Raw genomic sequence first — 54137 nt, forward strand, 5'->3', positions numbered from 1 at the left:
TGGCTTCGAGGATACGCGCGATGATCGGCGCGAACACCAGGAGCACCGAGATGGCAACGAAGCTGATCGTGGCGATGAGCACGAAAATCAGACTCTGGGTGCGCCGATACCAGATGGTGCGGGTCTCGGTGACGCGATAGGCGCGGTTGAGCGACGTGCGCAGCGCCTCGACGCCGTTGGAGGCAAAGTAAGCCGCAAGCACGACGCCGTATGTCAGAAGATCGGTGCGCGGCACGGTCAGCACGTTGACCACCTCGCGCGCGATGGGGGCCGCGATCTGGTCGGGCCAGGTATCGAAGACGAGATGCACCGCCGTTTCGGCGAAGGCGTCTGCGCCGAGGAAGCTGGCGAGCGTTGTGGCGAAGATCAGGAATGGAAACAGCGCCATCAGCGCCGAAATGGCGAGATGACTGGCCATCGCCCAACCGTCGTCGTCATGGAAATGGCCGGCTGCGTCGAAGAGCACGCGCCTCGTGGCGACGATCTTGCGCATCAGCTCCAGTTTTCCGCTCCGTCCGTTGGGTCCTGGCCAATTAGATGGCGGCCGATGGTGACATGGCCAATCATCAATTGGCCAATTGTTTCGTGGCGGCGAATATGGGAAGGCTTTGCCCTCATTTGCAAGGCCGGGCAAAAACGAAGTGAACCCGATCAACGAGTTACGCACGATAATCGTGACCGGCGCGTCGTCGGGCATCGGCGCCCATTGCGCTCGAGCGCTGAAGGCCGAAGGCTGGCGGGTGTTCGCCACCGCGCGCAAGGACGAGGATCTGGCTGCCCTGCAGGCCGACGGTCTCGAGGCGCTGTTCCTCGACTATGCCAAGCCGGAATCGATCGAAGCACTCGTCGCAACCGTGCTCGAACGCACCGGCGGCAAGCTCGACGCGCTGTTCAACAATGGCGCACATGCCCAGCCGGGCGCTGTCGAGGACCTGCCCATGGCGGCACTGCGCGACCAGTTCGAGGCCAACTTCTTCGGCTGGCATGACCTGACGCGGCGCATTGTTCCCGTCATGCGCGCGCAGAACCACGGCCGCATCGTCAACTGCTCGTCGATCCTCGGGCTGACGCCGGTACCGTTCCGCGGCGCCTACTCCGCCTCCAAGCATGCGCTGGAGGGGCTGATGCTGTGCATGCGTCAGGAGCTCGCGGGCAGCGGCGTCCATGTCGCGATGATCGAGCCCGGCCCGATACGCTCGAAGATCGCCACCAACGGGCTCGACTGGTTCCTGCGCTACATCGACCACGAAAACTCGCCCCACCACGTGGCCTATCGCGCCCAGCTCGCCAGGCTGTCCAGCGGTGGCTCGAAATCGCGACTGAAACTGGGGCCGGAGGCGGTTCATGCGGTATTGCGACACGCCCTGCTGTCGCCGCGTCCACGTCCGCATTATGTTGTCACCACGCCCGCGAGAATCGGCGTCGCGCTGAAGCGCCTGCTGCCCGCCTCGCTGCTTTACAGAATTCTGGCCCGCCAAGGCTGACCGGCCGCCGACTGAACTGGATACCCAAATGGCTACCGTCTTCAACATCCTCGCCGTCGTCTTCATGTTCGCCGTGGTGGTGGTCCTGATCCGCGGCCTGGTCCACATGCTGCGCGGCGGCTCGGGCAACACCTCCAACAAGCTGATGCAGGCGCGCGTGCTGCTGCAGGCGGTGGCGCTGGTGTTCATCCTGCTCACCCTCTACTTCACCCGTGGCGGCTGAGCGGAGCGCGGAATGGTCAAGCTCAACAAGATCTACACACGTACTGGCGACGACGGCACCACGGGGCTGGGCTCGGGCGAAAGACGGCTGAAATCGGACCTGCGCGTCGAAGCCTATGGCGCCGTCGACGAAGCCAATGCCTGCATCGGCATGGCGCGGGTGCATACGGCGACCGAACACCCCGATATCGACGCGATGCTGAACCGCATCCAAAACGACATGTTCGACCTCGGCGCGGATCTTTCGACGCCCGACACCGGCAAGGACCTGGGCTACGAGCCGCTGCGCATCATCGCCAGCCAGACCGCGCGCATCGAGGCCGACATCGACGCGCTGAACGCCGGACTCGAGCCGCTGCGGTCGTTCGTGCTGAATGGCGGATCGCCTGCGGCGGCAGCACTGCATCTCGCCCGCACAGTCGCCCGCCGCGCAGAACGCGTGATGGTGGCGCTGGCGCAGGACCCCGACGAGCACGTCAATCGCGAGGGCATCCGCTACATCAACCGCGTTTCCGACCTGCTGTTCGTTGCCGCACGTGTGGTCAATGACAACGGAAAAGCCGATGTGCTATGGGTTCCCGGCAAGAACCGCTAAGTATCAGACAAAGTCGCCGGGAGGGCGGAAGCGAGCCGCATGTTCATTCCGCTCTATGATTCGAACCACCTGCGCCACATCCGGCTGCAATACGTCACCCTCAGCCTCATCGCGATCAACGTCATCGTCTATCTGCTGACGACTGTCGGCGGCGAGGATTTTGCCACCGCGGCGGTGCTCGGTTTGGGCTACATTCCTTCCGTGGTGCATGACCTGGCGGAGCTGTCGCCGGACTTGATCATCATTCCGGAAGACCTGAGCTACATCACCTATTCCTTCCTGCACGGTGACATCTTCCATCTCGGCGGCAACATGCTGTTCCTGTGGGTGTTCGGCGACAATGTCGAAGACGCGCTCGGGCATTTCCGCTTCCTGGTGTTCTACCTCCTGTGCGCGGTCGCCGGCGCCTTCCTGCACGGGCTGATCCTGCCGGATTCGCAGACGCCGCTGATCGGCGCCTCGGGCGCCATCGCCGGCATCGTTGCCGCCTATTTGATCCTGTACCCTCGGGTGAAGGTCTGGGTGCTGGCCTTTGCCCGTATCCCGCTGCGCATCCCCGCCTGGATCCCGCTGATCCTGTGGGTCGCCTTCCAGTTCCTGATGATCGCCATTGGCGGCGACGACGAGGTCAGCTGGGCGGCGCATGTCGGCGGCATCGTCGCCGGTGCCGTTCTGGTGCTCATCCTGCGCCGGCGCGACGTGCCGCTTTTTGCCGATGCCGAAGAGGCTGTGCCGAGCCCGGAAAAGGCCGAAGCACCAGCCCTGCCGGAGCCCGCGACGCCCGAGCCGCCGACCGCACAGACAACCACGCGCTGGGGCCGGCAATAGAGGCCGTTGGCCCAGTCTGTTTCAAACGATTTGAGCTTGAAGCAGATATTGACGCTAACGTTAGCCGCAACTACGGTCCCGCCGCTTGCGGCAGCCCTCCCGCCACCAAAAGCGCGAGATCAAGTCTGTTTTTCCGCCCAATATGTCGGCAATCGACAATTGCGTGGGCCCAAGCGCTGCTATAGCGCGCACAATATCGCTGTTCAGAGAGGTACCAGCCCATGAAAGTTCTCGTCCCGGTGAAGCGGGTTGTCGATGCGAACGTGAAGGTGCGCGTAAAATCGGACGGCTCGGGCGTTGAGCTCGCCAACGTCAAGATGGCGATGAACCCGTTCGACGAGATCGCGGTCGAAGAGGCGATCCGCCTCAAGGAAGCCGGCAAGGTCGAGGAGATCGTCGTGGTCTCGATCGGACCTGCCCAGGCCCAGGAAACGCTGCGTACCGCCCTCGCCATGGGCGCTGACCGCGCCATCCTGGTCAAGACCGACGATCAGGTCGAGCCGCTTGGCGTCGCCAAGGTGCTGAAGGGCGTGGTCAAGGCTGAACAGCCCGGCCTGGTGCTGCTCGGCAAGCAGGCGATCGACGACGATTCGAACCAGACCGGTCAGATGCTGGCTGCCCTTCTGGGCTGGGCCCAGGGCACGTTTGCCTCGAAGATCGAGCTCGCCGGCGACAAGGCCAATGTGACGCGCGAAGTCGACGGCGGCCTGCAGACCGTGTCGCTCCAGATGCCGGCGATCGTGACTGTCGACCTGCGCCTCAACCAGCCGCGCTATGCCTCGCTCCCCAACATCATGAAGGCCAAGAAGAAGCCGCTCGACGAAAAGTCGGCCGCTGATTTCGGCGCCGACATCACCCCGCGCCTCAAGGTGCTGAAGACCGAGGAGCCGGGTGGCCGCAAGGCAGGCATCAAGGTCAAGACCGCGGCCGAACTCGTCGACAAGCTGCGCAACGAAGCCGGCGTGCTGTAAGCGAAGCGGAAAGGGATCAAACACATGGCAATTCTCCTCATCGCCGAACACGACAACGCTTCGCTCTCCGACCAGACCGCCAAGGCGCTGTCGGCAGCCCAGAAGATCGGTTCCGACATCGACGTGCTGGTCGCTGGCAAGGGCGCCAAGGCAGCCGCCGATGCAGCCGCCAAGCTGAACGGCGTGCGCAAGGTTCTGCTCGCCGAAAGCGAAGAACTGGCCGAGCGCCTGGCCGAGCCGACCGCAGCACTGATTGTCAGCCTCGCTGGCAACTATGACACCATCGTTGCCGCAGCGACCTCGACCGGCAAGAACGTCGCCCCGCGCGTCGCAGCCCTGCTCGACGTCGCCCAGGTGTCGGAGATCATCGAGGTCGTTTCGGCCGACACCTTCAAGCGTCCGATCTATGCCGGCAACGCCATCCAGACGGTGCAGGCATCGGGTGCCAAGAAGGTCATCACCGTGCGCACCGCCTCGTTCCAGGCAGCTGGCGAAGGCGGCTCGGCAGCCGTCGAGTCGGTTGCGGCAGCCGCCAACCCGGGCCTGTCCTCCTTCGTCGAGAACAAGCTGTCGGAGAGCGATCGTCCGGAGCTGACCTCGGCCAAGATCATCATCTCGGGCGGCCGCGCGCTGGGTTCGTCGGAGAAGTTCCAGGAAGTCATCCTGCCGGTCGCCGACAAGCTCGGTGCCGCCGTCGGCGCCAGCCGCGCTGCCGTCGACGCCGGCTACGCACCGAACGACTGGCAGGTCGGCCAGACCGGCAAGGTAGTGGCACCTGATCTCTACATCGCCTGCGGCATCTCGGGTGCGATCCAGCACCTCGCCGGCATGAAGGACTCGAAGGTCATCGTCGCCATCAACAAGGACGAGGAAGCCCCGATCTTCCAGGTGGCCGACTATGGCATCGTCGGCGATCTGTTCGTCGTTCTGCCCGAGCTCGAAAAGGCGCTTTGACGCCCGATCAGGTCAGGGATTAAAATGTGATGGCCGGGGTAGACGAGTGCTACCCCGGCCATTTAGTTTGCATTGCACAAAACTAAAAAAGCCTGCGACGGGATAGGTGTGATGACGGGTAAGATCGAGACGATCGGCATTGTCGGCGCTGGCCAGATGGGCGGCGGTATCGCACATGTTTCGGCGCTGGCGGGCTACAGCGTGCTGCTCTACGACGTGTCGCCGGAGCGCATCGAAAAGGGCATCGCCACCATCAATGGCAACCTGGCCCGCCAGGTCGCTTCGGGCAAGCTCGAGGACCAGGCCCGCAAGGACGCCATGGCCCGCATCTCGTCGGCGCCTGCGATGGCCGACCTTGCCAGCGCAGACCTCGTCATCGAGGCGGCGACCGAAGACGAGACGATCAAGCGCAAGATTTATGCGCAGCTGTGTCCGCAGCTGAACCCGGAGGCGATCCTCGCCACCAACACCTCGTCGATCTCGATCACGCGGCTTGCCGCCCAGACCGACCGGCCCGAGCGCTTCATCGGCATCCACTTCATGAACCCGGTGCCGGTGATGAAGCTTGTCGAACTCGTGCGCGGCATCGCCACCGAGGACAAGACCTTCGAGGCGTCCAAGGAATATGTCCGCAACCTAGACAAGACGGTGACAGTGTCGGAGGATTTCCCGGCCTTCATTGTCAACCGCATCCTGTTGCCGATGATCAACGAGGCGATCTACACGCTTTACGAAGGCGTCGGCACCGTCGAAGCCATCGACACAGCGATGAAGCTCGGCGCCAACCATCCGATGGGTCCGCTGCAGCTCGCCGACTTCATCGGCCTCGACACCTGCCTGTCGATCATGCAGGTGCTGCATGACGGCCTGTCGGACTCGAAGTACCGCCCCTGCCCGCTGCTGGTGAAATATGTCGAGGCCGGCTGGCTCGGCCGCAAGACCGGGCGCGGCTTCTACGACTATCGCGGCGAGCACCCGGTTCCGACGCGCTGATCCGCGTTTCGGCGGACGCTTCGCCCGCCGGCGGCCTGATGCCTCAGTTCGGAAGTCCGGTGTGATACCAGCTCGGCGTCATCTCTGACGGCATTGCCGCCAGTTCGACTCGGTTACGCCCCGCGCCCTTGGCTTCGTAGAGATGCAGGTCGGCGACGCGGAACAGCTCTTCGAACACCACCGGCCGGTCGAACAGGGCGCCACCGACGCTGACCGTCAGCGTGTGGCTGTTACCGCCAGGCCTGAACGGCGCGTCGGCCACCGAACGGCGGATGCGCTCGGCGATATCGGCGGCGTTGACCGGCGTCACGCCAGGCAGGAAGACCGCAAATTCCTCGCCGCCGAGGCGGCCAAGCATGTCGTCCCGCCTCAGGCAGGGCTGGATCGCCGCGACGATGATGCGCAGAGCCTCATCACCCTCGGCATGACCGAAACGGTCGTTGACCGACTTGAAGTGATCGGCATCGATGACCAGCAGCGCGCCCATGGCGCGCTGGCGGCGCGCGATCTCGCGGGTGAGCACGTTTTCGACTCGGGTCGAAAAGGCTCCCCTGTTGAGGCAGGCGGTCAGCGCGTCGGTTGATGCGGCGACGACGAGCTTGTGGTTGACGACGGCGAGTTCACGCAGCTTGAGCGTCAGGTAGAAGAACAGCGGGGCCGCCAAAAGGATCGGCACGACTGTCGCTTCGATCAGCGCGAGGTCGAGGATTTCCGGCCCGGTATTGCGGAACAGAGCGATCGTGACCACCAGCGAAACCGCGACGCAGCCCAGCGTTCCGAACACCGTCCAGCCCGCGAGTTGCAGCCATGCGCTTGGCGAGAGCTTCTTCAGCGATACCGGCAACCCTGACACCTCCTTGGTCGTGAGCCGATCTTCGATCAGCCTGCATGAACAAGAGGTTAGCACGGGTCTTCAAATTCGAGCGATCCTGCTCAGGATTTGGTGTTGGGTGTTCGTGCGTCCTTCGACAAGCTCAGGATGGGGACCGTTGGCGCCATCAGCTACATTGACAGTTCAGGTCGAGACGGCGGCAGCACAAGCCGTCCTCATCCTGAGCCTGTCGAAGGACGCACGACGGCGCAACCGCACCAAATCCCCCCGGATCTGCCGTGCCGCCTCAGACTCTTTTCCCGTCGCTGCCGAAGAAATGCAGCTTTTCCCGACGCGCAAAGATGGGCAATTGGTCTCCCACTTGCACTTCGGTGCGGCCGGCGACGCGCACGACGATCTTGCCGCCGCCCGCCGCGCAATAGAGAAAACTCTCGGCGCCCACTGGCTCGACGCCCTCGACCTTGGCCATCAGCCTGAGGCCGTCGGTCGACGTGGCGCCGTCGGCACCGACTTCGCAGTCCTCGGGGCGGAAGCCGATGGTCGCGGCGTTGCCTGCTACTTCGGGCAGCGTGACCGCGCCTTCGAGCTGGCCGCCGCGCAGCGGCAGAAGGTTCATCGGCGGCGCGCCGATGAAGGACGCGACGAAGGTTGAAGCCGGCTTCTCGTAGATGTCGAGTGGCGCGCCAAGCTGTTCGACCAGCCCGCCATTCATCACCACCAGCACGTCGGCCAGCGTCATGGCCTCGAGCTGGTCGTGGGTGACATAGACCGAGGTGACGCCGAGCTGGCGCTGCAGGTTCTTGATCTCGACGCGCATCTGGCCGCGCAGCTTGGCATCGAGGTTGGAGAGCGGCTCGTCGAACAGGAAGACTTTTGGGTTGCGCACGATGGCGCGGCCCATGGCGACGCGCTGGCGCTGGCCACCGGAGAGTTCGCGCGGGCGGCGTTCGAGCAGGTGCTCGAGTTCCAGGGTCTTGGCCGTCGAACGCACGCGTTTGTCGACCTCGTCCTTCGGCATGCCGCGATTGCGCAGGCCGTAGGCCATGTTGTCGTAGACCTTCATATGCGGGTAGAGCGCATAGTTCTGGAACACCATGGCGATGTCGCGCTCGGTTGGGCCGATGGCGTTGACCACCTTGCCGTCGATGGCACAGGTACCGGCCGAGATGGTTTCCAGCCCGGCGATCATGCGCAGCAGCGTGGACTTGCCGCAGCCCGACGGGCCGACGAGCACGCACAGCGCCTTGTCGGGAATGGCGATGGAGACGCCCTTCACCGCTTCGACCCCGCCGGGATAGACCTTGCGTACGTCCTTGAGATCGACGGTTGCCATTATTTCTCCGTATCGACGAGGCCGCGGACGAACCAGCGTTGCATGAACACGACCACCAGAATCGGCGGCACGATGGCGAGCATGGAGGTGACCATCACCAGATGCCATTCGGTGTCGGCATCGGCGAAAGAGATCATCTTCCTGAGCGCAATGACGATGGTGTTCATGTCGTTGCGGTTGGTGACGAGCAGCGGCCAGAGATATTGCGTCCAGCCATAGATGAACAGGATGACGAAAAGTGCTGCGATGTTGGTGCGCGACAAGGGAAGCAGGATATCCTTGAAGAAGCGCCACGGCCCGGCGCCGTCGACGCGCGCCGCCTCGACCAGCTCGCCCGGAATGGTGAGGAAGAACTGGCGGAACAGGAGCGTCGCGGTGGCGGACGCGATCAGCGGCACGATCAGGCCGGTATAGGTGTCGATCAGGCCGAGATCGACCATCACCTTGTAGGTCGGCAGGATGCGGACCTCGACCGGCAGCATCAGCGTGATGAAGATCAGCCAGAAGAAGAACATCCGGCCGGGAAAGCGGAAGAACACGATCGCATAGGCCGACAGGATCGAGATGATGATCTTGCCGATGGCGATGCCGAAGGCGACTATCGTGGTGTTGATGAGCAGCGTCGCGACGCTGACACCGCCGATGCGCCCGACCCCGCCGAACAGCGCCTCGGAGTAGTTCTCCAGGAAACGGTCGCCGGGCAACAACGGCAGCGGCGGACGCAGGATGGTCTGCAGCGAATGCGTCGAGGCAACGAAGGTGTAGTAGATCGGGAAGGCGACGATGATGATGCCGAGGATCAGGATGGCGTGCGCCACATAGATGCTAGCCTGCGACTGGCCGATCATCAGCTTGTCGTGCCCGCTTGCGGGTGGAAGTGCCTTCGGCTCAGCCATAGTGCACCTTCTTCTCGACATAGCGGAACTGGATGGCGGTGAGCGCAATGACGATGACCATCAGGATCACCGACTGCGCCGCGGAGTCGCCGAGGATCAGATTGACGAAGCCGTCATTGTAGACCTTGTAGACCAGCGTCTCGGTTGCCTTGCCCGGTCCGCCACCGGTCACGGCATGGATGATGCCGAACGTGTCGAAGAAGGCGTAGACGGTGTTGACCACGAGCAGAAAAAAGGTGGTCGGCGCGAGCAGCGGGAAGACGATCGTCCAGAACCGCTTGTTCTCGCCGGCACCATCGATGGCCGCCGCCTCGATCAGCGTCTTGGGGATCGCCTGCAGGCCGGCGACGAAGAACAGGAAGTTGTAGCTGATCTGCTTCCACGAAGCAGCGGCGACGACCAGCGCCATCGCCTGCTCGCCGTCTAGCAGCGGGTCCCAGTTGATGCCGAGCCAGCGCAGGCCATAAGCGAGCGAGCCGATCGACGGGTTGAACAGGAACAGCCAAAGCATGCCCGCGATTGCCGGCGCCACCGCATAGGGCCAGATCATCAGCGTGCGGTAGAGGCCGCGGCTGCGCACGACCTTCTCGGCCATGACGGCGAGCAGCAGCGCCGTGCCCATGGCGACCGCAGCGACCGAGATCGAGAAGATCGCCGTGACCTGGATCGAGTTGAGGTAGTTGGGGTCCGACAGGACTTTCTTGAAATTGTCGAACCAGACGAATTTCGACGACAGGCCGAACGGGTCTTCCCTCAGCATCGACTGGCGCAGCGCCTGGCTCGCCGGCCAGTAGAAGAACACCAGCGTGATCGCCAGCTGCGGCGCGACCAGCAGATAGGGCAGGATCTTGTTGGGAAAGACGACGCGTGGGGACAATGAGAGCCTCGTGACAGACGTCAGGCGTTGATGCCACCCCTCATCCGCCTGCCGGCACCTTCTCCCCGTGAAGGACGGAAGGAAGGGACAAGCGGGAACGTGGACGCCCCCTCTCCCCGTTCTTCACGGGGAGAGGGTAAGGGTGATGGGCAATTCCGGGCAGACGAACGGGATCAGTTACCGATCGCTTCCTGGATCGCCTTGTTGCCGCGCGTGACGACGTTGTCGAGCGCCTGCTGGGCGGTCTGCTGGCCAGCGAGCATCTTTTCGAGCTCTTCGTTCTCGATGTCGCGGACCTGCGGAAGGTTGACGAGGCGCACACCCTTCGAGTTTTCGGTCGGCGCCTTGCCCATCATCTGCTTGATCGGAATCTCGCGGGCCGGGTTCTTGTCGTAGAAGCCCGACTTCTTGGTCTCCTCATAGGCAGCGAGCGTGACCGGCAGGTAGCCCGACACCTGGTGCAGGCGGGCCTGGATCGGCGTCTGCGACAGGAAGTTGAAGAAGGCGGCAACGCCCTTGTACTGCTCTTCCGGCAGGCCGGCGAAGACCCAGAGCGAAGCGCCGCCCGGGATGGTGTTCTGCGGCGCACCCGCAGCGTCCGCCTCGTAGGGCAGCTGGCCGGTGCCGTAGTTCATGCCCGACTTGACGATGTCACCGAGACCGCCCGAGGATTCGGTGAAGATGCCGCATTCGCCGGCGAGGAAGATCTGCTTGGCTTCTGAAGTGCGGCCGCCATACTTGAAGGTGCCGTCCTTGGCGAGGTCGGCGAGCTCCTGGAAGTGCTTGACGAAGGCAGGCGCGTTGATCTTGAGCTCGACGTCGGTGCCGCCGATGCCGTTTTCATTGCTGCCGTAGGACAGGTTGTTCCAGGCAGCGAAATTCTCGGTGTGGATCCAGGTCAGCCAGGTCGAGGTGAAGCCGCAAGGGGCCGCACCGCTCGACTTGATCTTCTTGGCAGCGTCCCAGACTTCGCCCCAGGTCTTGGGCGGATTGTCGACGTCGAGGCCGGCTTTCTGGAAGATGTCCTTGTTGTAGTAGAGGATCGGCGAGGACGAGTTGTAGGGGAACGACAGCATGGTGCCGTCAGGCTTCGAGTAATAGGCGACGATGCCCGGCAGATATTGGCTCTTGTCGAAGGCCTGGCCGCCCATCGACAGGATCTCGGCGACCGGCTTGATGGCGCCTTCGGCACCCATCATCGTGCCCGTGCCGGCATCGAAGACCTGCATGATCGCCGGCGGCTGCTTGGCGCGGAAGGCGGCAATGCCGGCGTTCAGCGTCTCGGGATAGGTGCCCTTGAAAACCGGAACGATCTTGTAGTCGCTCTGGCTCTTGTTGAATTCTTCGGAAAGCTGATTGACGACCTCGTTGTTCGCGCCGGTCATGGCGTGCCACCAGGAAATCTCGGTGACGGCGAAGGCGGAGGTGCTGGACAACAGCGTCATGGTGGCGGCAACACCGGCCGCAAAGCCTAGGGTCTTCATGTCTCGCTCCCGTTCTGGTTGGCGAAATGTTTAGTTCCGCGAGGAGCAGTATTGTCGGATTATGACAGCGCCACAACAGTTTTGTAGCGATCGTATGAAGGTCGCATTTGGCGCGCTTCGATTTCGCTTTCTCCACAACCTCATGACAAGCTTTCGCTTTTCCAGAAAACGAAAGAAATTTGCCGAGAATTAGACTCATCTCAACTGCCAGCGGCGCCGGCTAATGAAAGGCTAGAAATGGAATGAACGTACCACGAGGCACCCTTCGCGGATGAAACCCACGAAAATGCGCGCTCAAATCATGCAATCTGGAATTGCAATCACGAAATGATAAACGTGTGTGGACACGCAGGCCTTATTTGGCGAGCGCGGCCTCGATCAGCTTCCTGGCGTCGGGGCTGGCCCATTCGGCGGGGCCGTTCATGTTGGCGAGCAGGCAGCCTTCGCCGTCGATCAAGAGCGTGACAGGCAGGCCGAGCGCTAGACCGCGCTTCTTCAGGTCGTTGAACACGGCGAGCGTGTTGTCGCGGTAGTGACCGAGCGAGGAGACGCCGGTTTCTTCCAGGAACTTCTTCGGCTTGGTGTCGTCGCCGGTGTCGACATTGATGGCAACGACCTCGAACTCCTCGCCGCCCATCTCGCGTTCCAGCGCATCGAGCGCCGGCATCTCGGCACGGCACGGCGCGCACCAAGTGGCCCACAGATTGACCAAAAGCGTGCGGCCGGCATGGTCGGCGATGGTCATCGGCTTGCCGTCGGGATCGTTGAAGGCGAGCGTCTTCAGCGACTGCGGCGGGTCGGCCGGCATCATCGCCGCAACATGGCCAACGGCGGCGGCACCCACGGCCTTGGCCTTTTCAGCCTTCGCCGCGCACAGCTTGTCGGCGGGGCTGGCAGAGCTGGTGTCGGCGGCGACTGTCGGCTGCGGCGTCTTGTTGCCAGGAAGGGTCGTGCTGACATATACCGCGACCGCGCCAGCGATCACGCCCGCAACGGCGGCAATCAGTATATGGCGTGGGGCTGGAAACATTTTTCTGCGGTCCGACATCTAATCAATTTTCTCCGGAGCCCGGGTATCACGATGAGCGACAAGAAGGCCAGCAACCAGATGTGGGGCGGACGTTTTGCCTCGGGCCCGGCTGCGATCATGGAAGCGATCAACGCCTCGATCGGCTTCGACAAGAAGCTGTATGCCCAGGACATCCGAGGTTCCGTCGCCCACTCCGAGATGCTGGCGGAAACGGGCATTATTTCGGCTGACGATCAACAGAAAATCGCTCACGGCCTGAACACGATCCTGCGAGAAATCGAGGACGGCAAGTTCGCCTTCTCGACCCGGCTCGAAGACATCCACATGAATGTCGAGTCGCGTCTCGCCGAACTGATCGGCCCCTCCGCAGGGCGCCTGCACACCGCGCGCTCGCGCAACGACCAGGTGGCCGTCGACTTCCGGCTCTGGGTCAAGGACGAGTTCCACCGCGTCGCTGAAGCGCTGAAGGGGCTGATTGCGGCCTTCCTCGAACGCGCCGAGCAGCATGCATCGACCGTCATGCCCGGCTTCACCCATCTGCAGACGGCGCAGCCGGTGACCTTCGGCCACCATTGCATGGCCTATGTCGAGATGTTCGCCCGCGATTTGAGCCGCGTGCGCGACGCCATCGAACGCATGAATGAAAGCCCGCTGGGTGCGGCAGCACTCGCCGGCACCGGCTTCCCGATCGACCGCTTCAAGACGGCCAAGGCGCTCGGCTTCCGTGAGCCGACCCGCAACTCGCTCGACAGCGTCTCGGACCGCGACTATGCGCTGGAGTTCCTGTCGATTGCCGCGATCTGCGCGACGCACATGTCGCGCCTCGCTGAAGAGATCGTCATCTGGTCGACGCCGCAGTTCGGCTTCGTGCGCCTGTCGGACAGTTTCTCCACCGGCTCGTCGATCATGCCGCAGAAGAAGAACCCCGACGCCGCAGAGCTGGTGCGCGCCAAGACCGGCCGCGTCAACGGCCACCTGATCGGCCTGCTGACCGTGATGAAGGGCCTGCCGCTGACCTATTCCAAGGACATGCAGGAAGACAAGGAAGCGGTGTTCGACGCTGCCGAGACGCTCGACCTGATGCTGGCCGCGATGACCGGCATGGTCGGCGACATGACGATCAACGAGCAGGCGATGAGGAAGGCCGCCGGCTCGGGCTACTCAACCGCAACCGACCTCGCTGATTGGCTGGTGCGCACGCTTGGCATGCCGTTCCGCGAGGCCCATCACGTCACCGGCCGCGCCGTGGCGCTGGCCGAGAGCAAGAAGGTCGGGCTCGAAAAGCTCGCGCTGGAGGACCTCAAGTCGATCCATGACGGCATCACCGACGACATCTTCTCGGTTCTGTCGGTGCAGAACTCGGTGAAGAGCCGCACGTCCTTCGGTGGCACCGCACCAGCAGAGGTCAAGAAGCAGGTTCGCTACTGGAAGAAACGGCTAACCAAGGCCTGAGGTCTGATGGGAACCGACGACATCTTTGAAAGGCATGCCAATCAAGGCAAGGCCAAGCTAAGCCTGTCGCTCCTTCCGAACGAAAGTGAGGAAGAGGCGGCCGACCCACTCATCCTCATCCAGGGCCCCCACCAAGCACTGCGTCTGTTGGGCGAACTTCTGATCGCAATAGCAGACAGCGAAAAAGAACGGCATAGCTCGGCCAGTCCCAAAAGCGCCGGAAGTTTTCACTTTGATCCGGCGTCGGAATTCGGTTTTTATATTAATCGACTGGACGAATAGCTGAAGACAGCGCGGCGTGTGATTGCCGGGGTGCAAAGCCCAAGAATCTCCGCTACAAGCGGCGGGGAAATTTTCGCGGACGGATGGAACATGACCGCTGGCAGGATTCTGGTGACGCTCGGGCTGATTGCGGCGGTTGGCATGGTTTCGGCCTGCGGCCGCAAGGGCGACCTCGACACCCCTTATGATGCTGCCGTGCAGGCGCAGAAGGATGCCCAGAAGGCTGGTCAGCCGGCTGGCCCGGCGCCGGTGAAACCAGTTGAGGACAAGCCCTTCATCCTCGACCCGCTGCTCTGAGCCGCATCCCATTTTCGAAAGCATGCTGCCGTGAACCATTTCGACTATCGTGACGGCGTCCTCCACGCCGAAGACGTGGCGCTGACCGATATCGCCGCTGCCGTCGGCACGCCGTTCTACTGCTACTCGACCGCGACACTGACGCGCCATTTCCAGGTCTTCTCCAAGGCGTTCGCCGATCTCGACTCGCTGGTCTGCTACGCGCTCAAGGCCAACTCGAACCAGGCAGTGCTGAAGACGCTGGCAAGGCTCGGCGCCGGCGCCGACACGGTTTCGGAAGGCGAAATGCGACGCGCGCTGGCTGCCGGCATCCCGGCTGAGAAGATCGTGTTTTCGGGCGTCGGCAAGACGGCGCGCGAAATGGACTTCGCGCTGCAGGCCGGTATCCTCTGCTTCAACGTCGAATCCGAGCCGGAACTGGAACTGCTGTCGGCCCGCGCTGTCGCCAACGGCAAGACGGCACCGGTGTCGCTGCGCATCAACCCCGATGTCGACGCCAAGACGCACAAGAAGATCTCGACCGGCCTCGCCGAAAACAAGTTCGGCATCCCGCGCCAGAGGGCGCGCGAGGCCTATGCGCGCGCGGCCGCCCTGCCCGGTATCAAGGTGACCGGCATCGACATGCATATCGGCAGCCAGATCACCGAGCTGCAGCCTTTCGACGACGCCTTTGCGCTGATGGCCGAGCTGGTGGAAACGCTCAAGGCGGACGGCCACGAGATCGACCATGTCGACCTCGGCGGCGGCCTCGGCATTCCCTACAAGACCGACAACAATCCGCCGCCTTTGCCCGACGCCTATGCCCAGATCGTGCACAAGCGTGTCGGCAAGCTCGGCCTCAAGGTAATGTTCGAACCGGGCCGGCTGATCGTCGGCAATGCCGGCATCCTGGTGTCGGAGGTCATCTTCGTGAAGGAAGGCGACGCCAAGAACTTCCTCATCGTCGACGCGGCGATGAACGACCTGATCAGGCCGACACTCTACGACGCCTATCACGACATCCGCCCGGTGGTGCAGCCGGCGGCCAATGCACAGCGCATGACGGTCGACATCGTCGGACCGGTCTGCGAGACCGGCGACTATCTCGGCCTCGACCGCGACCTGCCCAAGCTGAAGGCCGGCGACCTGATCGCCGTCGGCACGGCCGGCGCCTATGGCGCAGTGCAGGCAGGCACCTACAACACGCGGCTTCTGGTGCCCGAGGTGCTGGTCGACGGCGACCGTTTCCATGTCGTGCGCCAGCGCCGGACCTATGAAGAGCTGATCGGCCTCGATTCCGTGCCCGACTGGCTCGCCTGACGGCAGCGCGACGTCCTGAGGACGGATCGGCAATTCTACGGCGTTCCTTGTACTTCCTCTGGAAGTGCTGTGCGTTGAGCTTCACGATTACGTTGGTCGCCTCGCCTTCGCCGCGATTGATGGTATTCTGCCAGAGGCAGGGTGGCTGCATCCCGCGCCGCCCAAGCGGAAGGGCCGATGACAGAACCGACACGACCAGCGCTGCATCGTAGCATTGCCGCCAGCCTGGGCAGGACGCGCTTGGCCATCGCCACGGCCATGATCGTCGAGCGCGGCTGGCCGCTGGTGCTGCCGCTGATCGTCGTTGCCAGCCTGTTCGTCAGCCTGTCCTGGCTCGGCCTGTTCCGGGTCCTGCCCGACATGGCGCGACTGGCGCTGGCCGCAGCCTTCGCTGCGGCTGCATTGGCCTCTGTCTATCCATTGCGCTTTTTCCGCCTGCCGACCTGGGCCGAGATAGATAACCGCCTCGAACGCGCCAACCAATTGCTGCACACCCCGGTGCAGGTCCAGACCGATCGCCCTTCGGGCCGACCGGACAGCTTCGCCGATGCCTTGTGGCGCGAGCACCAGAAGCGCATGGCCGAACGGCTCGGCACCCTTGGCGGCGACCTGCCCCGGACGCGTGTGCCGGAACGCGACCCTTGGGCGCTTCGCGCCGCAGCTGCCTTGCTGTTCGTCTGCGCCTTTGCCTTTTCCTTCGGCCCGACCGGCGGCCGCCTCGGCGACGCCTTCCGGGCGCATGCGGCGCATGACACTGTGCCGCCGCGCATCGACGCCTGGGTGACGCCGCCGACCTATACCGGCAAGGCGCCGATCTTCCTGACTGCCGATGCCAGCAAGGATGCTCCTGTCATCAACGTGCCCGAGGGCAGCGAACTGTCGCTGCGCGTGACCGGGGGCGCGGGTGACGAAACGCTCGCTTTCATCGACGCCGCAGGCACCGTGCGCGACATAGCCCCGAACGGCGTCAAGACGGACGCAGCGACGCCAGTTGCTACGGGGCCGGTAGCGACCGTCAGGCAGTTTGCCGACAAGCTCACCGCCGAGGGAACGCTGACGCTGAAATCCGGCGACGACGAGCTCGACAGCTGGGCCTTCACCGTCATTCCCGACAGCGCGCCGAAGATCAGCTTCGCGGGCGAGCCCAAGCGCGCCGTCAATGGCACGCTGGAACTGACTTACAACATCGAGGACGACTATGGCGCGGCCTCCGCCAAGGCCGACTTCGCCCTTGCAGACGCACAGTCGCCCGATGCCCGTCCACTCTATGGCCCGCCCGAAATGCCGCTGTCCCTGCCACGCCGCGGTACGGCCAAGAAGCCGGTCAAGGCGACGCGCGACCTGACCGAGCATGTCTGGGCCGGAACTTCGGTGAAGCTCACCCTGCATGCCACCGACGACGCCGGCCAGGAAGCCAAGAGCGAGACCAAGACTATCATCTTGCCCGAAAAGCCGTTCACCAACCCGCTCGCCCGGGCGGTGATCGAACAGCGGCGATTGCTGGCGCTCGACGCCAACGCCAAGCGGCACGTGCTCGACCTGATGGACGCGATCACGCTCAGGCCCGAAGACACCATCGACAATCTCTCGCATTACCTCGCGCTGATGAGCGCCCGCACGCGACTCAAGATGGCCAGCTCAGACGACCAGCTGCGCGAGGTGGTGACCTATCTCTGGCAGGTGGCGCTCGGCATTGAGGACGGCGATCTGTCGGCTGCGGAAAAGCGCCTGCGCCAGGCCCAGCAGGCCTTGCAGGACGCGCTCGAACGCGGCGCCAGCGACGAGGAAATCGACAAGCTAATGGCCGAGCTGCGCCAGGCGATGAACGACTTCCTGCGCGAATTCGCCGAACGTAACCAGCAGAACCAGACCGCCCAGAACCAGTCGCCGGCCCAGGAACTGCGCCAGAGCGACCTGCAGCGCATGCTCGACCAGATCGAGAACCTGGCCAAGTCAGGCAACCGCGACCAGGCGCGCGAGCTGCTGTCGCAGTTGCAGGACATGATGAACAACCTGCAGGCCGGCAAGCGCCAGCAAGGACAGCAGGGCCAGCAGAACTCCGAGATGCGCCAGCAGATGGACAAGCTTGGCGAGATCATGCGGCGCCAGCAGGAGATGATGAACGAGACCTTCCGCCTCGACCAGATGCAGCGCGGGCAGCAGGGCGAGCAAAGCGATCCGTTCGGCGAGAACGGCGACCCCGGCCAGCAGCAGCAACAGGGCGAGCAAGGCCAAGGCCAGCAAAACAAGGGCCAGCAGGGCCGGCCGATGACGCCGCAGGAGTTCGCCGACGCGCTGAAGCAGCTGCAGCAGGGCCAGGGCCAGCTGGAAAAGGACCTCGAAGCGCTGATGAAGGGCCTCGAGGGCCTCGGCATCAAGCCGGGCAAGGGCTTTGGCGACGCGGGTGAATCGATGAACCAGGCCGAGGGCTCGCTCGGCAAGGGCGAAGGTGACCGTGCCGTCGGCCATCAGGGCCGCGCGCTCGAAGCGCTGCGCCAGGGCGCCCAGGACATGATCCAGCAGATGCAGGCCATGCAGGGCGACCAGGGCGGCAGCGGCGAAGGCGGCCGCCAGCAGAATGCCGACCGCGACCCGCTCGGCCGTCCGCGCGCCACGACCGGTCCCGACTTCGGCGACTCGGTCAAGGTGCCCGACGAGATCGACGTGCAGCGCGCCCGCCAGATCCTCGACGCCATCCGCAAGCGCCTCGGCAATGCGCTGAGCCCTGAGCTGGAGCGGAGTTATCTCGAGCGGTTGCTGGAGCTGAAGTAGGCGGGAGGTGGCTGCCAGGTGGTCCGCGGCCTTACCTCGATCCCTCGCGCTCCGTCACACCCCCCTCTGTCCTGCGGACATCTCCCCCGCAAGGGGGGAGATTAGTCTCGTCGCCGGCGTGCTCATCCTGTGACGCCGTAAGAACTCGCTATTGCAGTGGTGGCGATTGGCTGTGGGGTTGATGACGGCGTGATCTCCCCCTTGCGGGGGAGATGTCCGGCAGGAGAGAGGGGGGTGTGAAGAATCGCGAGCCCAAAATCCAAGCGGAGGTCGCACTCACCCCTCCCCGGCTTCAGCCCGGAACCATGCCCGCCTCTTGCGCCATCGCAAAATCTTTCTGGCTCGCCCGCTGGAAGGCGGGGCGGGCTGCCAAACGCTCGACATAGTCCAGGAACACCGGTTTCTCGGGCAGCGTCTTCAGCACGCGGATGCCGAAATTGATGCCGCCGCCGATCTGGGTGTCGGCCGCGGTGAAGCGGTCGCCAGCGATGTAGGGACGCGACGACAAGGTCTTTTCGAGATTGTCGACCATCTCGCTGAACGAACCGTAGGAATAACCGCCGCCCATGAATTCGTGGCCATGCGCCTTGGCCGCAAGGACCGGGTCGAACACCGAGTCGGCGTAGACCAGCCAGGTCAGGTAGGGCGCGCGCAGCTTGTCGCCTATGGCAGGCGCAAGTCCGGCCTCGGGGAAGACATCGCAGAGATAGGTGCAGATCGCCGCGCGCTCGGTGACCAGAACGCCGTCATGGATGATCGCCGGTACCTTTTTGTTGGGCTGGATCGAACGGTACTCTTCGGGCACCCCGCCAGGCGCACGGATGTCGACCTTCTCGATCGTGTAGGGTGTACCGAGCTCCTCGAGCAGCCACAGCATGTTGGACGCGCGAGACCATGGCGCGTGGTAGAAGGTGATCATCACTTCCTCCTCATTTCAGGGATGCCGCCTGCATAACATTGGCCTCCTGACAGCCTTTTGTCAGGAGAGCTGGCAGGATATCGCCTGATTTCAGCAATCAGCGCCGCTGATGGAAGGCATCCCTGATGGCATCGGCCATGGCGTCGACGGCTTCGCTGTTGGCGCGCGGATTGCGATGCATAACGACCCGCGTCGTGTCGATCGGCCCGAAGCCTTCGGCCTCGGTCAGCTCGCGGCAATCCAGGGGAATGTTGCTGCGCGCCATCGGCGCCAGCGCCAGGCCTGCGGTGACGGCAAGGGAAAGCCCGTTGGTGGTGTCGCTGGTGTAGGCGAAGCGGTAGTCGATGCCGCGCTGCTCCAGCGAGCGAAGCGCATATTCCCGCGACCAGCCGTGACGGGTGTACATGGCGACTGGGAGCGGCCGCTCCAGATGGAGGTTGTGGTGAATGGAGGTCACCCAGACGGTCGGGTCATTCATCAGGACTTCGGCGCCCGAAGGAAATTGCCACTCGAAGACCACGGCAAGGTCGAGTTCGCCGGCCGCGAGCGCGGCAAGCTGGGTGACCGAATAGCCGAACCGCACCGTTACCTCCACTTGCGAATGGCGTTTGGCGAAGGCGCCCAGCGCGCGCGACAGGACGGGCTGTCCGTACTCCTCGGGGATGCCGATCCGGACCGGTCCGCCGAGTGGTGCCGCGCGCATCGCCGACGCTGTTTCATCAAGCAAGGCAACGATCCGGCGGGCATTGCCGACAAGCTCGGTGCCACGCTCGGTCAGCGTAACACCACGCGCGCCGCGCTCGAACAGCACCTCGCCGACAACCTCCTCGAGGCGCTTGATCTGCATGCTGATAGCCGACTGGGTACGGCCGACGCCCTCGGCCGCGCGGGTGAAATTGCCGCTCTCGGCCACCGCGAGAAAGGTGCGCAACAGGTCGCTGTCGAGGCGTGCGGTCATGAAAACGTTTTCAGCCATGAGAAAATCTAATGACTGTCATCATTCCAATTCGTTTGCATCGTGTCAAACGGCGGGGAATAGTCCCGCTACCCATTGGAAGGTGGCCGTAAGAGATGCGGCTGCGGACTGGTAAAACCGTCCTCACTTTCACCCGCCGCGACTTTGCCGGCGGGTATTTTTTTGGCGGATCGCTCTGACAATCGGGGGCCTGGCGCTATCGGCCGCTGGCCCAACAGGAGGCGCCGACAAGCGCTCTCGCGCCGCCCGATCTCAAGGTACAACGAGCCGGACGACCTCTCAGGCGAGCATCCCTGCACCATGCACAACAGAACGCTTCTCGGCATCCTTTGCCTTTGCCTGGGCGTGCTGGTGTTTTCGATCCAGGACGCGCTGATCAAGGCCGTGGCCGGCACCTACCCGGTCAGCGAGGCGCTGCTGATCCGCGCCGTGGTGGCGCTGCCGATCCTGCTGGTGATCGTCCATCGCGATGTCGGCCTGTCGGCACTCGCCTCGCCCAACTGGCGCTTCCTGGCCACGCGCTCGTCGATTCTGTTCGTGTCCTATTGCGCCTACTATCTAGCGATCCCGGCTTTGCCGATTGCCGACGCGGCAGCGCTCTTCTTCCTGGCGCCGCTGCTGATCATGACCATGGCTGGTCCCTATCTCGGCGAGCGGCTGCCGTGGCAAAGCCTTGCCGCCGGTACCGTTGGCCTGCTCGGCGTGATTGTGATGGTCAATCCCGGCGCCGGCATCTTCGAATGGGCGGCCTTGCTGTCGCTGGTCTCGGCGTTTCTCTACAGCTTCTCGCAGTTGATGGCGCGCAAGGTCGGCGTGGCGGAAAGCGCCACGACGATGGCCTTCTACCAGAACGCCGCTTACCTCCTTGGCGCGGTGCTAATCACCATGGTTTTCTCAGCCACCGGCTTCCAGCAGACCGGACACCCAAGCCTCGATTTCCTGATGCGGCCTTGGATCTGGCCGAGCCTGCGCGATTTCCTGATGATGGGTGCCTGCGGGATCATCGCCGCGGTCGGCATGGTGCTGCTTGGCCAGGCCTACCGGCTGACGCCTGCCAACAAGGCGGCGACGTTCGAATATACCGGGCTGTTGTGGGCGCCGCTGTGGGGCTTCCTGTTCTTCGCCGAAGTGCCCGGCTCGGGCACGGTGATCGGCGCGCTGCTGATCGTCGGCGCCGGCATCTTCGCGCTCAATGTCGGGACGCGGACGTCTCAGGCAGCGCCGGCGAGCGCCACCGTCGACTGAGACGCAAGCGCCAGCGAGACGCGGTCGCGAATGTCCGACAGCGTGAACGGCTTCTGCACGACATCGATGATGATCGCGTCGAGTTCCTCGGCGCGTTCGCGCTGGTCAGCATAGCCGGTCATGAGCAGGATCGGGAGCCCCGGATAGGCGCGCGCCGCATTCTGCGCCATCTCGATGCCGTCCATCTCCGGCATGCGGATGTCGGAGACAACGAGGTCGTAGCCGCCGCGCGCCGCATGGATGCAGTCGAGTCCTTCGGCGCCGTCGCAAGCGACATCGACCTTGTGGCCGGCGCGTTCGAGCGCGCGGGCAGCGAGAGTGCGGACGGACTCATCGTCCTCAACGATCAGAAGTTTTGCCATGGCGGCGATATTTGCCGCGACTGGTTGACGATTTCTGAATGCCGCAAAATTTGTGATCGGCAGCCTGTCAGGCCTCGCCCTTGACCACGCCGACGAAGGGCAATTCGCGGAAGGCGTGCGCCACGTCCATGCCGTAGCCAACGACGAAATAGTCCGGGCAATCGAAGCCGACATAGTCAGCATTGAGATCGGTCTTGCGGCGCATGCGCTTGTCGAGCAGCACGGCGATCGAGCAGCTCTTGGCGCCGCGCGACATCATCAGTTCGCGGGTGAACTTCAGCGTCTTGCCCGATTCGAGAATGTCGTCGATCAGCAGAACGTCGCGGCCGGCGACCTCGTTGTCGATGTCACGCAGCACGCGGACCTCGCCGCTGGTCGTGCCGGCGCCGTAGCTGGAGATGAAGATGAACTCGACTTCCGGCGACAGGCCGACATCGTGCATCGCACGGATCAGGTCGGCAGCGAAGATGAACGAGCCTTTCAGCACCGAGATGACCAGCAGGTCGGTGTAGTCGTGCGCCGCGATGTCCTTGGCGAGTTCGAGATTGCGCCGTGCGATCGCCGAGGCGGAGAACAGCACTTCGATTTCCTTGTCGCGCACAACAGGCATGACAGCATCCTATTCCGAGAAAGCGACCGTGACGGTCTTTACCCCGTTCATAGGCACGTCGAGCCGGCTCGAAAAGTCCCATCTTGCGCCAGCTGCCACCGGAACGGCACCTGTCCCCAGCCTGTAGCGTAGGACTTTGCCGTCATCACCGGTGATGGCAATGACGATCGGCGGCAGCGATGCCGCACTGTTTCCGTCGTTGAAGGCAGCACCATCAACCAGCAGCAGCGGCTTGCGGCCTGAGCTGTCGATGCGCGAAACGACGTCGGCAAGGCGCAGGCTGGGCGCCTGCCATGGCAGCGGAAATGCCGCCGCATGCAGCACCTGGTGCCCGCCGGCGACCCAAAACGCCATTGCCACCAAGGAGATACCGGAGAGCCAGAAGATCGGCCCGCCCCGCGCCGGCCCGGCGTCGGGCCGCGAAGACGTTGGCCGCAGCATCTCCATTCCGCCCGTATTGGCTGGCTGACTGACAAAGACGGGCGGGGCAGCGAATGATTCGTTTCGGCGATCGGCTGATGCCACGACCTCGAAATCGGCGTCGACGATGTCTGAGGCAGGCGCACGCTGGGGCTGGGCGGATGTGTCGCGGCCGTCATCGGTCATGATTTCGCCGGAAACCGGGCGTGCTTTCCGCTGCTCAGCCATCAGACCCCTTAGACATTCTGCCGAGAGGGGGTAAACGGAAATGGTTAATGCTTCGCCACCGAGGTGCTTCGGCGCCCCATTCCGGACGGAAAATTAACCGTCCGTTAACCATGCGGACCCATGGTCGTTTCGTGGAAACGGGCAGCCAGGGTCCCGATGAATCTCCGTGGATTCGCAAGTTCCCAGGGTTTCGCAAGTTCAAGGTCTGCAGCACGTGATCCGCTTCGAGAATGTCGGCCTCAGATACGGGATGGGACCGGAGATCCTGCGTGACATCTCCTTCCACATCCCCGAGCGCTCGTTCCAGTTCCTGAGCGGGCCTTCGGGCGCGGGCAAAACCACCCTGCTGCGGCTGCTTTTCCTGTCGCTCAAGCCGACACGCGGCCTGATCAGCGTCTTCGGCAAGGACCGCTCGCGCATCTCGCGCACCGAGCTGCCGCTGATGCGCCGGCGCATCGGAGTGGTGTTCCAGGATTTCCGCCTGCTCGACCACATGACCACCTACGAGAACGTGGCGCTGCCGCTGCGCGTGCGCGGGCGCGAGGAGGCAAGCTATCGCACCGACGTCACCGAACTGCTCAAATGGGTCGGCCTCGGCGAGCGCATGCATGTACTGCCGCCGGTGCTTTCGGGCGGCGAGAAGCAGCGCGCCGCCATCGCCCGCGCGCTGATCGAGCAACCCGAGATCCTGCTCGCCGACGAACCGACCGGCAATGTCGATCCACCCCTGGCACGGCGCCTGCTCAGGCTGTTCATCGAGCTCAACCGGCTTGGCACCGCGGTGGTGATCGCCACCCACGATCTCGGCCTGATGGACCAGGTCGACGCCCGGCGCATGATCCTCGCCGGCGGAAGGCTCGACATCTATGACTGAGGCCCAAGCCGACAGCCGCGCCCACGACGAAGAGTTCGAAGACGAATTCGAGGATGAGCAGCAGCCGGCGCCGCGGATGCAGCGCAAGACCGCGCCGATCGTGCCGTCGCAGAACATCGCCGGCCGCGCGTTGGTGCTGGTCATTGCCATCATGACTTTCCTGTCGTGCCTGACGCTGGGCGCGGTGACGCTTGTGCGCGACACTGCCTCGGTGTGGGAAAACCAGATCGCCCGCGAGGCAACGATCCAGATCAAGCCTGCCGAAGGGCTCGACATGGAGGCAGCGCTCGAGACCGCAGCCCGCATCGCCAGCGAGTTCGCCGGCGTCAGCGGCACCAAGATCGTCGACAGGGCGGCCACCGCGCGCCTGCTCGAACCCTGGCTAGGCTCGGGGCTGAACATCGACGAACTGCCGGTCCCGCGACTGGTGATCGTCACCATCGACCAGAGCAGCCCGCCCGATTTCGGCGCGATGCGCCAGGCGATCACGCCCAAGGTGCCAACCGCCACGCTCGACGATCACCGCACCTGGGTCGACCGGCTGGTGGCGATGGCGCGCACGACTGTCACCATCGGCACCGGCGTTCTGGTGCTGATGCTGGCGGCAACAGTGCTGTCGGTGGTGTTTGCGACGCGCGGCGCCATGGCAGGCAACGGCCACATCATCGAGGTGCTGCACTTCGTCGGTGCCGAGGCCAATTTCATCGCCAGCGAATTCCGCCGCCACTTCCTGCTCACCGGCATGAAGGGCGCTGCCGCCGGAGGCGTCGCCGCGGTGGTGGTGTTCATCATCTTTTCGTGGTGGTCGTCGCTCAATCTCGCGACGCCGGAAGCCGACCAGGCAACCGCACTGTTCGGCAACTTCGCCATCGGCGTGAACGGCTATCTCGGTGTCGCCGTGATCGTCGCCGTGATCGGCGCGCTGACCGCCGCGACGTCGCATTTCACCGTCGTCAGCTATCTCGGCGACATCGACGTGCAGCATCCGGAGAGGATGTGATCACCGATGATGTCACTTTGTTGCAGAATGTGCTTAGATAGGCGCTGCAAAAGCCGCAATCCCTGCTTAACCATGGCTTCGTGATGGGTCAGAACGCGCTCGCCGCATCGGGGACGGTTTCGGAAAGGAAATTCTACCCGGCCGGGCTCAAGCCGCGCCGGGGAATGAAATTTTTGCGCCGCATACTGTTCATCCTCGTCGCAGCCGCCTTCATCTTCACCGGCGGCTTTGCGCTGTTTGCGACCCATGTCAGCAGCCTGACCACGCCTGCCAACCCCGCAAAGGCCGACGCCATCATCGTGCTGACCGGCGGCCAGTCACGGCTGGATGCAGCGCTCGATCTGCTCAAGGCAGGCAAGGGCGAACGCCTGCTGATCAGCGGCGTCCATCCCGCGGCGACGCGCCGGCAGCTGCAGCTGGCAACGCGCAGCGACAAGTCGCTGTTCAACCGGGTCGACATCGACCGCGCCGCGCTCGACACCATCGGCAATGCCGAGGAAAGCGCCAAGTGGGTGGAGAGCCACGACTATGCCCGCGTCATCCTCGTGACCAACAACTACCACATGCCGCGCAGCATGCTGGAAATGGGCCGGCTGCTGCGCAAGGCGAGCCTTGAGCCCTACCCGGTCGTCAACTCCAAGCTTGGCGAGGGCCGCTGGCTGACCAAGCCCGAGGCGTTCCGCGTGCTGTTCACCGAATACAACAAGTACCTGCTGGCGCTGGCGCGCGGCATCGTGCCGGTAAAGCCGACCTCGGACGGCATGGTCGTGGTCCAGGCCGCCGCCGAATAGGCGCTCTCCCGCGCAAAAGCCCGATTGCGCGCGAGCGGCGTTTTCCTTTTCGGGCGGCTTGGTGTAACCAACGGCGAAATCCCCGTCCTCAGGCGCTCCTCACCAATGCTCCATATCCGCTCGCTGGCATTCAACTTCGTCTTTTATGTCAGCCTGATCGTCCAGATGATCTTCTGGACGCCCTACTACTTCCTGTCTCCGCGCCACCGTGCCTGGCTGGTGCCCAAGTTCTGGGCGCGCTCGAGCCTGTGGCTGCAGGAGAAGATCGCGGGAACGAAAAGCGAGGTGACGGGGCTTGAGAACCTGCCCGCGGGTTCGTTCATCCTGGCCCCCAAGCACCAGTCGTTCTGGGACGCCATCGCCTTTTTCCCGTATCTGCGCGACCCGCTCTACATCCTCAAGCGCGAGCTGATGTGGATCCCGTTCTTCGGCTGGTACATCGCCAAGATGAAAATGATCCCGGTCAACCGCGGCAAGCGCTCGGCGGCCCTGAAGGCGGTTGTGGTGGCGACCCGCCGGGAAATGCAGAACGACCGCCAGCTAATCATCTATCCCGAGGGAACGCGCCGCGCGCCCGGCGACGAGCCGGCCTACAAATGGGGCATCGCCGAGCTCTATGCGGCGCTCAACATGCCGGTGGTGCCGGTTGCCCATGTCGCCGGCCTGTATTGGCCGCGCCGCAAGTTCCTGCGCTTCCCCGGCACCATCAAGGCACGTTTCCTGAAGCCGATCCCGGCGGGTCTGTCGCGCGAGGAATTCATGCAGCGCCTGATCTCGGAGACCGAGGCCGCCTGCGACGAGTTCCTGATCGAAGCGGCGCGCTCGAAGAACCCGCCGCCAATGCCGCCTACGGCGGTGAAGCGGCTGAAGGAACTGGGCGTCGAGGTCGGCTGAGCTGGCTGGCTAGCCAGCGGCCATGCGCCGCTCGTGTTCGAGCAGCCAGCGCTTGCGCCAGAGGCCGCCGCCATAACCGGTGAGATCGCCGCTGGCGCCGACAACCCTGTGGCACGGGATGACGATGGCGATCGGGTTGGCGCCGTTGGCGCGGCCGACGGCGCGCACGGCAGCGGGATTGCCGATCTCGGCGGCGAGGCCGGAATAGGTTGCCGAGACACCTGCCGGGATACGTCGCAAGCAATCCCAGACCTGGCGCTCGAAGGCCGTGCCTTGCGGCGCCAGCCGGGTGGCGAACTCCGCAGACTTGCCAGCGAAATAGGCGCCGAGCTCCGTCTCGATCTGGTCGATGGGTGCTGCCCGACCGAAGGCGATAGCCGAGCCGGTGACCGCCTGCAGCTTACGCACCTCCGTCGCCAAGGCCTTGCGCTCGAGGAATTCGAGGATGTGCAGGGCATGCTGGTCGGCGATGGCGATCATCGGGCCGATGGGCGTCTCGATCCAGTCGGCCTTGAGCATTGTCTTGCCACGCAGCTTGGCTGGTGCCTCGCCGAGCAGCCGGGTGATCGCCGCGCGAAAACCGCTGCCGGAATCGAAACCCGCCTCGACCTGCGCGTCGACGACGCTGTCGCCTGACGTCAGCCGCTCCGCAGCCTGCCCCAGCCGGCGCAGCCGCGCCATTTCGAGGAAACTCATGCCGAAGCGGCGCTTGAAGGCGCGCCGCACCGTCGAAGCATCGAGCCCCATGGCGACGATGTCGGCCTCCAGCCAGCGCCGCTCCGGCTCACGTTCGAGTGCGTCGACCAGCGTCGCGACAAGCGGCTCTGGCTCGCCGGTGCCCATCATCGGCCGGCAGCGCTGGCAAGGCCTGAAGCCGGCATGCAGGCATTCGGCGGTGGTGTCGAAGAACTGCACGTTCTCGCGCTTGGGCTTGCGGGCGGAACAGGTCAACCGGCAGAAAATGCCGGTCGTCCTTACGCCGACATAGGCAAAGCCGTCATAGCCTGCGTCGCGGGCGATCAGGGCATCGTAGAGCGTGTCGTCATCGGGGCGTTGGAACAACATGGTTGATCCTTAGCGCGAGTCCGCACCCCGCGCCGCCGAAAATCGGGCGTTGATTTTGCCTCCTGACATCAGGCCTGTTTGCCGACCAGCCGCGCCACCTCTTCGAGCCAATGGTCGCGAATGCCGAGCGCCTTGAGATGCTCGACTGTGCTGAGCACATAGTCCTCGTTGCGGCCCGATTGACCGACCGCGCCGGTAACGATCTCGGCCGCGTGCGCCGCGTCGAGATTGCCGGCATATTGATGATGCTTGCGGTCGGCGATGTAGCAGACTGCCTCTGCCTTCTCGCCCTTATCGAGTTGGATGGTCAGCCGGCGCTCAAGATAGACGCTGGTAACGAGTTCCCGGTCCCTGAGATAGGCCAGCACCTCGTCGCGCAGGTCGCCGGGCACGCGGAAGGCGAGGCCGACGCAAGAACCGCCACGGTCGAGGCCGAGCACCAGTCCGGGACGCTGCTCGGTGCCACGATGGATCCAGGAGCGGATACACAATGAGCGGCGAAAACCCATCAGCCGGGCACGGCGCGTCTCGATATGCGCGAAACCTGGCCGCCACATCAGCGAACCGTAGCCAAAAACCCAAAAATCGCCCATATCGCCAGCCTGTTGGTGATCGCGGTGAACAGAACCGCGTTAGCGAGAGCCCAAGCATGCCGTCAAGTCAGGAACCAAGACCGAACTACAGCCGCCGCTTCATGTGGCTGGGACTTTTCATCGTGCTTCTGTTCGGCGGCTACAGCGCTGGATGGTTCTGGTTCGCCGGCAAGGCCGAAAGCGAGGTGCGCAAGGCGATCGCCGGCGTCAACCGCGATGGCGTGTCGCTCGAATGCGCCAACCCCGAGATCAAGGGCTTTCCGTTCCGCATCGGCCTGTTCTGCGACCGGCTGGACTATGAGGATGCGGGACGCAGGATTTCAGCAAGCGCCGGCAATTTCCGCACCGCCGCCCAGGTCTACCAGCCGATGCACTCGGTGCTGGAGATCGACGGGCCGCTCAGGATCACCGCGCCCGACCTGCCGCAACTGCAGTTCAACTGGGACCTGCTGCATGCCAGTGCCAGGATCGCAAAGCCCCTGCCTGAACGGATTTCAGTCGAAACGCTCAAGCTTTCCGGCCAGGCGGCCTTCATCGACGGCGTCGCCAAGCCGCTGTTCACCGCCGAGCAGACACAGACGCATCTGCGCCCGAACGGCGCCAACATCGATCTTGCCGGCACGTTCACCGGCCTTCAGATCGACCCGCAGGCGATCGGCGGCCGCACGCTGCCCAAGCTCGACGGCAGCGCCGACACCTCGCTGAACAACGGCGTCGCCCTTGTGGAGAGCAGGCAGCCGGCATTGCGCGGCCAGTCGGGCAGCATTCGCTCGCTGACGCTGACGACGGGCGGCACGACAGGCGTGGCACTCAGCGGCCCGTGGTCGGTCGCCGAGGACGGCCTGATCGACGCCGATCTCAAGGTGACGATCCAGAACCCACGCGAGCTCTCGCGCATCCTGTCTCAGGTCATGCCCGAACAGAGCAAGCAGTTCGAGACCGCCTTCACCGGCCTCGCCTTGCTCGGCGACGCGCCGACCCTGCCGCTCAAGATCGTCAAGGGCCAGGCGACGTTGGGGTTCATCCCGCTCGGGATGGTGCCGGCGGTGGACTAGGGGAGTATGGGAATAGGGAAGTAAGGCAGTAGCATATTGCCCGACTGCCCTAATGCCCTACACCCTTACTGCCCTAGCTCTTCACTGGATGTTCGATCGCCTCGCGGCCGAAGTTCGGCACGTCGACTTCCTGGCCGGCGTCGATGATCGAGCGGCGGATGGCGCGGGTGCGGGTGAACATCTCAAACAGCTTGTCGCCGTCGCCCCAGCGGATCGCCCGCTGCAGCGACGCCAGGTCCTCGGAAAAGCGCGCCAGCATTTCCAGGATCGCGTCCTTGTTGTGCAGGCAGACGTCGCGCCACATCGTCGGATCGGAGGCCGCCAGACGGGTGAAGTCACGGAAACCCGAGGCCGAATACTTGATGACTTCCGACTTGGTCACCGACTCCAGATCGTCGGCGGTGCCGACGATGTTGTAGGCGATGATGTGCGGCAGGTGCGAAACGATGGCGAGCGTCATGTCGTGATGCTCGGGGTCCATCGTGTCGATGTTGGAGCCGCAGCGGCGCCAGAACTCCGACAGCTTCTCCAGTGCCACCGCATCGGTATCGGGCAGCGGCGTGAAGATGCACCAGCGGTTCTCGAACAGCTCGGCAAAACCGGCGTCGGGACCCGATTTCTCGGTACCGGCCAGCGGGTGGCCGGGGATGAAGTGCACGCCCGCCGGCACATGCGGGGCCATCTGCGCGATGACGGAGGCCTTGGTGGAGCCGACGTCGGTCAGGATGGCGCCCGGCTTCAGCGCCGACGCGATATCGATCGCCACGGCACCTGAGGAGCCGACCGGCACCGAGACGATGATCAGGTCGGCATCCGCAACCGCCACCTTTGCGTCGGTCGCGTAGCTGTCGCCGAGGCCGAGTTCCTCGGCGCGGGCGAGCGTGGGTGCGCTGCGGGTGGAGATGGCGATGTGACGGGCAAGCCCTTCACGGCGGACGACGCGGGCCAGCGATGAGCCGATCAGGCCGATGCCGACGAGGGCGATCTTTTCAAAGAGAGGATCTGACATGGTTCAACTTTTCAGGAATTCGGTGAGTGCGGCGACGACGCCGCGATTGGCTTCTTCGGTGCCGATGGTCATGCGCAGCGCATTGGGGAAACCGTAGCCGGTGACCCTGCGCAGGATATAGCCGCGCGCCGTCAGATACTCGTCGGCGGCAGCGGCCGAGTGCTTGCCGTCATCGGGGAAGTGCACCAGCAGGAAATTGCCGACCGAAGGCGTGACACGCAGGCCGAGCTTTTCGAACTCGGCGACCAGCCATTCCGCCCACTTGGCGTTGTGCGCCACCGTGCGCTCGACATGGCCACGGTCTTCCATCGCCGCCACGCCGGCTTCGATCGCCGCCGCGTTGACGTTGAAGGGACCGCGCATGCGCTCGAGCACATCGATGATGTGCGAGGGCGCATAGATCCAGCCGATGCGCATGCCGCCGAGGCCGTGGATCTTCGAGAACGTACGCGTCATGACGACGTTCTCGTTGGCCGCGACCAGCTCGACGCCCGACTCGTAGTCGTTGCGGCGAACATATTCGGCATAGGCCGCATCGAGGACGAGCAGCACGTTCTTCGGCAGTGCTGCGTGCAGGCGGCGCACTTCCTCGAACGGCAGGTAGGTGCCGGTCGGGTTGTTGGGGTTGGCGAGGAAGACGATCTTCGTCTTCGGCGTCACCGCGGCGATGATGTTGTCGACGCTGGCCTTCTCGGCATCTTCCTTGGCAACGACCGGCGTGGCACCGGCGGCCTGGGTGTAGATCTTGTAGACCATGAAACCGTGCTCGGTGTAGACGGCCTCGTCGCCCGGCGAGAGATAGCTCTGGGACAACAGGCCCAGCACCTCGTCGGAACCGTTGGTGCACAGGATGTTGGCCGGGTTGAGCCCATGGGTCGCCGCGATCGCCTGCCTCAGGCGTGACGCCGACCCGTCGGGATAATACTCCATCTTATGCGAAAGCCTCTGCACGGCCTCGATCGCATGGGGCGAGGCGCCGAGCGGATTTTCGTTCGACGAGAGCTTATGGACCTTGGCGACGCCTGCCGGAGCGGAGCTCTTGCCACCGACATAGGCTGTGATGTCCATGATGCCGGCGCGGGGTTCGGGGCGAATCTGCTCGGGTGCCTTGGTCATTTCGAAATATCCTGGATTGGCGCCTCCGGCCGGAGGCCGCAGCGGAAATACCGCCCGGTGCACGCAATGTCGAGGAAAACCGGCGGAACTGCCCGGTCTGGCCGGACGAATGGGTCGCGGTTGACGCAATCGGCGACCGGGCGTAATAGCAGGGCATAGACCCGTGGTGATTTGGCCGGTCGGCTTGCAGCCACGTTAAACAAGTCGCTAAAGGGCCGTTTGCGATCCGTAAACCGGCTATGCGACTGCAAGCCGGTTTTTTTGTTTCTGGAGTTCGCACAGTGCCGATCAAGATCCCGGATCAACTCCCCGCCCGCGAAGTGCTGGAAAAAGAGGGCGTTTCCATCATGGATGAGCAGACCGCTCTCCGTCAGGACATTCGTCCACTGCAGATCGGCCTACTCAACCTCATGCCCAACAAGGTCAGGACGGAAACGCAGATCGCGCGCCTGATCGGCGCCAGTCCGCTACAGGTCGAGCTGACCCTGGTGCGCATCGGCACCCACAAGGCCAAGAACACCTCAGAGGATCACCTCATCGCCTTTTACCAGACATGGGAAGAGGTGAAGGACCGCAAGTTCGACGGCTTCATCATCACCGGTGCCCCGGTGGAGCTGCTGCCCTTCGAGGACGTGACCTATTGGGATGAACTCAAGCAGATCATGGACTGGACCACGACCAACGTGCATTCGCCGTTCTTCATCTGCTGGGGTGCGATGGCCGCCGCCTGGCATTTCCACCGGGTTCCCAAGCACACGCTGGAAGACAAGGCGTTCGGCGTCTACCGCCACAACAACAACGCGCCTGCCTCGCCTTATCTCGCCGGCTTCTCCGACGATTTTGCCATTCCGGTGTCGCGCTGGACGGAGGTCCGCGCCTCGGACATTCCCGAGGATTCCGGCCTGGAGCTATTGATGGAATCGGAAGAGACCGGCCCGAGCCTGCTCTCCGAGGAAGCCGGCAACCGGCTCTACATGTTCAACCACATCGAATACGACTCGACCTCGCTCAAGGAAGAGTACGACCGCGACGTGGCGGCCGGCGTGACCATCGAAGTGCCGCACGAATATTACCCCGACGACGACCCGCAGCGTAAGCCGCTGAACCGCTGGCGCTCGCACGCCCATCTGCTGTTCGGCAACTGGATCAACCGGGTCTACCAGACCACGGAGTATGATCTGGAGAGCATCGGCAAGGGTCGCTAGCACCAATCAAGGCCGCGTCCGCAACCCGGGCTCGGCCTTCCGCCCCTACCCCGCCTTGGCCCGGTGCTCGTGGAAGGCGCAGGCGAGGATGCGCAGGGCTTCGCGCGAGCGGCGGTCGGTGAGCGTCGAGTGCAGCACGATCTCGGTTGCCGGCACATCGGGCAGGCCGAACTTGCGGCTGACCTCGACGGTTCCGGGAGGCGCCAGCCTACTCGGGAAGACTGCGGTGGCGAGCCCGGCCGAGACGGCCGCGGTGACCAGCGACGAGCCGCCGCCGACAAACACCTCGACCCAGGGAATGCTGGCATCGTCGAGCGTGCGTGTGGCGAGATCGCGCACGCCGCACAGCCGCGACAGCGTCGCCAGCCGGATCGGCTCGCCGGGGCGATGATCGAACTCGGGCGTCGCGAACCAGCCGAAATGTTCCGGTCCCAGCACCTCTCCGTCCCGCCGGTCGTCCTCGCGCCGGACGATCGCGGCATCTAGCTTGCCACGGTCGAAGGCATCGAGCAGCAGCGTCGAATTGTCGACCTGGACCTCGATGGTCAAGGCCGGGTCGTGCTGGCTGAGACGGGCAAGCAGCGTCGTCACCTCCGGTCCAGCGACATGGCCGGCAATGCCGAGCGTGAAGCGCCGCGCCGAACACGACAGGCCAGCGACCGCATGGTCATGGGCGGTGAGGAAGGCACGTGCCGATTCGATGAACAGCGCGCCGTCCGCCGACAGCCTGACGCGGCGCGGGGTGCGTTCGATCAGCTTGCGGCCGACACGCTCCTCCAGCCGCTTGAGTTTGACGCTGACCGCAGCCTGGGTCGAGCCCATGGCATCGGCGGCACGCGTGAAACTCTGCAGATCCGCGACCATGACGAAGTTGCGGACGGCCTCGGCGTCGAGCCACAGCATCTCATCTATCCTAGTTTGTTATCACTGATATAGGTTTACATAGCATTTATGCATGTTCAAGCTTCGCATATCTCAGATGTTTCCAAATAACCAGCGGCACCGGACCTCCTCCCCCGACGCCGCCAGACGGAGACACGGGATGAAGCTGACGATGAGAGACACTCTGGCGCTGGGGGCGATCTGCCTGTCGGCGCTGATGTTCGGCCTTGAGATATCGAGCGTGCCGGTGATCCTGCCAACGCTCGAACATGTGCTGCATGCCGACTTCAAGGACATGCAGTGGATCATGAACGCCTACACCATCGCCTGCACGACGGTGCTGATGGCGACGGGAACGCTGGCCGACCGCTACGGCCGCCGGCTGGTGTTTACCGTGACGGTCGCCGCCTTTGGCGTGACGTCGCTGATGTGCGGTCTCGCCCCCAACACGACGGTGCTGATCATCAGTCGCTTCCTGCAGGGCATGGCCGGCGGCGCCATGTTCATCTGCTCGATCGCCATTCTCTCGCACCAGTTCCAGGACGCAAAAGCGCGCAGCAGCGCCTTCGCCATCTGGGGCGTCATATCGGGCATCGGCCTGGGCTTCGGCCCGATCATCGGCGGCGTGATTGTTGCCCTGTCAACGTGGCAGTGGGTGTTCCTCGTGCACGCGCCGTTGGCATTGCTGTGCCTGGCGCTGACCTTCGGCAGCGTGAAAGAATCGCGCGACCCGCAGGCCACCAAGCTGGACCTGCCCGGCATCGTCATCCTGAGCGCCGCCGTCTTCGGACTGACCTACTACATCACGCAAGGCGCTGATCTCGGCTTCCTCAGCCCAACGGCGATCGCGATTGCCGCAGCGACGCTCGTCGGCGTGATCGCCTTCGTCGCGGTCGAGCGGCGGCATTCGCATCCGATGTTCGACTTCTCGGTGTTCAGGATTCGCGACTTCTCCGGCGCCATCGTCGGCTGCGTCGGCATGAACTTCAGCTACTGGCCGTTCATGGTCTACCTGCCGATCTATTTCACCGTCGGCCTCGGCTATGACAGCACTGAAACCGGGCTCGCGGTACTCGCCTACACCGTGCCGTTCCTGGTGATGTCACCGGTGGCGCAGTACCTGCTCTTGCGCACCAGCCCGCGCGTCGTCATCCCGCTCGGCCTGTTCACCATCGGCCTCGGCTTCATCGCCATGTGGCTGGGCAGCCCTGCCGAAGGGGCGAGCGGCCTGACCGTACTGCCCGGCGCGCTGCTCGCCGGCATCGGCCTTGGCCTGACGACGACGCCCGCCACCAACATGACCACCGGCTCGGTGCCGGCCAGCCGCGCCGGCATGGCCTCAGGCATCGACGCCAGCGCCAGGCTGATCGCACTCGCCGTCAACATCGCCGTCATGGGCTTCGTGCTCGTCGAGGGCATCCTTGCCGGCCTGAGGGACGCCCTGCCCGCGGGTGCCGATGCCGGCCAGCTGCGGTCGCTGGCCGAACGCATCGCCGCCGGCGGGGCGGTCGAGGAAACACCGGGCGCGCTCGCGGTACCGGCCGACGCGGTCCATGCCGCGTTGGTCAACGGCTTCCATTGGGTGATGCTTTATGGCGGTCTCGGCGTGTGGGTGCTGGCGGCGCTCAGCTTCGCGCTGTTTGGTGCCGGCAAGTCGTCCGGCGTGTCCAAGCCTTGTCCGGAGACGCAAGCCATCTGAGCACGCTCGCTGCAGGCCCACTCCGGCGGGCCTGCAGCGAGGTCGGCTCAGGCGGGAGCCGCAGCCTTGGCCACATCCTTGATGCGGACCGGCTTGAGCACCGGTCCGCGCTTGTCCTTGGCAAGATGGACGGTCCTGCCGAACAGGCCGCCATTGTGACGATGCGGGCCGAAATAGACGACACCGGTGTTGGCAAGCTCGCCCTCGAACATGTCCTTGACCCGCTGATGCGCGGCCGCGTCGAGCGTCTCGAAAGCCTCGTCGACAATCACCCAGTCGGGCTTATGCAGGCGCAGCCGGGCGAAGGCGACGAGCCGCAGCTCGTCGCTGGTGAGCTCCTCATTCCAGTGCGCGACACGATCGAGCGAAGTCGCCAGGCGCTCCAGCCCGACGGCGGCGAGCGCTTCGGCAAAATCCTTGTCGTCGAGCACGGTGCCGCTGGAGGGATAGGCCAGCACCTCGCGCAGCGTGCCAGGCGGCAGGTAGGAGACGCGCGGCAGGAAGGCGATCTGCCTGCCGGCAGGCAGTTCGATCCGGCCTTTGCCCCATGGCCACAGCCCGGCCAACGCACGGAACAGCAGCGTCTTGCCGGCGCCCGCCTCGCCGGTGACCTGCAGGCGCTCGCCCGGCTTGACCCTGAGATGCGGCTCCGAAAGCCTGATACAGCCGCTCGGCGAAACCAGTTGGAGATCGTCGAACGCCAGGCTGCCGTCGCGGCTTTCGGCCAGGTCGATGCGCTCCTCCTTGTCGTGCAGCACGTCGGCGGCGACCAGCACGCGGCGGATCACGCCGACACGCATCAGCGTGGCGCGCCAGTCGGCGATGGCGCCGACATTGTTGATGAACCAGCGCAGCGAGGCGTGGACCTGGTTGAAAGCGCTGACCGCCATCATCAGCCCGCCGAAGCTGATGTCGCCGGCAAAGTAGACCGGCGCCGCGACCAGGATCGGCGCGACCACGGTGAACCAGCCATAGCCGTCGGTGACCCAGCCGAGATTGATCTGGGTGGCGAAGATGCGGCGCAGCGAATTGAGCACGCCGGCGAGATCAAGCTCCAGCCGGCGCTTTTCATCAGCCTCGCCGCGCGCCAGCGAGATGGCATCGATGTTCTGGTTGATGCGGACCATCGAGAAGCGCAGTTCGGCTTCGCGCGAATAGCGATCGGCGTTCTGGACAATCAGCGGCCGGCCAACGAGCCAGCTCAGCAGAGAGGCCGACCCGGCATAGACGATCGCCGCCCAGACCATGTAGCCCGGGATGCTGAACGAGCGGTCGCCGACGTGGAAGACAAAGCCCGACGACAGGCTCCACAACACGCCGACGAAGGAAACCAGCAGGATCGAGGCCTGCAGCAGGCCGATGGCAAGGTCGGTGGTGAGGTCGGCAAGATGCCCCGCGTCCTGCTGCATGCGCTGGTCGGGATTGACGCCGACGGCGCCCGCATTGGCGAGGCGGAAGGCGCGGCCCGGCCGCAGCCATTCGGTGATGAGGTCAAGCGTCAGCCCCTCGCGCAGCTTGAGCCGGATCATCTGGTTGAGCCATTGCTGGCCGACATTGAGCACCAAGAGGCAACCGGCAATCGCCGCGAAGATCGTCAGCTGGTGCAGGAAGGCGTCGAGGTCGCGATTTTCGAGCGCATCGTAGAACGGCTTGTTCCAGCGGTTCAGCACGATCTGCCCGGCCGACGTCGCAAGGATGACGGCAAGGGTCGACAGGCCGAGCCAGACAAGGGTCCTTCTCACCGGCGAGCCGGCAAGCGCCTGCCGCGCCATCTTCAGATGGTCGAAAAACCCGCCATCGACATCTGCTGCCAGAGGCTCGCGATTGGTCTGGATGAACGATTGGCCTGGCATGCGCATCCTCCGGCTGGCCGCTTCGAGCGAATCGGCGCGCGCAGAGTGTGCCATTCAACGGCGGCTGCATATCACCGCGTTGGCAAAACAGTCCGTGATTGAAACGCGGCCTGAGGCTGGCGCGGCAGCGTCAGCCCTTCGGCACGAACACGTTCACCGATTTGGGCCGGATGCGGAAATGCGCCGGCGTCCAGGTGACCAGCTCGCCGTCGGTGTTGACGGGGCGCGGCTGCTTGGTGCGTATCGTCACCTCGGTGGTCTTGAAGGCGCGGACGTCGTCCCATTGGCCTTGCGTACCCTTGCGCAGGCTGGGCAAAAGCCTGAGCAGCCGCCACCAGTGATCGACCTCAAGGCTGTAGAGATCGAGCCAGCCGTCGTCGGCGGTCGCGGTCTCCTCGACGGTCATGCCGCCACCATAATGGCGACCGTTGCCGACCGAGACCTGCATGGTGCGGATCTTTTCGGTGGTGTCGTCATGGTCGACATAACAGGTGAACAGGCGCGAGCGCATCAGCATGCGGGCGGCGACGATGCCGTAGCCGAGCGTGCCCCAGCGCTTCTTGGCGTGTTCGGTGAGCTCGCCCGCCAGTTCGGCGCTGAAGCCGATGCTGGCGACGTTGAAGAACAGGTGGCCGTTGACCTCGCCGAGATCGACAGTCGTCTGGTGGCCGGCGGCGATGACTTCCGCTGCCTTCACCGGGTCCGGCGCAATGCCCATTGTCCGGGCGAAATCGTTCGCGGTGCCGAGCGGCAGCACGCCCAGCGTCAGGCCGCAATGGGCAAGACCGGCAGCCGCATTGTTCAACGTGCCGTCGCCGCCACCGACGATCGCCATGTCGAAATGATCTGCGTGGCGCGAGATCAGCTCGGAGGCGTTCTCGTCCTTGCTTGTCGCCATCTCCTCGATCTGGAGGCCGGCATCGACGAGCACCTGACGGGCGGCATCGATCGACCCGCCGCCGCGGCGGGCGCGCGGATTGACGATCAGCATCGCGCGCTTGCCCTTGGAATGCTGCACGGCGCGCTTTTGGTTGATAACGTCGGTCAGGAGGAAAATCCCTGTGATGTCGAACGGGTTTGGTGCCCGCGTCATCTAGGGTGCAATCGGCACTATTTTAAGATGCAGCCAGAAACAGGGCGCAGAAAACCTAGCGGTCGAGCTCCGGGAAATAGGGATCGGAGTAGATCCGCCTGTCGCGTTCGCCGGCCATGCAGTCGACCCGGGGCTCAGTGTCGATCCTGACGACCGGCAAGGCATGGGTGTCGCCGCTGACTTCGAGCACCAGCTTGCGCCTGATCGCGGTGGCAAACTCGGATGCTGCCTTGATCGGCAGGACGAACGAGCCGGGGCCGCCGGTGACGCATTCGGCGTAGTAGCGGTCGAGCCGCGACGCCGTTCGCGACGGCCGGATCAGGATCGGCAGGCCGTTGATGACGATGCCCTGGGCCACAGCGGCATCCCGCGCGGGGATCACCGGATTGCCGAAATTGTTCGGCCCGTCGCCCGATATGTCGATGACACGGCGAAAGCCATCGGCAGCGTTTTGATCGAACAAGCTGGCGCCATAGGTGACCGCGCCCGAGATCGAGGTGCCGCGAAAGCCGCTGAACGGCCTCGCCTCGAGCCTTGCGGCGAAGGCGGCAGCGCTCTGCGGCCCGTCGATGATCTGCCACGGCACCAGCGATTCCTCGCGCACGGTGCCGGCCCATTCGAAATAGGTGATGGCGACGCGGCCGTTTTGGCCGGACAGCACCGCGTCGACGAAATCGGGATGGCGCAGTGCTTCGACATAACCGGCGCGCTGGAGGGTGAATTCCTCCAGATCCATGGAGCGCGAGACGTCGACCGCAAGCACGAGTTCGACATCGACAGCGACACCAGCCACGGGGCGCGGTACCTCGCAGCCCAGACACAAGACTATGGCCAGCACGCCCAGCATCGTTTGCAGGCTCTCCGGTCGGATGGACCAGTGTCGCGGCAATGGCGGAGGAATGGAAGTGGGGCTGCTTCACCCCTTCGTGAGCTGGTGCTCAGCCGCCGTGCTCGGCGTCGCCGCGCCGCAGCGCCGGGAACCCGCGCGAGGCGCCGCTGGGCGACAGCACTGGCACGAAGACGCGCCGCGAGGCGCGTTGCGCCACCGGAATGCCCTGGTAGACGCGCTTCTGCGCCTCGACGACAATGGCGCCGGCAAAGATCGGCCAAAGGCGGCGGCCGGCACGCTCGAACAGGTGGTCGAACTTCATCATCCATTTGCGCCGCGACGGCGGGAAATGCAGCGCGTCCGACCACGCCGAGACGGTGAAATTGGCCTCGCGCAGCAGCTCGTTGAGCTGCCCTGACGAAAACGGGCGCCCGGTGCCGAACGGCGTGTGCTCGAAACGCGCCCACATGCCGCGACGGTTGGGCACGACGATGACGATGCGCCCCGCCGGCGACAGCACGCGCCAGATCTCCTTCAGCGTCTCGCGCGGGCTCTCGGCATGCTCGAGCGAATGGACGAGCAGCACCCTGTCGACGGAGGAATCGACAAGCGGCAGCTCCTCGTCGAAGACAAGTGCCGTCGAGGACGGACCGTTGACCGGCCAGACGACAGCGCCCTGGGTTGCCGGCATGAAGGCGAAGACGCGCTCGGCGTCGCTGCCGAATCGGTCGAGCCAGGGCAGCGTGTAGCCGAGCCCGACAAGCCGCTCATTGGGCAGGCCGGCCCACACCGACGACAGCGCCATGGATATCGACTGCTCGGCCAGGCGGCCAAGCGGCGTCGAGTAGAAAGAGCGAAGGTCGACGATGTCGGAATTCATGGCTGGAAGGTAGACGCGCCGCCCACGGACTTCAACGACCCCGCCCCAATTGGCGTGACAGGTTTGCCAGCGCGCCCTATCGTTCTTCCGAACTGGAGTTTTGCCATGGCTGTCGAGATCAAGCTTTTCATGTGCCGCACCGACAATTTCGGGGCGCTTTTGCACGACCGCGAAACCGGCGAGACGGCGATCATCGACGCCCCGGAGGAAGGCCCGATCCTGTCGGCGATCGAACATAGCGGCTGGACGCCGTCGTCGATCCTGACGACGCATCACCATGCCGACCATGTCGAGGCCAATCTGGCTCTCAAGCAGCGTTTCAAGCTGCGTATCGTCGGACCCGAGGCGGAACGCGAGAAAATCCCCGGCATCGACGACACCGTCGAGCAAGGCTCGGTGATTCCCTTCGGCAACGAGACCATCGAGGTCATCGAGACGCCCGGCCACACCGCCGGCCACGTCTGCTATTACCTGCCGAAATCGAAGGTGGCGTTCACCGCTGACACGCTGTTTGCGCTGGGTTGCGGCCGGCTGTTCGAGCGCCCGGCACCTGTCATGTTCGAATCACTGAAGAAGCTTGCCGCCTTGCCGCCTGAGACGGTGGTCTATTGCGGGCACGAATACACGCTGTCCAACGCCCGTTTTGCGCTGACGATCGACCCCGACAACGCCACCCTGCGCGCCCGCACCGAAAAAATCGAGGCCTTGCGCACCGAGGGCAAGCCGACGCTGCCGACGACAATCGGCGAGGAGCTTGCCACCAACCCGTTCATGCGCTGGGCTGATCCCGCCATCCGCAAGCATCTCGGCATGGAAAAGGCAGCAGACGTCGACGTCTTCGCCGAGGTCCGCAAGCGCAAGGACAACTTCTGATCATGAGAGCTGCGGAGATCATCGCCAGCCTCGGCATGCAACGCCACCCCGAGGGCGGCTGGTATGTCGAGACCTTTCGCGACAGCCCCGAAGGCGGACCGCATGGCCCGCGCGGCAACCAGACGGCGATCTATTTCCTGCTCGAACAAGGCCAAGTCTCCGCCTGGCATCGGGTTAAGGATGCCGCCGAAATCTGGCACTTCCATGCTGGCGCGCCGATCGAGCTGAGACTGTTCCAGGAAGGCGACGACCTCGTCGCCCACACGCTTGGAGTCGACATCGCCGCCGGCCAGCGGCCGCAATGCGTGGTGCCATCAGGCTGGTGGCAGACGGCGCGCAGCCTGGGCGACTGGACGCTTGTCGGCTGCACCGTGTCACCGGGCTTCGAATTCGCCCAGTTCGAGCTGGCGGAACCTGGCTGGGAGCCGGGTTAGGCCCCTGCCCCGTTCGCTGCCGCAGCCTTGCGCTCGCCGAAGATCAGCGACTTGGCTGCCAGCACGGCACCGCCGGTGATCAGCACGCAAGCGGCCAAGATGCGCAGGGATGGTTCGGCGAAGCCGGCAGCGATCAGCACCAGGGTGGACAGCAGCGGGGCAGCGTAGCTTGCCGCGCCCAACACCTGGATGTTGCCGCGCTTGACGCCGATGTCCCAGGCATAGAAGGCCGCACCCACCGGCATTAGGCCGAGGCCAAGCACGGCGAGCCACTGGCCGGCATTGGCCGGCAGGACCGTTTCTTCCAGCGCCAGATGGCAAGCGAAGGAGAGCACCGAGGTCGCCAGGCAGAACCAGGTGACGACGGTCGTTGGCACCGAGGGAAAACGGCGCGACAGGAGCGAATAGCCCGACCACAGGAAGGCGCAGGCGAAGGCCATGATGTAGCCGAAGGCGTAGCGCGGCTCGAAGGCCAGCCCGCCGCCCTTGGCGACGATCAGGAAGGTGCCGGCGAGGCCGAGCAGCGCGCCGGCAATGTGGTTCCAGCGCAGGCGTTCGCCCGGCATCAGCGCCGAGCCGAGCACGATGAACAGCGGCCAGAGATAGGCGATCAGGCTGGCTTCGACCGCCGGCGCGTTGCGCAGTGCCGTGAAGTAGAAGAAGTGGTAGCCGAACAGGCCGACGATGCCTATGCCCCAGACCTGCGCCGGGATCTTCTCGGCCTTGTCGGGCTTCGGCAGGAACAAGCGGGCGACGAGGCCGACACAGGTGCCGATGGCGAAGGTGATCGCCGACATCAGGAACGGCGGCACCGTACCGGAAGCGTCGGTGAGCAAGGCCAGCAGCGCCCACATGGCGACCGCCGAAAATCCGATCAAGGTTGCGCGCCCCACTTACCCCTCCTGGCGCAACGCGCCCTAGCCGTGAAGCATGACCGCGTCCGGAAACCGGCCCCCACTTTCAGTGGCGCATGATCTTATCCGAAGACCGGTGGCCACTTTTCGGGATCGTGCCCAGTTCGGGTCATGCTCAATTGGTCGCTTCGAAGCGCCGTGCCTTGACGGTTATCGTTCCGATCTCCGTGCTCACGGTCGCATATATGGGCGCATATACTCCGGTTTCGCCGAGCGGCGCAAACGTCACCATGATGCGGCTGCGGTCGCGCAGGAAGGTCAGCGCCTTCTTGTCGGTGCGGTAGCCAGAGACTGGTTGGAAGCCCATGCGGCAGGTGACAGTGTCGCCTTCAAAACCCTTGACCGCCATCTTCTTGCGCGACACCTCGGTCAGCTTGAGGTCGGCACGCAGTTCGCCGTCATAGATCCTGACCGTGCGGCCGCAGACCTTGTCGAGGCTTGGCGCGCGTATGACGGTTGCGGCGATCGGATCGGCGACGCCGCGCAAGTCGTTGGCGCCGAGCGGAATCCACGTCTTGCCGCGCTTCTTGGGCGGCGGCACGACCTCGGTGCTGGTGACGCGGTCGCCGGAGAAGCCGACCGCAACGAGCGAGCTGACCTTGCCCGAGACATAGTCGGCGCGGAAGGCACGCGGCTTGGTGCGGCCCTCGCCGAAACTGCCGCGCGACGAGATCGTGCCGCGCGTATCGTCGAAGAACGCCGCCAGCCCTGCGCTGGAGACCCTGCCGTTCACGACATAGGAGTTTCCTTCATAGGTGCTGTCGAAGGTCGCCTTGGCAACCGGAATGCCGAGGAACGAGAGCGAATAATCGCCACTGAAGGATTTTCCGGCGGCGAGCAGCGGCGACGGCAGCAGGGCCATAGAGAAGACGAGCAGGACAGGCGAAAGGCGGGGCATTTCGGAAACACCTCATCGTCAGCGGAAGCTGAGTTCGCGCTGTTCGTGTCCCTTGCGATCGGTTATAGAACCAATTCCGGCCATTCTGTGGAGTTGGGGACAACACCCGGAAACGACCACGACGCTTGACGCGTCAGCCAAATACAACTATGGAACGCCAACTTTTTCCATGAGGCCGCCTGACTGAGACCGCGCGCCATCCTTAATCGGTGCGTTATCGTCGCTTGGTCCGCCAGAACTGAAGGTAAGTAACATGTCCCGCGCTTGCGAACTCACCGGCAAAGCCGTCATGACCGGCAACAATGTGAGCCACGCCAACAACAAGACCCGTCGTCGCTTCCTGCCGAACCTGGTCAACGTCACGCTCATCTCCGAGACGCTGAACCAGAACGTGCGCCTGCGCATTTCGGCCAACGCCCTGCGCACGGTCGAGCATCGCGGTGGCCTCGACGCCTTCCTGATCAAGGCTGACGCAGAAGAGCTGTCGCAGCGTGCGCGCCTGCTCAAGAAGCAGATCGCCAAGAAGAACGCCGAGCAGGCCGCAGCCTAATCGTCGATTGAGGCGGGGGACGACCGCCTGGAGCCTCTGACGGCCGCAAGGACGATAGAGGCTCCGCCAAATCCGCCCGGGCGAAGCCCGTACCGCTGGTTCCATTACCCAGGATAAAAAAATGAACTCCGGTTCAAAATATCTGCCTTTCGTGGCGGCCATGGCGCTTGTCGTCGTCGCTTCCAACATCCTCGTCCAGTTCCCGATGCAGGGACAGGTCGGACCCTTGGCGCTCGCCGACGTCCTGACCTGGGGCGCCTTCACCTACCCCTTCTCATTCCTGGTCACCGACCTTGCCAACCGGCGCTACGGCCCGAAGCTGGCGCGGCGTATCGTGTTCGTCGGCTTCATGACCGCGGTCGTCTGCTCGATCGTCATCCCGCCAGTGCTGTTCCGCTATGGCCTGATCCCCTTCGACACCGCCGCCGATCGCCTGGCGCGAATCGCTGTCGCCTCGGGTGCCGCCTTCCTGACCGCGCAGCTGCTCGACATCACCGTGTTCAACTGGCTGCGCCGGCAGAGCTGGTGGCGTGCGCCGATCTTCGGCACGCTTGTCGGTTCGGTGTTTGACACGGCGATCTTCTTCGGCATCGCCTTTTCGGCAGCCTTCGCCTTCATCGGCCCCGAGGATGCATTCGCCCTGGAAGCAGCCCCGCTGTTTGGCGTGCTGCCGTTCGAAGCGGCGCGCTGGATCTCCTGGGCGCTCGGCGACCTCACCGTGAAGCTTTTGATCGCCGTCTTCGCGCTGATCCCCTACCGGCTGATCGCCGCGCGCTGGACGCAGCCAGCGCTGGCGTAACCGCCTACAAATATGACAGTATTGCCAAGAGCCGTCGATGATCCATCGGCGGCTCTTGCATGTCGGACGCCGCTGAATACTTTACCGGCTCGCGCCACGGCATGATCGGCAAGGGTATGGCTCTCGATTCGGTTGATCTTTTCCTCGAGGTCGTTCGGACCGGAAGTTTTTCCGGCGCGGCCCGCGCCACCGGCATCCCCGTCTCGACGATAAGCCAGCGCATCGCAGCACTTGAAGCCCGCCTCGGCAGCACCTTGCTCAAACGCACGACGCGGCGTCTTGCATTGACCGAAACCGGCGCCAGCTATCACGAGGTGGCATCGCGGGCACTCGCCGAGCTGCGCGGCTACGAGGCCGAGCTGACCGACACGGCAGCCGGGCTGAGCGGCAAACTCAGGGTGGCGAGCACGATCGCCATGGACGACGTGCTGGCGCCGCTGCTGAGCGGCTATCTCAAGGCCCATCCCAACATGTCGCTGGAGCTTAATCTGAGCGGCCGCAACGCCGACCTGTTCACTGATGGCATCGACGTCGCCATCCGGGTCGGCGCGCTGCGCGACGATTCGGGGCTGGTTGCGCGGTCGCTTGGCAGTGCCGCGCTGCAGCTCGTGGCATCGCCAGGCTATCTCGCAACAAATACGCCGATCGGCCATCCCCGCGACATCGATGCCGGCCAGTTGATGTCCTTTGCCGGATATGGCGCAGCACAGCTTCGCCACGCCAGCGGCGACGTCCACGAGCTGAACATCTCCGGTCGTTTCACCGGCAACCAGCTTTCATCATTGCGGCACCAGGCCGTCGCGGGCCACGGCATTGCGCTGGTGCCGGCTGCGTTCCTGGCCCGGGAATTCGCCAGTGGCGAGCTTGTGACGGTGCTGCCCGAGTGGCGCGGCGAGGCGCAGCCGATCCACATCGTCTATCTGCGCCAGCGCATCGTCTCCAGGCGCCTGCGCTCCTTCATCGACCACGTCGTCGCTCATTTCCCGCGCCAGCTGTTCGCCGGCTGATCTTCCGTCGATCCGGAAGCTGCATCCTGAAATGTCCGGCTAATCGGGCCGGCCGCCTGTCCTTACCTTCGGCTCATCGTACCGACGAAAGGACAAGCAGATGCAAGATACCAAGGGTTTCTACTCGATCATCGACTACACCGTGGACGGCGCCCAGACGCAACGCGAGCTGATCGACGCCTTCGCCGGCCTGCAGGAAAAGTGGGTGCGGTTCTATCCCGGCTACAAGTCGGCGCACCTGTTCGCCAGCACCGACGGCACGCGCGTCTACAACATCATCCACTGGGAAAGCGAAACGGCGCACCGCGAGTTCGAACGCGTTTCGGACAATGCCGCGCGCATCGCCGCGATCCAGGGCGTGATCGACGGCCTCAAGGGCAAGGCCGAGCCCAGGATGAGCGGCCCGCCGCGCTACAACCTTGTCCGCGAAGTGGTGCCCGGTCCGCGCCCGATCGACGCCTGAGCCGGGAGGACATCATGCAGATCGAGATTCACTCCGACGTGTTGTGCCCCTGGAGCTACATCGCCAAGCGCCGCCTTGAAGCGGCATCTGTGCTTGCCGGCACGCCGATCGAGATCGTGTGGCGGAGTTTCGAGCTGTCGCCCGAAGGCGGCCCGATGCCAGGCGACAGCGCCGCCGATATGATCAGGCAATGGCGCGGCGACGCGGCCGAGGCGCGGATCGCACAGATCGTGTCACTTGGGGCAGCGGAGGGGCTCAAGCTCGACCTGGAGAACGCCCGCCCAACCAACAGCTTCAACGCGCACCGGCTGGTTCATCTCGGTGCGGCGAGCGGCAAGGCCGACGCGGTGATGGAACGCCTGCTGCGTGCCTATCACAGCGAGGCGGAGAACATCGCCGTGACAGGCGTGCTGGACCGACTCGGCCGCGAGGCCGGGCTTGCGCCTAGCGCGGTGGCGGAGCTGCTCACCGGCGACGATTTCGCCGATGCCGTGCGCGCCGACAAGCGCCTCGCCGTCGAACGCGGTATATCGGGCGTACCGGTGATGGTCCTGGCCGGGGCAGCGCCGACTTCGGCGGTCAAGCCGGTCGAGGAGCTTGCCAGTCTGCTGCGACAGGCAACGGCAAGCCAGCGGGCGGGTGACCGCTGAGCATTCGGTACTGCGACGGCGAGACGACTGAGGACATGCTTGCGTAATGCATGTCGACAATTGTGGCGGGCGTTACGTCAAACACGGTGGATACATGACCATTACACTGCGCCCGCTCGACGAGGCCGAGCGGGCGATAATGCTTGAACTGCAAGTCGCTCCCGCGCAGCAGGATTTTGTCGCCAGCAACGAAGATTCGATCGACGAGGCTGATGATGGCGACCACTGCGTGCCATTCGCCATCTATGCCGATGACCAGCCGGTCGGCTTCACCATGTATGCGCTCGATCCCGACGACGGCAATTACTGGATCTATCGGCTGATGATCGACCAGCGCTACCAGCGGCTCGGCTATGGCCGCAAGGCTTTGCTGGAGATGTTGAAGCTGATGTCGAAGCTGCCCGGCTGCAGCCATGTCACGCTCAGCGTCGTGCCTGAAAACGAAACGGCGATGGCGCTGTATCGCCAGACAGGGTTCCGTGCGACGGGCGAGATCATCGGCGGCGAGGTCGTCTTCCGCCACGACCTGTCCGCGATCGGCTGAGGCCGATCAGCGGTCGATTCGCGTCGACAGGATGATCGACGACAAGGTGCGCTCGACGCCTTCGAGCGCACCGATGCGGTCGATCAGCGCGTCGAGATCCCGCACCGACGGCGCCTCGACGACGACGATCATGTCGAAATTGCCGCTGACCGAATGCAGCGTGCGCACTTCGGGAATGCGCTTCAGAACCGCTTCGACCGCCGCCGAGACCTTGGGCAGCGCCGTGACCAGGATGTGGGCGCGGACGAGGTTCTTCTCGTAGTCGGGCGACAGCCTGACACTGTAGCCAGCGATCACCCCGCGCTGCTCAAGCCGCTCGATTCGGCTCTGCACCGTCGTTCTCGATACGCCGAGCTTGCGCGCCAGCTCGGCTGTCGAGGCACGCGCGTTCTCGCGCAGCAAGGCAAGCAACGCGCGGTCAGGGTCTGTCGTCATTTCGTCAATACCATACGTCGTTTCGTTCAAAACATATCGGCTTTTCGGCAATATCGATACTGCCTTTCGACGAGGCGCAGACGTAGAATCCGCGCGAAATTCCAGTTGAAGGGGACATGACCATGAAACAGATCGTTGTTGTAGGCGCAGGCAAGATCGGCTCGACCATCGCCGACATGCTGGCCGAAACGGGCGACTACAAGGTAACCGTGGTCGATCGCTCGCAGGCGGCACTCGATTCGCTCGAGACCGGCAACGCCGTCGAAACGTTGAAGGTCGAGATCTCGGAAGCCGGCGCGCTCGACGCCGTTTTGGCCGGCAAGTTCGCCGTGCTTTCCGCCGCTCCCTTCCACCTCACCACGCGCATCGCAGAAGCCGCCGCCAAGGCCGGCGTGCACTATCTCGACCTGACCGAGGACGTCGCCTCGACCCGCATCGTCAAGGAACTGGCGACCACCGCCAAGAGTGCCTTCATCCCGCAGTGCGGCTTGGCACCGGGCTTCATCTCGATCGTTGCCAACGACCTCGCCAAGCGCTTCGATTCGCTGGAGAGCGTGCGCATGCGCGTCGGCGCGCTGCCGCAGTACCCGTCCAACGCACTCAACTACAACCTGACCTGGAGCACCGACGGCGTCATCAACGAGTATTGCGAGCCCTGCGAAGCGATCGTCGAAGGTTCACTGGTCGAAGTGCCGCCGCTGGAAGAGCGCGAGGAATTCTCGCTCGACGGCATCACCTATGAGGCGTTCAACACCTCGGGCGGCCTCGGCACGCTTTGCGAGACCTACAAGGGCAAGGTGCGCACGCTGAACTACCGCACCATCCGCTATCCCGGCCACGCCGCGATCATGAAGGCGCTGCTCAACGACCTCGGCCTGCGCCACCGCCGCGAAGTGCTCAAGGACATCCTGGAGAACTCGCTGCCGGCAACCATGCAGGACGTGGTGGTGATCTTCGTCACCGTCAGCGGCCGCAAGGGTGGGCGCCTGCTGCAGGAAAGCTACGCCAACAAGATCTACAGCCGCCAGATGGGCAAGATGGTGCGCAGCGCCATCCAGATCACCACGGCATCAGGCATCTGTGCCGTGCTCGACATGCTGGCCAACGGCGCGCTGCCGCAGCAGGGCTTCATCCGCCAGGAAGACATCGCGCTCGACGCTTTCCTCGCCAATCGCTTCGGCCACAATTACGCCCAGGCCGCGACGAGCCATCTGGCAGCCTGATCACGAAACACCTTACGGGGAGGATACCCCGAAGGTCCGACTTTGCAGCGAGGGGTTGGGGGACCCCTCGCTTTCTTTTTTGCCTGAATGGCTGCGGTGGTACCGCGCTGGTCTCGTGTCCGGGGACGTGCTCAGGCAGGGGTCAGATCGCCGTTATCGGCCCGAAGAAGCCGATGATGCGCTCGATTCGTTTGCCGTCAGGCGCCAGCTCGACAAAGTCTATGCCTTCGGGCAGCGGCGTGCCGTCGGCCTCGACGACACGCCAGCCGAACCGGGCAACGTCGTGATGAAGGTCGACCGCCGTGGTGCGCACGATTTTCGCGCCGGGGCGGCTCGCCCGGACCTTTGCGATATGCACCAAGAGCTCATCCGCGCCGACAGTATCCGCACGCGGGTCGGTGTAGGTCGCCCGCTCGGCCCAGACAGCTTCGAGCAGCGCCTTGCGCTGCTCCTCGTCGGGTTCGTTCCAGACCGCGCAGTAGCGGTCGATGAGGCTGGTGATATCGGACGACATGGCCGGCTCCCGCATCGCAGGCGTCGACAATAGCGGAAAATCGCTACTCAATCGCCGTGCAGGATGAATTCCAGGTAGAGATTGCGCTGCAGGATCGAATGGTTGTCGTCCGAGACCAGCGACACCATCAACGCGCCGTCGCTGCGCTGCCAGACGTCGAGGCCTTCCATATTGTCGATCTGGTAGCCCATATTGGCTTCCAGCAGCACCGGGCCGTCGGCCACCTGGCCCTCGACAATGGTTTCAGACGCAATGCGCCGGAGCCGCATCTTGACGCCCGAAGCCATCGAGAAGCTGCGTTCGAGCAGCAACAGGTCGCCATCGGGCAGGAAGGCGCCGTCTGTGATATCGAACTCACCGTTGCGCTTGACCGTGAAGACGCCCTTCTTGGGACCCTCGATGATCGCAGCGAAGATGTTGCCTGCCTTGTCGAGGCTCTTTTCCGACACCACCACCAGCCCGCCCTTTTCGGCTGAATAGGCGACGGCCTCAAAGCCGCGATTCGTCCGCAGCTCGTTGCGTGGCACGAGGAAATCGAGCTCGCGGATCGGCGGCTGCATGTTGTCGGGGTCGATGCGGTACTGGGCGATGCGATGGGTGCGCTCGAAGCCGACGGTGGCGATACCATCGCGTACGGCAAGACCCTCGGCGTCGGCCTGCCATTTCTTCTCGATGGCGACGCCGGAGCTGTCCACCATCTGCACCATCCGGAAATTCTCGATGCCGGTCGGGCGAAGCGCGGAATCGCGGGCGACACGACCGAAATACCAGAAGCCGGTGTCGGCGACGCCGATGAAATCGCTGCCCGGCTTGAGAAAGCGGAAGGCCGAGAGCGCGCCGAGATTGCGCGACGACGAGGTCATCTCCAGGCCGCCGACGAATTCGAGCGGGCCGAAGATCTTCTGGTCGAGCCCGATCTGGAAGCGGGCGATGGGACGAGCCGAAATCTCGATACGCTCGATCGCCGGCTGTTCGGCGCGCGAGGAGGCGGTGAGCGAGGTCGAAAGCGCGAGCGCCGCCAAGGCAGCGCAAGCAAGGTGCCACAGCCGGGTCATGGACAAGCTCACCCGGCGCGCCGGAAGCCGCCGCGGCGGGTCTCGCGGGCGCTCTCCTCGCCGAACAGCGAGGCGAGCTGCTCGGTCATCGCGCCGGCCAATTCCTCGGCGTCGACGATTGTGACGGCGCGGCGATAGTACCGCGTGACGTCGTGGCCGATGCCGATGGCCAGAAGCTCGACCGGCGAGCGCGTCTCGATCAGGTCGATGACGGCACGCAGGTGGCGCTCCAGATAGTTGCCCGGGTTCACCGACAGCGTCGAATCGTCGACCGGCGCGCCGTCCGAGATCATCATCAGGATCTTGCGCTGTTCCGGCCGCGCGATCAGGCGCTGGTGCGCCCAGAGCAGGGCCTCGCCGTCGATGTTTTCCTTGAGCAGGCCTTCGCGCATCATCAGGCCGAGGTTGCGGCGCGAGCGCCGCCATGGCGCGTCGGCGCTCTTGTAGATGATGTGGCGGAGGTCGTTGAGGCGGCCCGGGTTCGGCGGTTTGCCGTCCTTCAGCCACTTCTCGCGCGCCTGCCCGCCCTTCCACGCACGGGTGGTGAAGCCGAGGATCTCGACCGAGACGCCGCAGCGTTCCAGCGTGCGCGCCAGGATGTCGGCGCAAGTGGCGGCAACGGTGATCGGACGGCCGCGCATCGAGCCGGAATTGTCGAGCACCAGCGTAACGACGGTGTCGCGGAACTTCGTGTCGCGCTCCTGCTTGAACGACAGCGGCTGCATCGGGTCGATGACGACGCGCACGAGGCGTGCAGGGTCGAGATAGCCCTCTTCCAGGTCGAAGTCCCATGAACGGTTCTGCTGCGCCATCAGGCGGCGCTGCAGGCGGTTGGCCAGGCGGCCGACGACGCCGGAGAGATTGGCAAGCTGCTTGTCGAGGAAGGCACGCAGACGATCGAGTTCGTCCTCGTCGCACAATTCCTCGGCGCCCACGGTCTCGTCAAAGGCGGTGGTGAAGACCTTGTAGTCGATTTCCCGCGGCAGATTGGCGAACGGGTTGTCCTGGCGACGTGCCTCGCCCGGCGTCTCGGAATCGACGTCATCGTCGTCGGACATCTCGTCGGAGGTGGCGTCGGATGCCTCCATCTCGCCGGACTGCTCTTCGTCAGCGGAGGATTCGGCATCTTCGGACTGTGCCTGCTCGGAGCCGGAATCGTCTTCGCCGCCCTCCTCGCTCTGCTCCTCGCCCTGCGGCTGGTCGTCGTCCTGGTCCTCGTTGTCCTCGGTCTCCTGGTCGTCGCCATATTCCTCGGCCATCTCCAGCGAGGCCAGCATGTGGCGGACGACGCGGGCAAAGGCCTGCTGGTCCTCGAGGCTGCCGAGCAGGCCATCGAGATCGCCGCCGGCCTTCTGGTCGACCCATTCGCGCCAGAGCGAGACCATGCGCTCACCGCTCTTGGGAACGGGCTGGCCGGTCAACTTCTCGCGCACCATCAGCGCCAGCGCTTCCTCGAGCGGCGCTTCCGACTGCTCGGTGACGTCGGCGAGATTGGCCTTGGCGTATTTGTCCTCGAGCATCGAGGTGATGTTCTGGGCAACGCCTGTCATGGCGCGGCTGCCGATCGCCTCGACGCGGGCCTGCTCGACGGCGTCGAACACGGCGCGGGCCTGCTTGCCCTCGGGCGCCAGGCGGGCATGGATGCGGCCGTCATGGCAGGCGCGCTTCAGCGCCATGGAATCGCCAAGACCGCGGGTGACGGCGATGTCGCCGGCGGAAGCCTTCTTGGGCAGCTCGGGTAGGCGGGCGCGATTGCCGGCAAGGGCCGGCCGCTCCTTGGCGAAGGCCACTTCGAGGCCGTTGTCGCCCGAAATGGCACGCATGCAGACGGTCATCGCGCGCTTGAAGCTGTCAGCTTCAGAGCCCGTCTTCGACTTGTTGCGCGTGTTGTCGCCCGGCCCCGCCATCTGAGCCTGTTCTTATCCCAACACGACGTTGGCGGATGATTCCGGCAGGTCCTCGCCGAAGGCGCGCTGGTAGAACTCGGCAACGACGGAGCGTTCGAGTTCGTCGCACTTGTTCAGGAAGGTGAGCCTGAAGGCCATGCCGACATCGCCGAAGATCTCGGCGTTTTCAGCCCAGGTGATGACGGTACGCGGGCTCATAACCGTCGACAGGTCGCCATTGATGAAGGCCGAGCGCGTCATGTCGGCGACGCGGACCATCTTGTTGACGATCTCCTTGCCCTTGGCGTCGCGGTAGTGCTTGGCCTTGGCAATGACGATGTTCACTTCGTTGTCGTGCGGCAGGTAGTTCAGCGTGGTCACGATCGACCAGCGGTCCATCTGTGCCTGGTTGATCTGCTGGGTGCCGTGATAGAGGCCGGTGGTGTCGCCGAGGCCGACCGTGTTGGCCGTGGCGAACAGGCGGAAGGCCGGGTGCGGACGGATGACGCGGCTCTGGTCGAGCAGGGTCAGGCGGCCCGACGATTCCAGCACGCGCTGGATGACGAACATCACGTCGGGACGACCGGCATCGTATTCATCGAAGCAGAGCGCGACATTGTGCTGGTAGGCCCAGGGCAGGATGCCGTCCTTGAACTCGGTGACCTGCATGCCTTCCTTGACGACGATCGCGTCCTTGCCGACCAGATCGATACGGCTGACGTGGCTGTCGAGGTTGACGCGGACCATCGGCCAGTTGAGGCGGGCGGCGACCTGCTCGATGTGGGTCGATTTGCCGGTGCCGTGGTAACCCGACACCATGACGCGGCGGTTGTAGGCGAAGCCGGCGAGGATCGCCATGGTCGTCGCCTTGTCGAACAGATAGTCCGGATCGATGTCGGGCACATGCTCCGACGAGGCCGAATAGGCCGGTACGACCATCTTCGAATCGAAGCCGAAGGTGTCTTTCACCGACACCGTCGTGTCCGGCAGGTTCGTGATGTCGCGATCGACCTTGTTCATAGCGTCTCCACGCGCGTGGTTTCAGGCCACGCCGGCAATCGAATTTTCTTCGGGGGCGGTCATAAAGCCTTTTCCGACCAGATGAAAGTTGGAAAAAGGCCGCGACCGCGGCTGGCTCAACACAATCCCGCTTGCTTGAGCACGCGATATGCCTGGAGCACATCCCTGAAGCGGTCTTCGGAACCCCTGTCGCCGCCATTGGCGTCGGGGTGGTGGCGTTTGACCAGTTCCTTGTAGCGCGCCTTGATGTCGGAACCGGTGGCGCGCGAATCGAGCCCTAGCGTCTCCAGCGCCTTGGCTTCCAGAGGCTTGGCCTTGCGCTGACGCGGCGCACCCTGGGCACCGAACGGATTATGCGGATCGCGCATGCGATTGTAGTAGCCGGCGCGGCCTGAGCGCTGCTGGGCGAAATCAGGCGCCGAGCGCGCCGAACCGTTGGAGCCGATGGTCCAGGTCGGCCTGTGGCCAGTCAGCGCTTCCTTCTGGAAGCGCGCAATATCGCCGTCGGCAAGACCGGAGAAATAATTGAAACCCTTGTTGTACTCGCGCACGTGGTCGAAGCAGAAGCGGAAGTACTCGCCTTCCCTCATGCGGCCGACCGGCGCCTTGTGCGTTCCAGGCTGCTTGCAGCCGTCCCACTGGCAGAGCGGCGCGTGCGACTTCACCTCCGCTT

Annotated in this window: 58 protein-coding genes and 1 riboswitch (2 of these 59 only partly in view); of the genes, 29 read left to right on the forward strand and 29 right to left on the reverse strand. The window is 64.3% G+C overall.

The window, feature by feature from the left end:
• On the reverse strand, window positions 1-493 hold the 5' portion of the coding sequence (locus ACSQ3E_RS27030; protein WP_310328207.1) for a YihY/virulence factor BrkB family protein. Its footprint begins 359 nt before the window's first position; only the first 493 of its 852 coding nucleotides appear in the window; its start codon is at window positions 491-493; its stop codon lies beyond the left edge, outside the window.
• A gap of 148 nt (window positions 494-641) precedes the next feature.
• Here ACSQ3E_RS27030 and ACSQ3E_RS27035 point away from each other — a divergent pair, with 148 nt between their 5' ends.
• The 7 genes from ACSQ3E_RS27035 (at window position 642) to ACSQ3E_RS27065 (ending at window position 6047) form a co-directional block, all read left to right on the forward strand.
• Complete coding sequence (locus ACSQ3E_RS27035; RefSeq protein WP_310328205.1) at window positions 642-1484, forward strand: SDR family oxidoreductase; 843 nt, start codon at window positions 642-644, stop codon at window positions 1482-1484.
• A 28-nt stretch (window positions 1485-1512) separates the two neighbouring features.
• Entirely contained in the window at window positions 1513-1707 is a 195-nt protein-coding gene (locus ACSQ3E_RS27040; RefSeq protein WP_310328202.1) for a twin transmembrane helix small protein, read from the forward strand.
• Window positions 1708-1719: 12 nt separating this feature from the next.
• On the forward strand, window positions 1720-2301 hold the full coding sequence (locus ACSQ3E_RS27045; protein WP_310328199.1) for a cob(I)yrinic acid a,c-diamide adenosyltransferase: 582 nt from the start codon (window positions 1720-1722) through the stop codon (window positions 2299-2301).
• Window positions 2302-2340: 39 nt separating this feature from the next.
• Complete coding sequence (locus tag ACSQ3E_RS27050; RefSeq protein WP_436125031.1) at window positions 2341-3129, forward strand: rhomboid family intramembrane serine protease; 789 nt, start codon at window positions 2341-2343, stop codon at window positions 3127-3129.
• Between the two features lie 221 nt (window positions 3130-3350).
• Entirely contained in the window at window positions 3351-4100 is a 750-nt protein-coding gene (locus tag ACSQ3E_RS27055; protein WP_436125032.1) for an electron transfer flavoprotein subunit beta/FixA family protein, read from the forward strand.
• Between the two features lie 24 nt (window positions 4101-4124).
• Window positions 4125-5054 (forward strand): electron transfer flavoprotein subunit alpha/FixB family protein, encoded by a 930-nt coding sequence (locus ACSQ3E_RS27060; RefSeq protein ID WP_436125033.1) that lies wholly within the window; start codon window positions 4125-4127, stop codon window positions 5052-5054.
• Between the two features lie 111 nt (window positions 5055-5165).
• Window positions 5166-6047, forward strand: a complete 882-nt coding sequence (locus tag ACSQ3E_RS27065; protein WP_115730699.1) for a 3-hydroxybutyryl-CoA dehydrogenase — start codon at window positions 5166-5168, stop codon at window positions 6045-6047.
• 43 nt (window positions 6048-6090) lie between these two features.
• Here ACSQ3E_RS27065 and ACSQ3E_RS27070 read toward each other — a convergent pair whose 3' ends face one another.
• The 6 genes from ACSQ3E_RS27070 to tlpA all read right to left on the reverse strand — a co-directional run bounded on the left by ACSQ3E_RS27070 (window position 6091) and on the right by tlpA (window position 12517).
• A complete protein-coding gene (locus ACSQ3E_RS27070) occupies window positions 6091-6891 on the reverse strand; it encodes a GGDEF domain-containing protein (RefSeq protein ID WP_310328187.1) in 801 nt (266 codons plus the stop codon).
• Window positions 6892-7165: 274 nt separating this feature from the next.
• A complete protein-coding gene (gene ugpC / locus ACSQ3E_RS27075; RefSeq protein ID WP_310328186.1) occupies window positions 7166-8212 on the reverse strand; it encodes a sn-glycerol-3-phosphate ABC transporter ATP-binding protein UgpC in 1047 nt (348 codons plus the stop codon).
• Window positions 8212-9060, reverse strand: a complete 849-nt coding sequence (ugpE, locus tag ACSQ3E_RS27080) for a sn-glycerol-3-phosphate ABC transporter permease UgpE (RefSeq protein WP_436125093.1) — start codon at window positions 9058-9060, stop codon at window positions 8212-8214. The genes ugpC and ugpE overlap by 1 nt, the downstream gene beginning before the upstream one ends.
• Before the next feature lie 40 nt (window positions 9061-9100).
• On the reverse strand, window positions 9101-9985 hold the full coding sequence (gene ugpA, locus ACSQ3E_RS27085; protein WP_310328184.1) for a sn-glycerol-3-phosphate ABC transporter permease UgpA: 885 nt from the start codon (window positions 9983-9985) through the stop codon (window positions 9101-9103).
• A 173-nt stretch (window positions 9986-10158) separates the two neighbouring features.
• Window positions 10159-11469 carry a sn-glycerol-3-phosphate ABC transporter substrate-binding protein UgpB gene (gene ugpB, locus ACSQ3E_RS27090; RefSeq protein ID WP_436125034.1) on the reverse strand — a complete coding sequence of 437 codons (1311 nt, stop codon included), beginning with the start codon at window positions 11467-11469 and terminating at the stop codon, window positions 10159-10161.
• A gap of 355 nt (window positions 11470-11824) precedes the next feature.
• Window positions 11825-12517, reverse strand: a complete 693-nt coding sequence (tlpA, locus tag ACSQ3E_RS27095; protein WP_436125035.1) for a thiol:disulfide interchange protein TlpA — start codon at window positions 12515-12517, stop codon at window positions 11825-11827.
• Between the two features lie 33 nt (window positions 12518-12550).
• On the opposite strand from tlpA, the gene argH reads away from it, so the two are divergent.
• The 5 genes from argH (at window position 12551) to ACSQ3E_RS27120 (ending at window position 18601) form a co-directional block, all read left to right on the forward strand.
• Entirely contained in the window at window positions 12551-13951 is a 1401-nt protein-coding gene (gene argH / locus ACSQ3E_RS27100; protein ID WP_436125036.1) for an argininosuccinate lyase, read from the forward strand.
• 6 nt (window positions 13952-13957) lie between these two features.
• Window positions 13958-14233 (forward strand): hypothetical protein, encoded by a 276-nt coding sequence (locus tag ACSQ3E_RS27105; protein WP_436125037.1) that lies wholly within the window; start codon window positions 13958-13960, stop codon window positions 14231-14233.
• A gap of 90 nt (window positions 14234-14323) precedes the next feature.
• The gene (gene lptM / locus ACSQ3E_RS27110) at window positions 14324-14530 is read left to right on the forward strand and encodes an LPS translocon maturation chaperone LptM (protein WP_310328174.1); all 207 of its coding nucleotides are present in this window, start codon (window positions 14324-14326) and stop codon (window positions 14528-14530) included.
• A 30-nt stretch (window positions 14531-14560) separates the two neighbouring features.
• On the forward strand, window positions 14561-15829 hold the full coding sequence (gene lysA / locus ACSQ3E_RS27115) for a diaminopimelate decarboxylase (RefSeq protein ID WP_436125038.1): 1269 nt from the start codon (window positions 14561-14563) through the stop codon (window positions 15827-15829).
• Window positions 15830-16006: 177 nt separating this feature from the next.
• Complete coding sequence (locus ACSQ3E_RS27120) at window positions 16007-18601, forward strand: TIGR02302 family protein (RefSeq protein ID WP_436125039.1); 2595 nt, start codon at window positions 16007-16009, stop codon at window positions 18599-18601.
• A 292-nt stretch (window positions 18602-18893) separates the two neighbouring features.
• Here the strand turns inward: ACSQ3E_RS27120 and ACSQ3E_RS27125 are convergent, their stop codons facing one another.
• Both ACSQ3E_RS27125 and ACSQ3E_RS27130 read right to left on the reverse strand, forming a co-directional pair.
• Window positions 18894-19520 (reverse strand): glutathione S-transferase family protein, encoded by a 627-nt coding sequence (locus ACSQ3E_RS27125; protein WP_310328165.1) that lies wholly within the window; start codon window positions 19518-19520, stop codon window positions 18894-18896.
• A gap of 97 nt (window positions 19521-19617) precedes the next feature.
• Window positions 19618-20478 carry a LysR substrate-binding domain-containing protein gene (locus ACSQ3E_RS27130; protein WP_310328342.1) on the reverse strand — a complete coding sequence of 287 codons (861 nt, stop codon included), beginning with the start codon at window positions 20476-20478 and terminating at the stop codon, window positions 19618-19620.
• A 318-nt stretch (window positions 20479-20796) separates the two neighbouring features.
• Between ACSQ3E_RS27130 and ACSQ3E_RS27135 the strand changes: the two genes are divergently transcribed.
• Complete coding sequence (locus ACSQ3E_RS27135) at window positions 20797-21741, forward strand: DMT family transporter (RefSeq protein ID WP_436125040.1); 945 nt, start codon at window positions 20797-20799, stop codon at window positions 21739-21741.
• Here the strand turns inward: ACSQ3E_RS27135 and ACSQ3E_RS27140 are convergent.
• The 3 genes from ACSQ3E_RS27140 to ACSQ3E_RS27150 all read right to left on the reverse strand — a co-directional run bounded on the left by ACSQ3E_RS27140 (window position 21708) and on the right by ACSQ3E_RS27150 (window position 23319).
• On the reverse strand, window positions 21708-22103 hold the full coding sequence (locus ACSQ3E_RS27140) for a response regulator (RefSeq protein ID WP_310328161.1): 396 nt from the start codon (window positions 22101-22103) through the stop codon (window positions 21708-21710). The two genes, ACSQ3E_RS27135 and ACSQ3E_RS27140, sit on opposite strands and share 34 nt — an antisense overlap.
• 67 nt (window positions 22104-22170) lie before the next feature.
• A complete protein-coding gene (gene hpt / locus ACSQ3E_RS27145; RefSeq protein WP_436125041.1) occupies window positions 22171-22713 on the reverse strand; it encodes a hypoxanthine phosphoribosyltransferase in 543 nt (180 codons plus the stop codon).
• A gap of 9 nt (window positions 22714-22722) precedes the next feature.
• Window positions 22723-23319, reverse strand: coding sequence for a hypothetical protein (locus tag ACSQ3E_RS27150; protein WP_436125042.1), 597 nt, complete (start codon window positions 23317-23319; stop codon window positions 22723-22725).
• A 256-nt stretch (window positions 23320-23575) separates the two neighbouring features.
• Here ACSQ3E_RS27150 and ftsE point away from each other — a divergent pair, with 256 nt between their 5' ends.
• From ftsE to ACSQ3E_RS27170, 4 genes are all read left to right on the forward strand, one after another.
• Window positions 23576-24235, forward strand: coding sequence for a cell division ATP-binding protein FtsE (ftsE, locus tag ACSQ3E_RS27155; RefSeq protein ID WP_067957659.1), 660 nt, complete (start codon window positions 23576-23578; stop codon window positions 24233-24235).
• Window positions 24228-25235 (forward strand): cell division protein FtsX, encoded by a 1008-nt coding sequence (locus ACSQ3E_RS27160; RefSeq protein ID WP_436125043.1) that lies wholly within the window; start codon window positions 24228-24230, stop codon window positions 25233-25235. Before ftsE ends, ACSQ3E_RS27160 begins: the two co-directional genes overlap by 8 nt.
• Before the next feature lie 164 nt (window positions 25236-25399).
• Complete coding sequence (locus tag ACSQ3E_RS27165; RefSeq protein WP_310328151.1) at window positions 25400-26026, forward strand: YdcF family protein; 627 nt, start codon at window positions 25400-25402, stop codon at window positions 26024-26026.
• A 105-nt stretch (window positions 26027-26131) separates the two neighbouring features.
• Window positions 26132-26920 carry a lysophospholipid acyltransferase family protein gene (locus tag ACSQ3E_RS27170; protein WP_436125044.1) on the forward strand — a complete coding sequence of 263 codons (789 nt, stop codon included), beginning with the start codon at window positions 26132-26134 and terminating at the stop codon, window positions 26918-26920.
• Window positions 26921-26929: 9 nt separating this feature from the next.
• Here the strand turns inward: ACSQ3E_RS27170 and ACSQ3E_RS27175 are convergent, their stop codons facing one another.
• Entirely contained in the window at window positions 26930-27985 is a 1056-nt protein-coding gene (locus ACSQ3E_RS27175; RefSeq protein ID WP_436125045.1) for a bifunctional transcriptional activator/DNA repair enzyme AdaA, read from the reverse strand.
• A 68-nt stretch (window positions 27986-28053) separates the two neighbouring features.
• A complete protein-coding gene (locus ACSQ3E_RS27180) occupies window positions 28054-28578 on the reverse strand; it encodes a gamma-glutamylcyclotransferase (protein ID WP_436125046.1) in 525 nt (174 codons plus the stop codon).
• Window positions 28579-28679: 101 nt separating this feature from the next.
• Between ACSQ3E_RS27180 and ACSQ3E_RS27185 the strand changes: the two genes are divergently transcribed.
• Entirely contained in the window at window positions 28680-29633 is a 954-nt protein-coding gene (locus ACSQ3E_RS27185) for a DUF2125 domain-containing protein (protein WP_436125047.1), read from the forward strand.
• 73 nt (window positions 29634-29706) lie between these two features.
• On the opposite strand, the gene ACSQ3E_RS27190 is transcribed toward ACSQ3E_RS27185, so the two are convergent.
• Both ACSQ3E_RS27190 and hisC read right to left on the reverse strand, forming a co-directional pair.
• Window positions 29707-30642: a prephenate/arogenate dehydrogenase family protein gene (locus tag ACSQ3E_RS27190; protein ID WP_436125048.1), complete on the reverse strand. Its 936-nt coding sequence runs from the start codon at window positions 30640-30642 to the stop codon at window positions 29707-29709.
• 3 nt (window positions 30643-30645) lie between these two features.
• Window positions 30646-31758, reverse strand: a complete 1113-nt coding sequence (gene hisC / locus ACSQ3E_RS27195) for a histidinol-phosphate transaminase (RefSeq protein WP_436125049.1) — start codon at window positions 31756-31758, stop codon at window positions 30646-30648.
• A gap of 153 nt (window positions 31759-31911) precedes the next feature.
• A riboswitch (SAM riboswitch) is annotated at window positions 31912-31989 on the forward strand.
• Window positions 31990-32039: 50 nt separating this feature from the next.
• Between hisC and metA the strand changes: the two genes are divergently transcribed.
• Window positions 32040-32963 (forward strand): homoserine O-acetyltransferase MetA, encoded by a 924-nt coding sequence (gene metA / locus ACSQ3E_RS27200; protein ID WP_436125050.1) that lies wholly within the window; start codon window positions 32040-32042, stop codon window positions 32961-32963.
• 45 nt (window positions 32964-33008) lie between these two features.
• Here the strand turns inward: metA and ACSQ3E_RS27205 are convergent, their stop codons facing one another.
• A complete protein-coding gene (locus ACSQ3E_RS27205) occupies window positions 33009-33866 on the reverse strand; it encodes a LysR family transcriptional regulator (RefSeq protein WP_310328139.1) in 858 nt (285 codons plus the stop codon).
• Window positions 33867-34005: 139 nt separating this feature from the next.
• Here ACSQ3E_RS27205 and ACSQ3E_RS27210 point away from each other — a divergent pair, with 139 nt between their 5' ends.
• Window positions 34006-35544 (forward strand): MFS transporter, encoded by a 1539-nt coding sequence (locus ACSQ3E_RS27210; RefSeq protein WP_436125051.1) that lies wholly within the window; start codon window positions 34006-34008, stop codon window positions 35542-35544.
• Between the two features lie 47 nt (window positions 35545-35591).
• On the opposite strand, the gene ACSQ3E_RS27215 is transcribed toward ACSQ3E_RS27210, so the two are convergent.
• The 4 genes from ACSQ3E_RS27215 to ACSQ3E_RS27230 form a co-directional block, all read right to left on the reverse strand.
• The gene (locus tag ACSQ3E_RS27215; RefSeq protein ID WP_436125052.1) at window positions 35592-37397 is read right to left on the reverse strand and encodes an ABC transporter ATP-binding protein/permease; all 1806 of its coding nucleotides are present in this window, start codon (window positions 37395-37397) and stop codon (window positions 35592-35594) included.
• A gap of 130 nt (window positions 37398-37527) precedes the next feature.
• Window positions 37528-38490 carry a lipid kinase gene (locus ACSQ3E_RS27220; protein WP_310328132.1) on the reverse strand — a complete coding sequence of 321 codons (963 nt, stop codon included), beginning with the start codon at window positions 38488-38490 and terminating at the stop codon, window positions 37528-37530.
• Window positions 38491-38545: 55 nt separating this feature from the next.
• A complete protein-coding gene (locus tag ACSQ3E_RS27225) occupies window positions 38546-39337 on the reverse strand; it encodes a DUF1194 domain-containing protein (protein ID WP_436125053.1) in 792 nt (263 codons plus the stop codon).
• A gap of 91 nt (window positions 39338-39428) precedes the next feature.
• Entirely contained in the window at window positions 39429-40199 is a 771-nt protein-coding gene (locus ACSQ3E_RS27230; RefSeq protein WP_436125054.1) for a class I SAM-dependent methyltransferase, read from the reverse strand.
• A 105-nt stretch (window positions 40200-40304) separates the two neighbouring features.
• Between ACSQ3E_RS27230 and gloB the strand changes: the two genes are divergently transcribed.
• On the forward strand, window positions 40305-41072 hold the full coding sequence (gene gloB, locus ACSQ3E_RS27235; RefSeq protein ID WP_436125055.1) for a hydroxyacylglutathione hydrolase: 768 nt from the start codon (window positions 40305-40307) through the stop codon (window positions 41070-41072).
• Window positions 41072-41506 carry a cupin domain-containing protein gene (locus ACSQ3E_RS27240; protein ID WP_436125094.1) on the forward strand — a complete coding sequence of 145 codons (435 nt, stop codon included), beginning with the start codon at window positions 41072-41074 and terminating at the stop codon, window positions 41504-41506. The genes gloB and ACSQ3E_RS27240 overlap by 1 nt, the downstream gene beginning before the upstream one ends.
• On the opposite strand, the gene yddG is transcribed toward ACSQ3E_RS27240, so the two are convergent.
• Complete coding sequence (gene yddG, locus ACSQ3E_RS27245; RefSeq protein ID WP_436125056.1) at window positions 41503-42399, reverse strand: aromatic amino acid exporter YddG; 897 nt, start codon at window positions 42397-42399, stop codon at window positions 41503-41505. The two genes, ACSQ3E_RS27240 and yddG, sit on opposite strands and share 4 nt — an antisense overlap.
• Window positions 42400-42535: 136 nt before the next feature.
• The gene (locus ACSQ3E_RS27250) at window positions 42536-43318 is read right to left on the reverse strand and encodes a DUF3108 domain-containing protein (protein WP_436125057.1); all 783 of its coding nucleotides are present in this window, start codon (window positions 43316-43318) and stop codon (window positions 42536-42538) included.
• Between the two features lie 253 nt (window positions 43319-43571).
• Here ACSQ3E_RS27250 and rpmB point away from each other — a divergent pair, with 253 nt between their 5' ends.
• From rpmB to ACSQ3E_RS27280, 6 genes are all read left to right on the forward strand, one after another.
• Complete coding sequence (rpmB, locus tag ACSQ3E_RS27255) at window positions 43572-43868, forward strand: 50S ribosomal protein L28 (RefSeq protein WP_067957607.1); 297 nt, start codon at window positions 43572-43574, stop codon at window positions 43866-43868.
• Between the two features lie 121 nt (window positions 43869-43989).
• The gene (locus tag ACSQ3E_RS27260; protein WP_436125058.1) at window positions 43990-44667 is read left to right on the forward strand and encodes a queuosine precursor transporter; all 678 of its coding nucleotides are present in this window, start codon (window positions 43990-43992) and stop codon (window positions 44665-44667) included.
• A gap of 59 nt (window positions 44668-44726) precedes the next feature.
• Entirely contained in the window at window positions 44727-45674 is a 948-nt protein-coding gene (locus ACSQ3E_RS27265) for a LysR family transcriptional regulator (protein ID WP_436125059.1), read from the forward strand.
• A gap of 100 nt (window positions 45675-45774) precedes the next feature.
• Window positions 45775-46137: an antibiotic biosynthesis monooxygenase gene (locus ACSQ3E_RS27270; RefSeq protein WP_436125060.1), complete on the forward strand. Its 363-nt coding sequence runs from the start codon at window positions 45775-45777 to the stop codon at window positions 46135-46137.
• A 14-nt stretch (window positions 46138-46151) separates the two neighbouring features.
• Window positions 46152-46787 (forward strand): DsbA family oxidoreductase, encoded by a 636-nt coding sequence (locus ACSQ3E_RS27275; protein ID WP_436125061.1) that lies wholly within the window; start codon window positions 46152-46154, stop codon window positions 46785-46787.
• Window positions 46788-46881: 94 nt separating this feature from the next.
• On the forward strand, window positions 46882-47331 hold the full coding sequence (locus tag ACSQ3E_RS27280) for a GNAT family N-acetyltransferase (RefSeq protein WP_436125062.1): 450 nt from the start codon (window positions 46882-46884) through the stop codon (window positions 47329-47331).
• A gap of 6 nt (window positions 47332-47337) precedes the next feature.
• Here ACSQ3E_RS27280 and ACSQ3E_RS27285 read toward each other — a convergent pair whose 3' ends face one another.
• Window positions 47338-47766: an Lrp/AsnC family transcriptional regulator gene (locus ACSQ3E_RS27285; RefSeq protein WP_067966119.1), complete on the reverse strand. Its 429-nt coding sequence runs from the start codon at window positions 47764-47766 to the stop codon at window positions 47338-47340.
• A 122-nt stretch (window positions 47767-47888) separates the two neighbouring features.
• Here ACSQ3E_RS27285 and ACSQ3E_RS27290 point away from each other — a divergent pair, with 122 nt between their 5' ends.
• Window positions 47889-48989, forward strand: coding sequence for a saccharopine dehydrogenase C-terminal domain-containing protein (locus tag ACSQ3E_RS27290; protein ID WP_436125063.1), 1101 nt, complete (start codon window positions 47889-47891; stop codon window positions 48987-48989).
• A gap of 142 nt (window positions 48990-49131) precedes the next feature.
• Here ACSQ3E_RS27290 and ACSQ3E_RS27295 read toward each other — a convergent pair whose 3' ends face one another.
• The 5 genes from ACSQ3E_RS27295 to ACSQ3E_RS27315 all read right to left on the reverse strand — a co-directional run.
• Window positions 49132-49503: a nuclear transport factor 2 family protein gene (locus ACSQ3E_RS27295; protein WP_436125064.1), complete on the reverse strand. Its 372-nt coding sequence runs from the start codon at window positions 49501-49503 to the stop codon at window positions 49132-49134.
• 47 nt (window positions 49504-49550) lie between these two features.
• Entirely contained in the window at window positions 49551-50558 is a 1008-nt protein-coding gene (locus tag ACSQ3E_RS27300; RefSeq protein ID WP_436125065.1) for an esterase-like activity of phytase family protein, read from the reverse strand.
• An 8-nt stretch (window positions 50559-50566) separates the two neighbouring features.
• Complete coding sequence (gene cobT / locus ACSQ3E_RS27305; protein WP_436125066.1) at window positions 50567-52465, reverse strand: cobaltochelatase subunit CobT; 1899 nt, start codon at window positions 52463-52465, stop codon at window positions 50567-50569.
• A 12-nt stretch (window positions 52466-52477) separates the two neighbouring features.
• Window positions 52478-53464, reverse strand: coding sequence for a cobaltochelatase subunit CobS (gene cobS / locus ACSQ3E_RS27310; protein ID WP_310328092.1), 987 nt, complete (start codon window positions 53462-53464; stop codon window positions 52478-52480).
• 116 nt (window positions 53465-53580) lie between these two features.
• Window positions 53581-54137 carry the 3' portion of a J domain-containing protein gene (locus tag ACSQ3E_RS27315; RefSeq protein ID WP_310328089.1) on the reverse strand. The gene runs 52 nt beyond the window's last position, so the window shows 557 of its 609 coding nt (coding positions 53-609); the start codon falls outside the window, past its right edge — the gene reads right to left on this strand; its stop codon occupies window positions 53581-53583.

The sequence above is a fragment of the Aminobacter sp. LjRoot7 genome, assembly GCF_964252895.1.
GTDB classification, from domain to species: domain Bacteria; phylum Pseudomonadota; class Alphaproteobacteria; order Rhizobiales; family Rhizobiaceae; genus Aminobacter; species Aminobacter aminovorans_B.

Coding starts and splice junctions, on each gene's coding strand:
- ACSQ3E_RS27295 (WP_436125064.1), bottom strand. CDS start 49,503: ATGTCGTCCGATATCACCAGCCTCATCGACCGCTACTGCGCGGTCTGG.
- ACSQ3E_RS27270 (WP_436125060.1), top strand. CDS start 45,775: ATGCAAGATACCAAGGGTTTCTACTCGATCATCGACTACACCGTGGAC.
- ACSQ3E_RS27175 (WP_436125045.1), bottom strand. CDS start 27,985: ATGTTGTTCCAACGCCCCGATGACGACACGCTCTACGATGCCCTGATC.
- ACSQ3E_RS27230 (WP_436125054.1), bottom strand. CDS start 40,199: ATGAATTCCGACATCGTCGACCTTCGCTCTTTCTACTCGACGCCGCTT.
- ACSQ3E_RS27275 (WP_436125061.1), top strand. CDS start 46,152: ATGCAGATCGAGATTCACTCCGACGTGTTGTGCCCCTGGAGCTACATC.
- lptM (WP_310328174.1), top strand. CDS start 14,324: ATGACCGCTGGCAGGATTCTGGTGACGCTCGGGCTGATTGCGGCGGTT.
- ACSQ3E_RS27180 (WP_436125046.1), bottom strand. CDS start 28,578: ATGGGCGATTTTTGGGTTTTTGGCTACGGTTCGCTGATGTGGCGGCCA.
- ACSQ3E_RS27040 (WP_310328202.1), top strand. CDS start 1,513: ATGGCTACCGTCTTCAACATCCTCGCCGTCGTCTTCATGTTCGCCGTG.
- tlpA (WP_436125035.1), bottom strand. CDS start 12,517: ATGTCGGACCGCAGAAAAATGTTTCCAGCCCCACGCCATATACTGATT.
- ACSQ3E_RS27190 (WP_436125048.1), bottom strand. CDS start 30,642: ATGTCAGATCCTCTCTTTGAAAAGATCGCCCTCGTCGGCATCGGCCTG.
- ACSQ3E_RS27225 (WP_436125053.1), bottom strand. CDS start 39,337: ATGCTGGGCGTGCTGGCCATAGTCTTGTGTCTGGGCTGCGAGGTACCG.
- ACSQ3E_RS27120 (WP_436125039.1), top strand. CDS start 16,007: ATGACAGAACCGACACGACCAGCGCTGCATCGTAGCATTGCCGCCAGC.
- ACSQ3E_RS27290 (WP_436125063.1), top strand. CDS start 47,889: ATGAAACAGATCGTTGTTGTAGGCGCAGGCAAGATCGGCTCGACCATC.
- ACSQ3E_RS27250 (WP_436125057.1), bottom strand. CDS start 43,318: ATGCCCCGCCTTTCGCCTGTCCTGCTCGTCTTCTCTATGGCCCTGCTG.
- ACSQ3E_RS27220 (WP_310328132.1), bottom strand. CDS start 38,490: ATGACGCGGGCACCAAACCCGTTCGACATCACAGGGATTTTCCTCCTG.
- ACSQ3E_RS27150 (WP_436125042.1), bottom strand. CDS start 23,319: ATGACCGATGACGGCCGCGACACATCCGCCCAGCCCCAGCGTGCGCCT.
- ACSQ3E_RS27045 (WP_310328199.1), top strand. CDS start 1,720: ATGGTCAAGCTCAACAAGATCTACACACGTACTGGCGACGACGGCACC.
- rpmB (WP_067957607.1), top strand. CDS start 43,572: ATGTCCCGCGCTTGCGAACTCACCGGCAAAGCCGTCATGACCGGCAAC.
- ACSQ3E_RS27265 (WP_436125059.1), top strand. CDS start 44,727: ATGTCGGACGCCGCTGAATACTTTACCGGCTCGCGCCACGGCATGATC.
- ACSQ3E_RS27170 (WP_436125044.1), top strand. CDS start 26,132: ATGCTCCATATCCGCTCGCTGGCATTCAACTTCGTCTTTTATGTCAGC.
- ACSQ3E_RS27125 (WP_310328165.1), bottom strand. CDS start 19,520: ATGATCACCTTCTACCACGCGCCATGGTCTCGCGCGTCCAACATGCTG.
- ACSQ3E_RS27300 (WP_436125065.1), bottom strand. CDS start 50,558: ATGACCCGGCTGTGGCACCTTGCTTGCGCTGCCTTGGCGGCGCTCGCG.
- ACSQ3E_RS27135 (WP_436125040.1), top strand. CDS start 20,797: ATGCACAACAGAACGCTTCTCGGCATCCTTTGCCTTTGCCTGGGCGTG.
- ACSQ3E_RS27130 (WP_310328342.1), bottom strand. CDS start 20,478: ATGACCGCACGCCTCGACAGCGACCTGTTGCGCACCTTTCTCGCGGTG.
- ACSQ3E_RS27060 (WP_436125033.1), top strand. CDS start 4,125: ATGGCAATTCTCCTCATCGCCGAACACGACAACGCTTCGCTCTCCGAC.
- ACSQ3E_RS27065 (WP_115730699.1), top strand. CDS start 5,166: ATGACGGGTAAGATCGAGACGATCGGCATTGTCGGCGCTGGCCAGATG.
- ACSQ3E_RS27215 (WP_436125052.1), bottom strand. CDS start 37,397: ATGCCAGGCCAATCGTTCATCCAGACCAATCGCGAGCCTCTGGCAGCA.
- ACSQ3E_RS27105 (WP_436125037.1), top strand. CDS start 13,958: ATGGGAACCGACGACATCTTTGAAAGGCATGCCAATCAAGGCAAGGCC.
- ACSQ3E_RS27160 (WP_436125043.1), top strand. CDS start 24,228: ATGACTGAGGCCCAAGCCGACAGCCGCGCCCACGACGAAGAGTTCGAA.
- ACSQ3E_RS27210 (WP_436125051.1), top strand. CDS start 34,006: ATGAAGCTGACGATGAGAGACACTCTGGCGCTGGGGGCGATCTGCCTG.
- ugpB (WP_436125034.1), bottom strand. CDS start 11,469: ATGAAGACCCTAGGCTTTGCGGCCGGTGTTGCCGCCACCATGACGCTG.
- ACSQ3E_RS27165 (WP_310328151.1), top strand. CDS start 25,400: ATGAAATTTTTGCGCCGCATACTGTTCATCCTCGTCGCAGCCGCCTTC.
- ACSQ3E_RS27260 (WP_436125058.1), top strand. CDS start 43,990: ATGAACTCCGGTTCAAAATATCTGCCTTTCGTGGCGGCCATGGCGCTT.
- hpt (WP_436125041.1), bottom strand. CDS start 22,713: ATGCCTGTTGTGCGCGACAAGGAAATCGAAGTGCTGTTCTCCGCCTCG.
- cobT (WP_436125066.1), bottom strand. CDS start 52,465: ATGGCGGGGCCGGGCGACAACACGCGCAACAAGTCGAAGACGGGCTCT.
- ACSQ3E_RS27140 (WP_310328161.1), bottom strand. CDS start 22,103: ATGGCAAAACTTCTGATCGTTGAGGACGATGAGTCCGTCCGCACTCTC.
- gloB (WP_436125055.1), top strand. CDS start 40,305: ATGGCTGTCGAGATCAAGCTTTTCATGTGCCGCACCGACAATTTCGGG.
- ACSQ3E_RS27280 (WP_436125062.1), top strand. CDS start 46,882: ATGACCATTACACTGCGCCCGCTCGACGAGGCCGAGCGGGCGATAATG.
- ACSQ3E_RS27055 (WP_436125032.1), top strand. CDS start 3,351: ATGAAAGTTCTCGTCCCGGTGAAGCGGGTTGTCGATGCGAACGTGAAG.
- hisC (WP_436125049.1), bottom strand. CDS start 31,758: ATGACCAAGGCACCCGAGCAGATTCGCCCCGAACCCCGCGCCGGCATC.
- ACSQ3E_RS27205 (WP_310328139.1), bottom strand. CDS start 33,866: ATGCTGTGGCTCGACGCCGAGGCCGTCCGCAACTTCGTCATGGTCGCG.
- ACSQ3E_RS27050 (WP_436125031.1), top strand. CDS start 2,341: ATGTTCATTCCGCTCTATGATTCGAACCACCTGCGCCACATCCGGCTG.
- ugpC (WP_310328186.1), bottom strand. CDS start 8,212: ATGGCAACCGTCGATCTCAAGGACGTACGCAAGGTCTATCCCGGCGGG.
- argH (WP_436125036.1), top strand. CDS start 12,551: ATGAGCGACAAGAAGGCCAGCAACCAGATGTGGGGCGGACGTTTTGCC.
- ACSQ3E_RS27285 (WP_067966119.1), bottom strand. CDS start 47,766: ATGACGACAGACCCTGACCGCGCGTTGCTTGCCTTGCTGCGCGAGAAC.
- ugpE (WP_436125093.1), bottom strand. CDS start 9,060: ATGATCGGCCAGTCGCAGGCTAGCATCTATGTGGCGCACGCCATCCTG.
- cobS (WP_310328092.1), bottom strand. CDS start 53,464: ATGAACAAGGTCGATCGCGACATCACGAACCTGCCGGACACGACGGTG.
- ACSQ3E_RS27185 (WP_436125047.1), top strand. CDS start 28,680: ATGTGGCTGGGACTTTTCATCGTGCTTCTGTTCGGCGGCTACAGCGCT.